43 protein-coding genes (2 of these 43 cut by a window edge) are annotated in these 57,671 nt (G+C 63.1%); 21 read left to right on the forward strand and 22 right to left on the reverse strand.

Translation table 11 applies throughout. The annotated features are described in order from the left end of the window. On the forward strand, positions 1-1,909 hold the 3' portion of the coding sequence (locus tag FQ668_RS12935; protein WP_014591481.1) for a hypothetical protein. The gene continues 488 nt to the left of window position 1, outside the view; 1,909 of the gene's 2,397 nt are visible here — the last part of the coding sequence; its start codon lies beyond the left edge, outside the window; its stop codon occupies positions 1,907-1,909. Between the two features lie 322 nt (positions 1,910-2,231). Further along, positions 2,232-2,717 (forward strand): isochorismatase family protein, encoded by a 486-nt coding sequence (locus tag FQ668_RS12940; RefSeq protein ID WP_003250798.1) that lies wholly within the window; start codon positions 2,232-2,234, stop codon positions 2,715-2,717. A 26-nt stretch (positions 2,718-2,743) separates the two neighbouring features. Here the strand turns inward: FQ668_RS12940 and FQ668_RS12945 are convergent, their stop codons facing one another. Then, positions 2,744-5,197 (reverse strand): AMP-binding protein, encoded by a 2,454-nt coding sequence (locus FQ668_RS12945; RefSeq protein WP_144180273.1) that lies wholly within the window; start codon positions 5,195-5,197, stop codon positions 2,744-2,746. A gap of 216 nt (positions 5,198-5,413) precedes the next feature. Then, the gene (locus FQ668_RS12950) at positions 5,414-6,112 is read right to left on the reverse strand and encodes a pirin family protein (RefSeq protein WP_014591479.1); all 699 of its coding nucleotides are present in this window, start codon (positions 6,110-6,112) and stop codon (positions 5,414-5,416) included. A gap of 185 nt (positions 6,113-6,297) precedes the next feature. Here FQ668_RS12950 and FQ668_RS12955 point away from each other — a divergent pair, with 185 nt between their 5' ends. Beyond that, entirely contained in the window at positions 6,298-8,802 is a 2,505-nt protein-coding gene (locus FQ668_RS12955) for a UvrD-helicase domain-containing protein (RefSeq protein ID WP_019438981.1), read from the forward strand. Positions 8,803-8,809: 7 nt separating this feature from the next. On the opposite strand, the gene FQ668_RS12960 is transcribed toward FQ668_RS12955, so the two are convergent. Then, complete coding sequence (locus FQ668_RS12960) at positions 8,810-13,699, reverse strand: NEL-type E3 ubiquitin ligase domain-containing protein (protein ID WP_369333831.1); 4,890 nt, start codon at positions 13,697-13,699, stop codon at positions 8,810-8,812. Between the two features lie 182 nt (positions 13,700-13,881). Between FQ668_RS12960 and FQ668_RS12965 the strand changes: the two genes are divergently transcribed. The 3 genes from FQ668_RS12965 (at position 13,882) to FQ668_RS12975 (ending at position 17,241) form a co-directional block, all read left to right on the forward strand. Further along, positions 13,882-14,808: an alpha/beta fold hydrolase gene (locus tag FQ668_RS12965; protein ID WP_003250808.1), complete on the forward strand. Its 927-nt coding sequence runs from the start codon at positions 13,882-13,884 to the stop codon at positions 14,806-14,808. A 75-nt stretch (positions 14,809-14,883) separates the two neighbouring features. After that, positions 14,884-15,303 (forward strand): VOC family protein, encoded by a 420-nt coding sequence (locus tag FQ668_RS12970; RefSeq protein ID WP_003250810.1) that lies wholly within the window; start codon positions 14,884-14,886, stop codon positions 15,301-15,303. Positions 15,304-15,561: 258 nt separating this feature from the next. Then, positions 15,562-17,241 (forward strand): MFS transporter, encoded by a 1,680-nt coding sequence (locus FQ668_RS12975; protein WP_014591476.1) that lies wholly within the window; start codon positions 15,562-15,564, stop codon positions 17,239-17,241. Positions 17,242-17,394: 153 nt separating this feature from the next. Here FQ668_RS12975 and FQ668_RS12980 read toward each other — a convergent pair whose 3' ends face one another. After that, a complete protein-coding gene (locus FQ668_RS12980) occupies positions 17,395-17,964 on the reverse strand; it encodes a hypothetical protein (protein WP_014591475.1) in 570 nt (189 codons plus the stop codon). A 41-nt stretch (positions 17,965-18,005) separates the two neighbouring features. Beyond that, positions 18,006-18,392, reverse strand: coding sequence for a VOC family protein (locus tag FQ668_RS12985; RefSeq protein ID WP_003250815.1), 387 nt, complete (start codon positions 18,390-18,392; stop codon positions 18,006-18,008). A gap of 279 nt (positions 18,393-18,671) precedes the next feature. On the opposite strand from FQ668_RS12985, the gene FQ668_RS12990 reads away from it, so the two are divergent. Continuing rightward, positions 18,672-19,583, forward strand: coding sequence for a LysR family transcriptional regulator (locus FQ668_RS12990; protein ID WP_014591474.1), 912 nt, complete (start codon positions 18,672-18,674; stop codon positions 19,581-19,583). Between the two features lie 45 nt (positions 19,584-19,628). Here the strand turns inward: FQ668_RS12990 and FQ668_RS12995 are convergent, their stop codons facing one another. Next, positions 19,629-20,102 (reverse strand): YMGG-like glycine zipper-containing protein, encoded by a 474-nt coding sequence (locus FQ668_RS12995; protein WP_014591473.1) that lies wholly within the window; start codon positions 20,100-20,102, stop codon positions 19,629-19,631. A gap of 150 nt (positions 20,103-20,252) precedes the next feature. Between FQ668_RS12995 and FQ668_RS13000 the strand changes: the two genes are divergently transcribed. Genes FQ668_RS13000 through FQ668_RS13015 form a run of 4 tightly spaced genes read left to right on the forward strand, consistent with a single transcriptional unit; the run spans position 20,253 to position 23,657 of the window. Next, positions 20,253-20,849 (forward strand): paraquat-inducible protein A, encoded by a 597-nt coding sequence (locus FQ668_RS13000; protein WP_014591472.1) that lies wholly within the window; start codon positions 20,253-20,255, stop codon positions 20,847-20,849. Then, complete coding sequence (locus FQ668_RS13005) at positions 20,846-21,475, forward strand: paraquat-inducible protein A (protein WP_144180276.1); 630 nt, start codon at positions 20,846-20,848, stop codon at positions 21,473-21,475. The genes FQ668_RS13000 and FQ668_RS13005 overlap by 4 nt, the downstream gene beginning before the upstream one ends. Continuing rightward, complete coding sequence (locus FQ668_RS13010; RefSeq protein WP_076403199.1) at positions 21,475-23,115, forward strand: intermembrane transport protein PqiB; 1,641 nt, start codon at positions 21,475-21,477, stop codon at positions 23,113-23,115. The genes FQ668_RS13005 and FQ668_RS13010 overlap by 1 nt, the downstream gene beginning before the upstream one ends. 11 nt (positions 23,116-23,126) lie before the next feature. Continuing rightward, on the forward strand, positions 23,127-23,657 hold the full coding sequence (locus FQ668_RS13015) for a membrane integrity-associated transporter subunit PqiC (protein WP_019438985.1): 531 nt from the start codon (positions 23,127-23,129) through the stop codon (positions 23,655-23,657). Positions 23,658-23,669: 12 nt separating this feature from the next. Here the strand turns inward: FQ668_RS13015 and FQ668_RS13020 are convergent, their stop codons facing one another. Next, positions 23,670-25,424 carry a phosphoethanolamine transferase CptA gene (locus tag FQ668_RS13020; RefSeq protein ID WP_014591468.1) on the reverse strand — a complete coding sequence of 585 codons (1,755 nt, stop codon included), beginning with the start codon at positions 25,422-25,424 and terminating at the stop codon, positions 23,670-23,672. Between the two features lie 212 nt (positions 25,425-25,636). On the opposite strand from FQ668_RS13020, the gene FQ668_RS13025 reads away from it, so the two are divergent. Then, a complete protein-coding gene (locus FQ668_RS13025; protein ID WP_014591467.1) occupies positions 25,637-25,792 on the forward strand; it encodes a DUF2986 domain-containing protein in 156 nt (51 codons plus the stop codon). Positions 25,793-25,820: 28 nt separating this feature from the next. Here FQ668_RS13025 and FQ668_RS13030 read toward each other — a convergent pair whose 3' ends face one another. Together FQ668_RS13030 and FQ668_RS13035 are read right to left on the reverse strand one after the other, a co-directional pair. Next, positions 25,821-26,195 carry a hypothetical protein gene (locus tag FQ668_RS13030; RefSeq protein ID WP_014591466.1) on the reverse strand — a complete coding sequence of 125 codons (375 nt, stop codon included), beginning with the start codon at positions 26,193-26,195 and terminating at the stop codon, positions 25,821-25,823. A gap of 199 nt (positions 26,196-26,394) precedes the next feature. Next, on the reverse strand, positions 26,395-26,985 hold the full coding sequence (locus FQ668_RS13035; RefSeq protein ID WP_014591465.1) for a biliverdin-producing heme oxygenase: 591 nt from the start codon (positions 26,983-26,985) through the stop codon (positions 26,395-26,397). Between the two features lie 162 nt (positions 26,986-27,147). On the opposite strand from FQ668_RS13035, the gene FQ668_RS13040 reads away from it, so the two are divergent. Beyond that, positions 27,148-27,639 (forward strand): GNAT family N-acetyltransferase, encoded by a 492-nt coding sequence (locus FQ668_RS13040; protein WP_014591464.1) that lies wholly within the window; start codon positions 27,148-27,150, stop codon positions 27,637-27,639. Positions 27,640-27,752: 113 nt separating this feature from the next. Here the strand turns inward: FQ668_RS13040 and FQ668_RS13045 are convergent, their stop codons facing one another. From FQ668_RS13045 to FQ668_RS13055, 3 genes are all read right to left on the reverse strand, one after another. Beyond that, positions 27,753-29,126, reverse strand: coding sequence for an 8-oxoguanine deaminase (locus FQ668_RS13045; protein ID WP_014591463.1), 1,374 nt, complete (start codon positions 29,124-29,126; stop codon positions 27,753-27,755). A gap of 160 nt (positions 29,127-29,286) precedes the next feature. Continuing rightward, positions 29,287-30,867 (reverse strand): aldehyde dehydrogenase (NADP(+)), encoded by a 1,581-nt coding sequence (locus FQ668_RS13050; protein ID WP_119713509.1) that lies wholly within the window; start codon positions 30,865-30,867, stop codon positions 29,287-29,289. A gap of 153 nt (positions 30,868-31,020) precedes the next feature. Beyond that, positions 31,021-32,403 carry an APC family permease gene (locus FQ668_RS13055; RefSeq protein WP_119713510.1) on the reverse strand — a complete coding sequence of 461 codons (1,383 nt, stop codon included), beginning with the start codon at positions 32,401-32,403 and terminating at the stop codon, positions 31,021-31,023. A 282-nt stretch (positions 32,404-32,685) separates the two neighbouring features. Here FQ668_RS13055 and FQ668_RS13060 point away from each other — a divergent pair, with 282 nt between their 5' ends. From FQ668_RS13060 to FQ668_RS13075, 3 genes are all read left to right on the forward strand, one after another. Continuing rightward, entirely contained in the window at positions 32,686-33,528 is an 843-nt protein-coding gene (locus FQ668_RS13060) for a helix-turn-helix transcriptional regulator (RefSeq protein ID WP_014591460.1), read from the forward strand. Positions 33,529-33,570: 42 nt separating this feature from the next. Continuing rightward, positions 33,571-34,953 (forward strand): aspartate aminotransferase family protein, encoded by a 1,383-nt coding sequence (locus FQ668_RS13065; RefSeq protein WP_134698364.1) that lies wholly within the window; start codon positions 33,571-33,573, stop codon positions 34,951-34,953. A 197-nt stretch (positions 34,954-35,150) separates the two neighbouring features. Beyond that, a complete protein-coding gene (locus tag FQ668_RS13075) occupies positions 35,151-36,644 on the forward strand; it encodes an aldehyde dehydrogenase (RefSeq protein ID WP_076403193.1) in 1,494 nt (497 codons plus the stop codon). 141 nt (positions 36,645-36,785) lie between these two features. Here the strand turns inward: FQ668_RS13075 and FQ668_RS13080 are convergent, their stop codons facing one another. From FQ668_RS13080 to FQ668_RS13110, 7 genes are all read right to left on the reverse strand, one after another. Next, positions 36,786-39,023 (reverse strand): TonB-dependent siderophore receptor, encoded by a 2,238-nt coding sequence (locus tag FQ668_RS13080; protein WP_144180279.1) that lies wholly within the window; start codon positions 39,021-39,023, stop codon positions 36,786-36,788. A 117-nt stretch (positions 39,024-39,140) separates the two neighbouring features. After that, on the reverse strand, positions 39,141-40,130 hold the full coding sequence (locus FQ668_RS13085) for a siderophore ABC transporter substrate-binding protein (protein WP_014591457.1): 990 nt from the start codon (positions 40,128-40,130) through the stop codon (positions 39,141-39,143). Then, on the reverse strand, positions 40,127-40,903 hold the full coding sequence (locus tag FQ668_RS13090) for an ABC transporter ATP-binding protein (protein WP_014591456.1): 777 nt from the start codon (positions 40,901-40,903) through the stop codon (positions 40,127-40,129). The genes FQ668_RS13085 and FQ668_RS13090 overlap by 4 nt, the downstream gene beginning before the upstream one ends. After that, complete coding sequence (locus FQ668_RS13095) at positions 40,900-41,841, reverse strand: iron chelate uptake ABC transporter family permease subunit (protein ID WP_019438991.1); 942 nt, start codon at positions 41,839-41,841, stop codon at positions 40,900-40,902. The genes FQ668_RS13090 and FQ668_RS13095 overlap by 4 nt, the downstream gene beginning before the upstream one ends. Next, positions 41,838-42,779 (reverse strand): ABC transporter permease, encoded by a 942-nt coding sequence (locus tag FQ668_RS13100; protein WP_019438992.1) that lies wholly within the window; start codon positions 42,777-42,779, stop codon positions 41,838-41,840. Before FQ668_RS13100 ends, FQ668_RS13095 begins: the two co-directional genes overlap by 4 nt. Next, the gene (locus tag FQ668_RS13105; RefSeq protein ID WP_144180282.1) at positions 42,779-44,536 is read right to left on the reverse strand and encodes an ABC transporter ATP-binding protein; all 1,758 of its coding nucleotides are present in this window, start codon (positions 44,534-44,536) and stop codon (positions 42,779-42,781) included. Before FQ668_RS13105 ends, FQ668_RS13100 begins: the two co-directional genes overlap by 1 nt. Beyond that, entirely contained in the window at positions 44,530-46,323 is a 1,794-nt protein-coding gene (locus FQ668_RS13110) for an ABC transporter ATP-binding protein (RefSeq protein ID WP_076403188.1), read from the reverse strand. The genes FQ668_RS13105 and FQ668_RS13110 overlap by 7 nt, the downstream gene beginning before the upstream one ends. 109 nt (positions 46,324-46,432) lie before the next feature. Between FQ668_RS13110 and FQ668_RS13115 the strand changes: the two genes are divergently transcribed. Together FQ668_RS13115 and FQ668_RS13120 are read left to right on the forward strand one after the other, a co-directional pair. Beyond that, positions 46,433-47,044 carry a TetR/AcrR family transcriptional regulator gene (locus FQ668_RS13115; RefSeq protein WP_014591451.1) on the forward strand — a complete coding sequence of 204 codons (612 nt, stop codon included), beginning with the start codon at positions 46,433-46,435 and terminating at the stop codon, positions 47,042-47,044. 205 nt (positions 47,045-47,249) lie between these two features. Next, complete coding sequence (locus tag FQ668_RS13120; RefSeq protein WP_019438995.1) at positions 47,250-50,156, forward strand: HD domain-containing phosphohydrolase; 2,907 nt, start codon at positions 47,250-47,252, stop codon at positions 50,154-50,156. Between the two features lie 107 nt (positions 50,157-50,263). On the opposite strand, the gene FQ668_RS13125 is transcribed toward FQ668_RS13120, so the two are convergent. Next, complete coding sequence (locus FQ668_RS13125) at positions 50,264-51,976, reverse strand: FAD-dependent oxidoreductase (RefSeq protein WP_014591449.1); 1,713 nt, start codon at positions 51,974-51,976, stop codon at positions 50,264-50,266. 194 nt (positions 51,977-52,170) lie between these two features. Here FQ668_RS13125 and FQ668_RS13130 point away from each other — a divergent pair, with 194 nt between their 5' ends. The 3 genes from FQ668_RS13130 (at position 52,171) to FQ668_RS13140 (ending at position 54,983) form a co-directional block, all read left to right on the forward strand. Beyond that, the gene (locus FQ668_RS13130; RefSeq protein WP_019438996.1) at positions 52,171-52,947 is read left to right on the forward strand and encodes an IclR family transcriptional regulator; all 777 of its coding nucleotides are present in this window, start codon (positions 52,171-52,173) and stop codon (positions 52,945-52,947) included. Positions 52,948-53,085: 138 nt separating this feature from the next. Further along, positions 53,086-54,138, forward strand: a complete 1,053-nt coding sequence (locus FQ668_RS13135) for a Gfo/Idh/MocA family protein (protein ID WP_019438997.1) — start codon at positions 53,086-53,088, stop codon at positions 54,136-54,138. Positions 54,139-54,167: 29 nt separating this feature from the next. Beyond that, positions 54,168-54,983: a sugar phosphate isomerase/epimerase gene (locus FQ668_RS13140; protein ID WP_019438998.1), complete on the forward strand. Its 816-nt coding sequence runs from the start codon at positions 54,168-54,170 to the stop codon at positions 54,981-54,983. Between the two features lie 147 nt (positions 54,984-55,130). Here the strand turns inward: FQ668_RS13140 and FQ668_RS13145 are convergent, their stop codons facing one another. Both FQ668_RS13145 and FQ668_RS13150 read right to left on the reverse strand, forming a co-directional pair. Beyond that, complete coding sequence (locus FQ668_RS13145) at positions 55,131-56,456, reverse strand: MFS transporter (protein ID WP_012052802.1); 1,326 nt, start codon at positions 56,454-56,456, stop codon at positions 55,131-55,133. 240 nt (positions 56,457-56,696) lie between these two features. Further along, positions 56,697-57,671 carry the 3' portion of an FAD-dependent oxidoreductase gene (locus FQ668_RS13150; RefSeq protein ID WP_019438999.1) on the reverse strand. Its footprint extends 714 nt past the window's final position, so only the last 975 of its 1,689 coding nucleotides appear in the window; the start codon falls outside the window, past its right edge; it ends in the stop codon at positions 56,697-56,699.

Genomic DNA, 57,671 nt, shown 5'->3' on the forward strand with positions numbered 1-57,671 from the left:
GCGCTTGCTGACCGAATTCTTCAGGCAGAAATTTTCGGCGCTGCTTGATGAACAGCGTCAGTTTCCGATTGGCCATTTGTCAAAGCGCAATGTCGAGTTGCATCGCCCCGTCTCGTTTAGCCTGCGTACCCAGGCCAGGGGAAGGGGTCCCACCGATGTGGAGGGTGCAGTCGTGCTGTTTGTCGATATGGAGGATGGAGCGGGGGGGCATTTTCCAGGCGCGGATTACAAGTACGCAATACCCAATGATGGTGACTATACTGCAACCGTCCTGTTCAATACGGAACGGTTGTTGCTCGCGCAGTTCGTAAGCGCCTTCGGCGGTGTGATCAAGGATGCTGAGTTTGAGTTGCTCCGGCGTGATGGCGACTTACCGGCGGTTGTCTGCAAGAAGGGATATATTACCCTGCCGCACCAGTGGGTTGACGAGACGGTAACGATTCCTGCGCTTGGCGCAAATTGGACTGTGACGGGGACTTTTGAATTTTTTGAAGCCAACATAGACATGACCGATGCGTTGACCATCAGCAATATAGATAACCAGTGGAAGGTGAGGTTGTCCATGCGTGGCAACCTGATGGTCAGGTTTAGTAATATCGATGACGCCAGGGGCGAAATACGAGACAGACTGGTCTTTGAAGACTTTGACCTGGATGATTTCCTGGCGCCTGTGCAAGCAGATTTTCACTATGAAGCAGAGTTGGCATACAGCTTTGATCCCGAAGGCTTGACACAACTGGTGTGCGAATCCTATGGGTTTGCCGAGCGGGTTGGCTTTCAACCGATTTTTGGCGACATAAAGCCTCCGCCTGCACGTGATTCTTCCGGCTCTGCGAGCGAGTTTCTCGGGCGTTTGGTAAAACCGGCGATGGGCAGGTTAAGTGACTTGCTCAGGACGCGTCTTACCAGCTTTGGTACTTCGGGGTTTATCACGCTTCAGGATGGTGTGGTGGAAAATCTGAAAACCAATCTGATTTTCGAGTCTCGCACAAGTAAAATAGCGAGCGATGTGCTGAGGTTAAATTTTCAGAGCATTTTAACGGGGACAAGACTCTTGGCCCCGCACGATATAGCTTTTTTCGGCAAGGTAAATCCCGCTGCTGGTTATTTCAACGTCAGTCCGATGGAAACTACCCTGCTCGCAGGTAAAACCACGACATTCAAGGCCGAGCCTGCCTGGGCGCGGGTGCTTTGGTCCGTTGAGGCCGTTTCCGGCATTGCAGAAGGTGTTCCTCTGTCTATTAACGGAGGCGTCTTTACCGCACCCAGTGCCAGCGACATGACAAAGTCATGCGCACACGTGCTGGTAACAGCCACCAATATTTTGATTCCGGCAATTCAAAGCAAGGCCTTGATCACCGTGGTTCGCGAAACGCTGCAAGCCAACCCTGCGGTTGTGGTTGCCCAGGCAGGCAGAGACGTCGATTTCAATGCCTGGACGCTCGGCAATCCTGCGACCTTGCAATGGCGTTATCAGGACGAACCTCTGGGCACGGGGCAGGCGGTGACGGTCACCAGCCCAGCCGACACAGGCACAGTTGCTTATGTCGTTGAAGAAATCCAGGTGACAGACCCTGAAAGCCAACAAACCAGTACCTGTGTACTGATCACCGAGATGGGGCAGTTGACGCCCATGACGCTGAGCGCCACTGTTGACCCTGCTGGTACGAAAGCGGTGTTGGATGTCAGTCAAACCCCGTTCCCGCCGGAGGGCGTCAACTGGGAGGTGCGCTACGGACCCGGTAGTGTTTCGGCAGGAGTCTATACACCGGGTATAGACGAGACAGCCCGCTTCGCATTGATAAGCGCAACCTTCGATAGCGGTGATTATGGTGTCTTCGAAGGGTATGTCCTGCTAGTCCTGCCACTTGCCGAACACCGTAATATCACAACCGTTCAGGCAGATTGAACCATGGGTAGATGATATCAACCACCACTGCGCCAATGAGCGTTGACCAGGCCCTGGTGTGGCATTGCTACCGGTTTGGCTGCTATCACGGGCTGGTGCGGGTAGCGTCGATGGAGAATGCCCTACGACCGATGATCAAGCCCGGCGCCACGCGTCATACTCCGCGCCATTTTGCATATCGGTTGGGGCATCATCGCCGGCACCATCAGCAGCCCCTTTTCCCGCGCAAAGAGTCGCTGAATGTTTCCCCGGGCCTGTCCAGCGACCACGGCAGTTGCTTCGCGTTATACTTCGCGCCTTTTGCCCGTGCCGGAATCCGCCCATGCGCCAGGTTTTGCTCATCGTCGATGTTCAGTCCACCTTCAGCCCGCCCGAGTGGCTGGTCGATGGTTTGCGGCGGTTGTCAGCGAACATTCCCACCATAGCCTCGGTCGAGTTGCACGATGAACAGGTCACGCCGTTCGAGCGCCAGCTCGGCTGGCACCCGGCGGCCGAGGACGAGAGCCTGGTCGAGGCCGACCAGGTGTTCGTCAAGCATGGCTATGGGCAAAGTGCCGAAGCTATCGACTACATCCGGCAACTGGGTGTAGAGCGGGTGCTTGTGTGTGGGCTACAGACCGAAACCTGCGTGCTGGCCGCCGGCTTTGCCCTGTTCGATGCAGGGCTGATGCCCACGCTGGTGACAGACATGACAATAGGGTCGTCGCTGGACCGCTCGGGCAAGCTGGGGACCGACCTGTGGAAGCACCACTTCCGCCAGGTCACCACCTCGGCCGAGGTGCTGGCTGAACTGGCCGGACGCGCGTAGTGCATGCGCTGGCGGGGCATCTTCGTTCAGGCAGAGGTGACGCGTTCAGCTGGATCGGCTCCACGGGCCTGATGCTGCTTGCGCCTGCGGGTAAACAGCAGACGCAACAGGGTGTTCCAGCAATAGCTCACCAGTACCCCTCCAGCGAGTGCCAGGGCCACCTCGAACAGCGGGTGCCCGAAAACATGCTCCGCCACCGACTCGAACTGGAAATGCGTCAAGTAGATATACAAGGTTGACGAAGCGATCACCGCACCTGCCCGTGCAACCAGGGCGGGTACTGGCACCGAGCGGAACCAGACAAGCGCCAGTATCGCTGGCAGGGCGATGTCGACATAGCGTGTGAGCGCTTGCCAGCCAACACCGGCAACCGCCATCAGGTCCAGCTCGCCAACCACCAGCACGGCCACCGCACTGGCCACCCATTTGCGTGAGGTCGTGTCGGCATGGTGCACGGCCATGCCCAGCACCATCACCGCCAGGAAGTGCTGGGGTACCCGATTGAGCAGGGCACTGGCGTCGAATACGAACTGGTTGAGGAACACATCCAGCGCCACCAGTGCACAGGCAGCGATGATCAGCCAGCGAAACGGGTCGGCAACCAGCACCTGACGCACGCGCCTGATCGACAGCACCAGGCCAATGATCACGATCATCTGCACCAACACTTCGATGTACCAATAGTTGAACAGGCTGACCTCGCTGGCGGGGAACCAGTTGGAAACCAGCAGCAGCGATTGCCAGTGCAGCCGGGCGAATACCAGCTGGATCAATGCGCTGTACAACAGGGTTGGCACCACGATGGCTGCCAGTGGCCTGAGCAGCGTGCGTGCATCGCCACGCGCTTCGATGGCCTTGAGCTGAAAGCGCGCCAGGGCGATGCCGGAGACCAGGAACAGCACCGAGGTTTCGCCGAGTATCGGCCAGTGGTCGAAATCACCCAGGTGGCCGACCACAATCAGGATGATGGCGAGCATGCGGATGAACACCGGCATTTCCATTACCCGCCACGCGCCTTTGGGCGGCGCACTCAGCTCGGCCAGCTGGCACACCGGCAGGGTTTCCCAACGTTCAGGCAGGTGACCGATGAGTGCTTCGAGCACACGCGACGCCTGCACGAACGACAGCGAGTCGCCGCCCAGTTCGACAAAGCTCAATCTGGCGTCCAGGCGCGGTACCTGGAGGATGCGGGCCCAGGCTGTACTCAGCTTTTCGGCCAAGGGTGACAACGGTGGGTTGATACTGTCGTCAAATGCCGCAGGCAGCGCGCGTTTGTCGACCTTGCCGTTGGGGGTGAGCGGCAGGGCATCAAGGAACACGAACAGCGCCGGAACCATGTAGTCAGGCAGCTGGCCGCTAAGGGCCTGGCGCAGTTCGTCAGCACGGATGTCCTGCTGCGCGACGCAATAGGCCACCAGACGGGTCGATGCACTGTCGTGGTTGGCCAGGACCACGCATTGCCCTATTTGCGGGAGACGGCAGATGGCGTTCTCGATTTCCGCCAGCTCGATGCGATGCCCCCGGATTTTCACCTGGCTGTCAGCGCGCCCCAGAAAACGGGCGCTGCCATCGGCCAGATAGGTGCCCAGGTCACCCGTGCGGTAACAGCGGTCGGCCGCGTCAGCGGTGAACGGGTTGGCGATGAATTTGGCTTCGGTCAGCCCCGGGTCGTCCCAGTATCCCCGCGACAGGTAGGGGCTGCGGATCAGGATCTCGCCTGTCTCGCCCTCGCTGACCAGCTGGTTGGCCGGGTTGACCACCAGCAACTGTGCATCGGCAATGCCTTTTCCCAAGGGCACCCGGGCATTGTCCATTTCCGGGTCGAGGGTATGGAAAGCCATGGCCTGTGGGGTTTCGGTGGTGCCGTAGAAGTTCACATTGACGGCATTCGGTGCGATGGCGCGGACCTGCTGGTACTGCGTCGGGCTGAGTGCATCGCCACCCCAGAACAGGTAGCGCAGTTGGGCGAGAACCTGGCCGTTCAGGTGTGCGCCAGTTTCGATCAGCTTGCCCAGCGGCGGGGTGAGGTGGATCACGCTCACACCGTGCTGGTGAAGCCAGCCGGCCAGCCGTGAGGGGTCGGTCAGGGTCGACTGGGCCGGGCAGGCAATGGTCGCGCCAAGCGACAGTGGCGTGAACACGTCGCGGTATACCGGGTCGTGGCCCAGGCCAGAAAGCAGCGAGAAGGTGTCGGCCTGGGTAAAGCCGTGCTGGCGCACATGCCAGTCGATGAAGTGCACCAACGGTGCGTGGTGGGTGACGATGACCACACGATCGGTGCCGCTGGCGGCGTTTTTAACCAGAAACGCGGCAATGCCCGCGCTGATCTGCTCCAGTTGGGAGTAGCTGCAGGTTGTGTGCTGGCTAATGATGGCAATGGCCGCCGGGCAGCGGCTGGCCTGCTGGATGAAAGCGTCGTGGATGGGCTGTTCGGCACGGTATTCCAGGCACAGCGTCGGGGTCGGGCGCAGGTCTGGCATGATGATCGAGTGCTCCGCAGGAACGTCGGGCTGGCTGGTGGCACAACGCTAGTGCAGGCTGGCTGATGGCGCCAATGTATGATCGCTGCCTTGCGATAGCCGGAGAGCTCCACCGCAGCAAGCCAGCCCCCACAAAACACTGCTAAACCGACGGGTTAGCGGTTGTTCCAGGGGAGCCGCCTTGCGCTGCGACATGGATCGTCACAGGCCTGGTTTTCAGGCCACATCCACGAGCACGATCTCGCTGTCCTCGATGGCGGTCACCCGCAGCACCGCTTCCTGCTCGATCGCCACGCCATCGCGCGCCTTGGCCCGCAATCCGTTGATCTCCACCAGCCCCTTGGCCGGCACCAGGTAACCCCGGCGTTCGGCATCGAAGTGGTACTCGGCGGTTTCACCGGCTCGCAGGGTGGCAGCCACCAGGCGGGCATCGGTACGGATCTGCAGGCTGTCCTCGTCACCCGCGCGGCCGCTGGCCAAGGTCACGAAGCCCTCACCGCGCTCGCCTTTGGGGAACGGCCGGCTACCCCACTGCGGTGCTTCACCGGTGCGCTCCGGCACGATCCAGATCTGGAAAATTCGTGTATCGATGTCTTCCAGGTTGTACTCGCTGTGCACAATGCCGGTACCGGCGCTCATTACCTGAACATCACCGGCTTCGGTACGGCCCTTGTTGCCCAGGCTGTCCTGGTGGCTGATCGCGCCTTCACGCACATAAGTGATGATTTCCATGTCGCGGTGCGGGTGCGGCGGGAAGCCGCTGCCGGCCGCGATCAGGTCGTCGTTCCAAACCCGCAGGTTACCCCAGTGCATGCGTGCCGGGTCGTAGTACTCGGCAAACGAGAAATGGTGGTGGGCATCGAGCCAGCCATGGTTGGCGTGGCCGAGGCTTTCGAAGGGTCGCAGTTGCAGCATGGTCGTGCTCCTTGAATCAGTGGAATGACGCCATGATGCGCTAAAGAAACATCGAAAATAAGCGTAAATATCGGCTTAAAACAATCTGTTTTATAGATGTTTTTTCGGCGGCGTTTTATTTGCTTCATCGCCTAATCCACTGATCTGCAAGCATTCGCTGGCGATTTTTCGTCGATGCGGCGAACATGCCTGCTGTTTTGATTTACAACGGAGTGACCGTGGCCCACGAGCAACCCTTGGCCCCCGCCGACCTTACCCCTCCTGCCCAGTTGCCCTGGTTTCGCCGCCTGGCCGCCCGCTTGCTGGGGCGTGGCCTGACCCGGCTGCAAGCGCAGCACCGCGACTCGTGGTTCCTCGGCCACGCCACAGGCCAGCGCACTGGCCATGCCGATGGCGTGCGTGAAGGGTTCGAGCGTGGTCGGGTGGAGGGCTATGAAGCGGGGCGCCAGGTGCTGGTGATCCGCGATACGCGCCCCGACAGCGCCGCCGTGCCAGGCCAGGATGACAACTTGTTCGACGACTGGCGCCTGCCGTTGACGGCCGAGTTGAAGAAGCGCTTCAAGGCCGATGTCGCCCAGCGCCTGCCCGCCGAAGCCCAGCCCAGCGCCGCGCAATGGAAGCTGATCTTCAGTGACACCCCGTCTACCTGCGTGGTGGCAGGCGCCGGGGCAGGCAAGTCCACGTCGCTGGTGCTGCGCATCCTGCTGCTGCGTCATTACCTGGGTTACGAGCTGGATGCGATGACCGTGGTCACCTTCACCCGCGAATCGCGCAAGGACTTCATCAAGCGCCTGCTGCAGGTGTTCGCCCTGTGGCAGATCAACCTGCAGCCTGTGCAGGCCCGCGAGCTGGTGCGCACGTTCCATTCGCGCATCCTGCCGCTGGTGCGCAGCCTGCCCGGCTTCGGCCAGGTGCGTGCATTTGAAACACTGGGCCACGAGATGCCTGCGGGGCGTGAGGCCGAGGCCGACAGCAACCCGTTCGACCTGCGGCTGAACGATGCCCAGCGCCAGCAGCTGAACCAGTGCTACAGCAGCTTGCTGGACGAGAGCCCGCGTTTTGCCGAGCTGGTCGGCCAGTTGCGCAGCGAAGCCTTGCAACTGAAACCGCTGGACCCGAACAACCCCGATGTGCAGAAGCGCGCACAGGTGACCCAATTGGCCGCCCAGCGCGACGAAGAACTGTGTGACGTGATTGAGGACCTGTGGTTCGCCGCTGGCGTCTGGCCGATCAAGGGCATCGAGCCCTGTCGCGAAACGGTCGACATCCGTGGCAGCCGCTTCCATGTGCATGGCCGCCTGGAAGGCCAGGGGCCTTTGGTGGTGCTGGGCTTCGACCCCGCACAAAGCGCGCAGTACCAGCGCCCCGGCGCCAAGCTGACCGTGCGTGCCGAGTGGGCGGTCAAGCGCACGCTGCTGCAGGCGTTCTGCGACAGGCCGCTGATCTGGCTCGACAACTACGCCATGGCCAGGCGCCTGGCGGCATCGTTGGCGGGCGATGCCGTGGCAGGGCCTGGCTTCGAGTACAAGGTCAAGGGCGAACTGGCCCCGGCACCGCTGCTGGATGCGTTCGTCAGTGCGGCCAATTTCATCGAAAACCTTGGGTTGGAGGTGAACAATGCGGTGGCGGCGATGAGCTTCCCGTCCGGCGATAGCGATGCACTGTTCTTCGAGGCCCTGGCGCTTTACTGGAAGGCCCTGGAAGCGCACCTGCTGGACCAGTCGCCGCCGGTGATGAGCTACAATCGCATGTTCGCCCTGTTTGGCGAGAACAACCCGGAAAACCTGCACCTGCTGCCCGATCCGTTGCTGCGGCCGCTGGCGCACCTGCTGATCGACGAGTTTCAGGACGTGTCGCCGCAGATCGTCAGCTGGTTGCGTGCCAGCCTCGCTGAAATACGGCGCCGCGGCCCGGCCATGCACACCGGGCGCCATGCCCAGCATTCGTCGTTGCTGTGCGTGGGTGACGACTGGCAATCGATCTACGGCTGGCGTGGCAGTTCGCCCAGGTATTTCATGGAGTTCACCAAGGCGTTCCCGTCGCCGGCCAACACGCGGGTGATGCTGGTCGACAACTACCGCTGCCAGCAACAGGTGATCGATGCGGCCGAGCACCTGGTCAAGGGCACCCCGGCGATTGCCGGCAAGAAAGCCCGCGCCAGTGGCCCGGCGGCCGAGTTGCCCGGCTCGCCGGTCAAGGTGTTCGACCGTGACGAGGCTGCGTTGGGCGAAACGCTTGTCGAGCACTACCAGCGGGGTGAGACGGTCATGATGCTGTACCGCAAGGGCAGTGACCGGGCCTTGATGAACGAGCACCTGCAAAGCGTGCTGCACGCCGAGGCGGCGCTACCGGCCGAACAGCGCCGGCTGCGCCAGCTGACCTATCACAGTGCCAAGGGTTTGCAGGCCGATGCGGTATTCATGCTGGGTGACTGCCAGTACCTGACCAGCTCACCCTACAAGAACCAGGTATACCGCCAGGCCGGGCTGGGCAAGGCAGGTGATGCCCAACCGTTCGATACGGCACAGAAGGAAGAAGTACAGCGCTTGGCCTACGTGGCGGTGACCCGTGCAGTACAGCACTGCTATTGGCACGTGGAGGCCGCCAATGGTGACGCCGCAGCGGCCCCACGGGCGTCCAGCCAGGTGGACGGCAAGCAGGCCTTCTTCGAAGACCTGCGCGGGCAGTGAGTGGGGTTCAGCGGCCGATTGTTTGCGTCTGGCGGGTGAGGCTGATCAGCAGACCGGTTTCAACCTGCTGCTGCTCGGCAGTCAGCGCGTCCACGCCCTGGCGATACTGCTGCTCGTTGAGCACGACGCGCCGCAGCTTGCCCTCAGCATCCACCGGGCTTTCAGGCATGACCCTGGCCAAGGCTCGTCGCACAGAGCTGTCCAGGGATGTCACCGGGTCGGCGGTTTCATCCAGGCAGTAATAGAGGTAGTCAAGGCCTGGCCGCCAGAAGTCGGTGATCAGGCTGAACTGTGCCGCATGCTCTCGTTTCAAGTACTCGACCCAGCCCGGCTGCTGGGTCAACCATTGCTCCCGAGCGATGGCATCCCTGTCCAGGGAAAGGACCTCAGCTTTCACCATTTCGATGATTGTGTCGTTGATTCTGGCCGTATTGCGGTACAGCATGCCTCGGCTCGGCTCAGGGTAGTCCAGCGCGCTGGCCAACGACTGGCGCAGGGCCAAACGTACCTCGACATCGTCCACCAGCCCCGTTTGAAGTTCGCTGTCTGGAAAGGCTGAGGGGTCGTCCAGCTCATCGTAGGGGGGGAGGTTTTCATCGAAGGCCCCGTCGAGCAGCGCCTGTTTGCGCAAGGACCTTCTCCAGCTGATGCGATCGGCCAGTTGATTGACCTGGCTGCGTCGATACAACTTGCCATACAGGCTCAGTAGATCAGCGGGTCGACTACCGGCGACGGCTGCCGCTTCGTGGGCCAGCACTTCTATCTCCAAGGCACTGAACGCATCAGCACCTGCGTCGCCACAGGTTGGCGGGAAATCGCCGGCCACGGTGGCGAGGCGCTCACGCAGCACGGTGTCGTGGGCAGCGTCATCCAGCAGCTTCCAGACGCGCGCCCTCAGGGCCTCGCCATCACGCTGCGCTTCTGCCGACTGGGCAAGACGTTCGAGTACGCCCAGCAGCGCTGCGTTTTCACCTTGGTCGAACAGGTCGCTCCACAGCTGCTCCTCGGCATTGCTCGCCTCGCCACGGAAAACGCCTTGCCACAGTGGCACGTCTTCTGCGTGTTCGAAGACGTTGACGCCGCTGCTGCCCAGGCGTGCACGTGTCTGGGCTTCCAGGGTGTTGTAGTTGAACAGCCAACGGCGCTCCGGCAAGTGCGCGGCGACATCGCGGGCAAACGGGGTACGCAGCACACCAGGCAAGTCTGGCAGGGTACGAATGCGGTTGGACGAAAGGTTCAGATAGCGCAGTTGGTACTGGGGCTGGCTCATCAGGACGGTCAGGCTGTCGGGCCACTGCTGCAGTTCGCAACGCTCAAGCTCCAGGTGGACAAGACGGGCCATGAAGCGCAGGTCGGGTGCCAGTTGCAGTGGGTTGCCTGATAAGTGCAGTAGTACGGGGTGGATCATGTCCTGAAACTGGGCGGCAAGGCTTTCGTCGAGGGTGATTTGATTGTGGGCCAGGCCGAGGGCATCCAGGGGCAAGCGCGTCAGGAAGCCCAAACTGGTGGTGTCGAGTTGCAGCCGGTTGCGGCTGAGCCACAGGAGTCGCAAGCCGGGCATTGCTCCGATGGCCTGTTGGGCGGTGGGTGAAAGGGTGGTCAGGCCATTGTCTGTCAGGCCCAGCTCGCGTAGCCGCGGTGCCGACCTGAGCGCCTCGAACAATGTTTCGGCATCGATGTCCGGGTTGCCGACGATTTCCAGGGTTTCCAGGTTAGGGAAGTTCGTCAGGAAGCTGCCCTCCAGGCGCCGCATCTTTAACCCCTCGAGCCTGAGATTGCGGATATGCGGCATGCGTGCAGTGAAAGCGGGTAGCGCTTCGAGCTGCATACGGTCCAGTACCAGTGTTTCGGCTTGCGCGCCGCCTTCACGGCGGGAAGCATTCATCAGTCGCTCGGTGCATTGCTGGCGATCAAAGCGCTCTTCAAGGGTGCGGGCGGTGCTTACCCAGCGGTTGAGATCTCGGTTGAGGGTACGCTGCTCGACCTCCAGCTGGTTGATCGCGCTACCCAGGTCGCCTCCTCGAGCCAGTTCGGCTTGTAGCCCACTGATTTGCTCGCTGCTGAGTTCGGGGTAGAGCGCCCGGAGTCGACGTGCAGCCGGCAAGGCTCGTCCCTGCAGGCCACGGCCGCTCAGGGGATAGCCCAGCTGGCCGTTGGCCAATCGCAAAGGGGAGCGGAACCTGGGGTTGATGGGTTGCTGGCCGAGCAGTGAGGCGCAGTGCTGGCGATCACCAAGGGCGAGTTGCAGTAACCGGGCCGGGTCAGCCTGCGGGTGCGCGGCTTGCAGCGCCTGCTTGATGCGTAGACTGTCGTCGTTGGCCAGGCTGGGCCTGAACAGGCCGAGGAGGGCACGATCAAGCCGCGCTCGAGCTTGCAGAAGGCGTGCTTCCTCGGCAACGCGAAGCGGCACCCGGCCGTTGGTCAGGCGTTCCCGTTCGGCGTTGCTGAGGTTGGCAAGCAATTCTTCAAGCGCGCTGTCCGGCAGCCCGGGAAACTGCCGGGCGAGGGTTTGTGCAGTGGGTGTGTGTGTGGGACGGCGTCTTTGTTGCAGGCTCTCGAACAGCGCCTCGCGATGCTGTTCCAGGTGTTGCGCGAGCTTGTTGTTCAGTGCGGACGATCGGTGCTCAGTGGGTGTATCACCGAGCAACTGCTCAATGGCTTCTTCATCCATCTGATCCAGCACGGTCTGGCTCAACTGGCCATTGTCCAGGTCGGTACGGGTAATTTCGATTTCTGTCTGGCCCAGCGTGTGAGGGGGGCCGTAGCGCACCGATTCGCCCCAGGGTTCTGGCCCTTGGTAAACCTTCAGCACGCGTCCCTCGGGCCACCCCGGCAGGCGCAGCAACTCAGGCAAGGCAAAGTTCTTGTACGCAGCCAGCGGCAACCCATGGCGTACGCAGTTGATGATCTGTTGTGTCTGATTGTCCAGCTGCAGCCGCTGCAGCGTGTCGAGCAACAAAGCGGGTGGACGCAGGCCCGCTGCCTGGGCACGGCGCAGCACGTCTGGATCGGTACCGGTAGTGCGCATGGCATGGTCCAGTTCGCTGTCGTCCAGGCCTGCGCTATGGCTGCCGAGGCGGCGCGCGAGCTGTTCACGGTCCCATTCCAGAGGCTGCTCATGGGCCAGTTGCCAGCGGGCGTTACCATGATGCAGCAAGCGTGGGGCATAGGCCTGCGCATCCTCGGGGTGGCGCACGCGCCATTGCTGATCAGCGCCCTGAAACACCTCGTACAGGGTCCCATCCAGCTTCAGGTAGGTCTTTCCGTCGACGTGCACATGGCCGAGCAAATCGGGTTGAGCCCCCTCAGGAATAGCCGCCGTGCTCGCATAGGTTTTCATGTCAGGGTGCCAAAGCACTTCCTTGTCTTCATGCCATACACTTTTCAGTGCATCGACAAAGCCAGACGCCTGGACGATCCTGGTGCCCACTGCAAAGCCGGCAATCACGCCCGCGTTGATGGCCAATGATTCCAGCTGCGCCAGTGCCTGCCGGGTATCACCTTCTTCCCAGGCTTCGAACCCGGTGAAAACAGAGCTCATCAGGTCGTAAGCAAAAACGCCTAGCATGACCGTGTTCAACCCCGGCACGAAGAACGCGGCGACATTCAGCACGTTCATCCCCAGGTCGAACCAGTACTTTAGACGCTCGTTGCGGGCGTTGGCGTCGACTTCGGCTGTAGGGACTGCAATGGTTTTTGCGTCGGCCTTCATGCGCGCAAGGTGTGCGTTGTACAAGTTCGTCCAAGGGTCGGTTCGGATCGGCGAGAGCGTGAAAGGGATCACTGGCATGATTCGGGGTTTGCGTATGCCCGCTTCATCCTCTTCGAACAGCGCGATTTGCAGCTTTACGGCAAGTTCTTTTTGCCGGTCCTTGTAGGCGAAATGCACCAAGGTTCGGCGAAACTCGCTTTGCAGTAACCGGCTGCGCAGGTGCTTGCCCGCTTCCTGACGAGAAGCGAACTCCCTTACCGGGTGCTCGCTGTCGCCAGGGACATACACAATGCAGGGGTTCGTGCGGTAAGGGTTGTCTGGCCCGATGAACAGTATTTCGTGGACGGGGATATCGAACAAGTTGAAGTGCCAGCAATGCAACGCCTCGTTTTCATAGGTGGGGTGAGGCTTGCCGTCGCACAGTTGCCCAAGCGCATCGAGCCCGGCCTCGCTCAGCAGGCCTTTGAGCTTGGCGATCAATGCCTGGACCCTCAAGGCCTCACGGTTCGCTGCAATCGACAGGCGCTGGATTTCAGCGCGATTGGCGCCTTCATGGGTTGCAAGCAGATGGTCTTGATAACGTTTGCCAAGGTCCAGCGCCCGACAATGCCCGACGAAGTCCGCCATCGTCAGGCCTGCCAGGGGCGTGTCGCTGCCTGGGGCGTTGGTGAGCCTGCTGTAGGGGCCGACTTCGTCCAGCCCCTCGAAGTTGTGCAGGGCAGCCTCCAGCAAGCTGCGTGTTTGCGGTTGGCCGACCGGGCGAGTAGCCAGCACATCCGCTTCCACGTCCGGGACCAAAGGCGTTTCCACATCGGGAACGCCGACCCAGATGTTGGCCTCTGACTCAAAGGGCTGGAACACATACTGCGCCCTGTCTACAGGCACATTCAGCTTCAACCGCTCGGTCAACAGCGGGCCGCAGAACGCGATGATGTCCTTGAACTCGCCCAGCGCCTTTTTGACTTGCGCCAGACGTTTGTTACGGGTTTGCAACGCGTTGTGCAGCTGCTCACGCATTGGCTCATCGGCAGTGGCATACCACGCGTAAGGGCTGCCATCTTCATCGAGATACTCCTTGTACAGGCTCTGCACCACTTTGCGTGTATGCGAGGGTTGGAGCGCCTTGCTCCATTTCGGTAACGATCGGGTTATCTGGCTTTGATGCAACGGTGTCGGGGTTGTCATGGTCACCATCTCTTTTGTGGGGGGAGATAGTCCACGCTGATCAAGGCGACGGGGTGCGGTAGATAGTTGTTGGCCGCGGTCGGTCCTGCGCATGCGCGGGTCGGTGGGGGGCTGGCAGCGAGGGAGGATCTGCGAGAGGGTGAGGCAGGTCATGGTGCAGGCTTCAGCCAAGGAGAATTGCAATGCGTTCGCTGTGCAGTCCGAAAGACCACCTGCTAGACCTCGATGGCGTTGAAATAGCGGTTCGCACCTGGGGGGCAGAAGACGGTATTCCCATATTGGCCTTGCATGGCTGGCTGGATAACGCTGCCTCGTTCGAGCGCCTGGCACCGATGCTGGACGGCTGCTTCGTGGTGGCCCCCGACCTGATTGGCCATGGCCGTTCTGGGCATCGTCGCCACGACAGCGGCTATTACCTGTGGGAGCATGCCGAAGACATGCTGGCGGTGACCGACAGCCTGGGCCTGGCGCAATTTCATGTGCTGGCCCATGGGATGGGTACCGGTATAGCGTCGCTGCTGGCGGCCATGACCAGTGGCATTGCCAGCATGACCTTCCTCGACGGAATGGGGGCACCGTTCACGGTGGCCGAGGATGACCGCGTGCAGCACCTGGCGCGGGCCTACCGGCTCAAGCGCATGGTACAGCGTAGCCAGTTGCCGGGTTTTGCCGAGCCGGATGTTGGTCGCTTCGACGACCTGGACACCGCCCTTGCGCAACGCCGCGAGCGGCTGGACACCGAACTGTCGGAAGGTGCCGCTCGGCTGCTGGCGCTGCGCGACCTGCTACAGCTGGACGATGGCTATTGCTGGCGCCACGACCCGCGGCTGGTATTGCCCGAACCCATGCCCCTGACCGAGCGCGAAGCCTGCGACCTGCTCAGCCAGATCCGCTGCCCGTTGTACCTGCTGTTCGGCCGCCAGGGGGCCTTCACCGGCGAGGCCTTTACCCGGCGTCAGGCCGCCTTGCCCAGCCAGGCGAAAGTCTCCTGGCACCCAGGCGGGCACCACTTCCACCTGGATGCGCCGGACCGGGCGCTGGTCGACCAGCTGCTGCGTATCCTGACGCGCCATGAAGGTGGCGTACTGCAACGCTTGGTGAACGAGTAGCTGATTCTGGTCACGCCGGGTGAACCTGGGCTATGGTGGCGAACGTATTCGCAAACACGCCACAGGGAGCCCGGCATGCGGCCTTTCACCATCAAGCACATCGATCACCTTGTGTTGCGGGTCAGCGACCTGCCGCGCAGTGTTGCCTTTTACACCGAGCTGCTCGGCTGCACCGTCAGCCGCGTGCGCGAAGACTTGGGCATGGTGCACCTGGCCACGGGCACGGCGATGATCGACCTGGTGACCCTGGATGGCCCGCTGGGGCAGCCAGGCGGAGCTGCCCCGGGCGTGGAAGGGCGCAACCTGCACCATTTCTGCCTGCGCATCGAGCCGTTCGACGAGGCCGCGTTGACGGCCTATCTGGAAGCCGCCGGGGTAAAGGTGGAGCCTGCAGAGAAGCGGTATGGTGCCGAAGGCGAGGGGCTTTCGCTGTACTGCTACGACCCGGATGGTAATCAGGTCGAGTTGAAGGGGCCGGTAGTGCCTGGTGGGTGAAACACCCAACAAAATCGTCAGTCAGCCCGCTATCGCCCAGCACCCCGGAGCTGGGTGTTGTCCAGGCCGCCCTCTCGTGCAGGGCCAGGCGGGTGGATATCCAGCCAATCCCAATTATGCTTCATAAACCTTGCTGCGATCCGAGGCGGCCCGCCTCGTCGTGCTTCGCGCAACCAAAGCAAGCGCCAGGGCCTGGGTGCGACGGTGAAGTGAGTGTGAGGTGCTCCGGCCTGCATGACAACATGACGGAGGCAACCCATGGCGGTTCTCGACAGTGCATCCACGGGCAGCAGCGCGCCCCAACGCGGTATCACCAAGGAGGAGCGCAAGGTCATCTTCGCCTCGTCCCTGGGCACGGTATTCGAGTGGTACGACTTCTACCTGTACGGCTCACTCGCCGCGATTATCGCCAGGCACTTCTTTGCTGGCGTCAATGAAACCACCTCGTTCATCTTTGCCTTGCTGGCCTTTGCCGCCGGCTTTGCCGTCCGACCGTTCGGCGCCATCGTGTTCGGCCGTCTGGGCGACATGATCGGGCGCAAGTACACCTTCCTCATCACCATTGTCATCATGGGCCTGTCCACCGCAGTGGTGGGCCTGCTACCGGGCTACGCCACGATCGGCGTGGCCGCGCCGATCATCCTGATCACCCTGCGCTTGCTGCAGGGGCTGGCGCTGGGCGGTGAGTACGGCGGCGCGGCCACCTACGTGGCCGAGCATGCGCCCAAGGGCCGACGCGGCTTTTTCACTGCCTGGATCCAGACGACCGCCACCCTGGGGTTGTTCCTGTCGCTGCTGGTGATCATGGCCTGTCGCACGGCCATGGGGACGGAAGCGTTCGAGGCCTGGGGCTGGCGGATACCGTTCCTGCTGTCGATTCTGCTGCTGGCGATTTCGGTGTACATCCGCCTGCAGCTGAACGAGTCGCCGGTGTTCATGAAGATGAAGGCCGAGGGCAAGGCATCCAAGGCGCCACTGACCGAATCGTTCGCCCGCTGGGACAACCTCAAGGTGGTGATCATGTCGCTGCTCGGCGGCACCGCCGGCCAGGCCGTGGTGTGGTATACCGGACAGTTCTACGCGTTGTTCTTCCTGTTGCAGACGCTCAAGATCGAGCCGCAGACCGCCAACCTGCTGATTGCCGGTTCACTGTTGATCGGCACACCATTCTTCATTTTCTTCGGCAGCCTGTCCGACCGGATTGGCCGCAAGAAGATCATCATGGCCGGCTGCATCATCGCCGCGCTGACTTACTTCCCGATCTTCAAGGCACTGACCGAGTACGGCAACCCGGATGTATTCGTTGCCCAAGAGCAGAACCCGGTGGTGGTGGTGGCCGACCCGGGCCAATGTGCATTCCAGTTCGACCCGGTGGGCAAGGCCAAATTCACCAGCTCCTGCGACATTGCCAAGAGCCTGCTGGCCAAGCGCGCCATCCCGTATACCAATGAAGCGGCGGAGCCCGGCAGCGTGGCACAGATCCGCATTGGCGAACGGGTATTGCCGAGCTTTGATGGCAGCAGCCTGACCGCGGCGGACTTCAAAGTGCAAAGCGAAGCGTTTACCGCAACCCTGAGTGGTGCATTGAAAGAGGCGGGCTACCCGGAAAAGGCCGACCCGGCGAAAATCCACTACCCGATGGTGCTGTTGCTGCTGACCATTCTGGTGATCTACGTGACCATGGTCTACGGGCCGATTGCCGCCTGGCTGGTGGAGCTGTTCCCGGCGCGCATCCGCTACACCTCGATGTCGCTGCCTTATCACATCGGGAATGGCTGGTTCGGCGGCTTCCTGCCGACCGTGGCGTTTGCCATGGTGGCAGCGACCGGGGATATCTATTACGGCTTGTGGTATCCGATCGTGATTGCCGTGATGACGGCGGTGCTGGGGATCTTCTTCCTGCCGGAGACCAAGGATCGGGATATCAATCACACCTGAAGGTCGAGTTTGCCTGTGCTGGCCCTTTCGCGGGCAAGCCCGCTCCTACAGGTACTGCTGTAGGAGCGGGTTCACCCGCGAAAGGGCCAGCACAGGCCTCGAACGCTGTGTAGGAGCGGGCTTGCCCGCGAAGAGGCCGGCACAGGCGATCAATCAGTCGAAGTAGCCACGAAGCCCGAATGCATACCCGGTATCCACAGCTGTCGCCTCACCCCGGCTCCAGCGCTTCTTCAGCACGAACTCGAACGCTGGCTCGTACAACCCGTCGCGCACCAGCGCCCCCGCCAGCACCTCCACGTCGTACCAGCCATTGTCCAGCTCGATGATCGGCCGCCCTGGCAGCTGGTAACGCGCCATCAGGTCACCCAGGGTCTTGGGCGTGAAGTGCTGCAGGATGCGCCAGGTGTACAGCATCAGCGCACCGTGCTCGATCCGCAGTACATAGCCATTGCGCCGGTGCTTCAGGCGGCTGCCGGCCTCGCGCAGGGCCGGTGTGTGGTTATCGAGGGTGAAGAGGATGCGGTAGGGCAGGTTGTCGACACCGGCCAGCGGCAGCACGATGCCTTCGCGCACAGCCTGGTCGCCGCTGTCGCCGTGGGTGAACGCATGGGCCAGGTCGTCGGGCAGTTGCTGGTCTTGCTTGTAGCGTTCGAGCAACTGGATATCGCCAAGCAGAAAGTAGTCGACCAGGTCGTTGAGCACTTCGCTGAATTCGTGGCGCATCTGTTTTCCTTGTGGGTGCGCATTGGGGAAAGGGCAACCGGCTAGTGCTTCTGGGCAATCTGGATCAGGTTGCCGCACGTGTCATCGAACACCGCCACGGTAACCGGCCCCATTGGGGTTGGTGGCCGGATGAACTGCACACCGGCTGCACATAGCCGGGTGTATTCGGCCTGGATGTCACGCACGCCGAACGAGGTGGCGGGGATGCCATCCTGCTTGAGCGCGGCCTTGTACACCTTGGCCGCCGGGTGCGCGTCGGGTTCCAGCAGCAGTTCGACGCCATTGGGGTCGTTGGGCGAAGTCAGGGTCAACCAGCGGTGCCGGCCCATGGGGATGTCGTGCCTGGGCTCGAAACCGAGTACGTAGTGGTAGAAAGCCAGGGCCTTGGCCTGGTCGTCGACGAGGATGCTGGTGACCACGATCTTCATAAGCACACACCGTTTACCTGGGGCCGATGACTATCAGTAAAGACGTTCGGGCGTTTTTGACCAGTGGTTGCTGTGCCACGGGGCCCCGTTCCAGGCGCAAGCGTGGTGCGGCTCCGGTTTGCGCAATGGCCTGTGAGCTGAGGTACTGGCAGACCCTACAAAAAACCTGTTCAAGGCATAGGTAAATCCTTCAGCGCTCAGCGCCCGCAGAGCGGCAGCCAAGGGTAAAGTGTGAGGCATGATCCCAGCCTGCCAAGACCCGCTTCAGAGAGGTACCCTGTGGCTGCCTATACCTTGCGACAACTGAAGTACTTCGTCACCACCGTGGAAGCGGGCAGTGTGGCCGAAGCGTCACGCCAGCTGTACATCGCCCAGCCGTCCATCTCCACGGCCATCAAGAGCCTGGAGGAAAGTTTCGGTGTGCAGCTGTTCATCCGCCACCACGCCCAGGGTGTGTCATTGACGCCCAGCGGCAAACGCTTCTACGCCAAGACCAAGTCGCTGCTGCAGATGGCCCATGAGTTCGAACAGAACGCCCTGGCCGACAACGATACCGTCGCCGGGCAAATCGACATTGGCTGTTTCGAAACCGTGGCGCCACTGTACCTGCCGCGCCTGATCGCCGGCTTTCGCCAGCGTTACCCGGGTGTGGACATTCGCCTGCGCGACGGTGAACAGCAGGACCTGATCCAGGGCCTGACCGCTGGAACATTCGACCTGGCATTTCTCTATGACCACGACCTGGATGGCACCATCGAGGCCGAGCCGCTGATGCCGCCGCAGAAGCCCTATGTGCTGCTACCCGAGAACCACCGCTTTGCCAGCCAGGCCCAGGTCTCGCTGCGCGACCTGTGCCCCGAGCCGATGATCCTGCTGGACGTGGCCCCTAGCCGTACCTACTTCGTCAGCTTGTTCAACGAGATGGGCCTGGCACCGAACATCGTCTTCAGTTCGCCGTCGATCGAGATGGTGCGCGGCATGGTCGGTCAGGGTTTCGGTTTTTCGTTGCTGGTAACCCGTCCGCATTCGGAATACACCTATGACGGCCAGCGCCTGGCAATGCTCGACATTGCCGAGCCGGTGGCGCTGTCGGGGCTGGCTGCGGCGTGGTTGAAGCGAGTCCAGCTGACCAAACCGGCGCAGTTGTTCGTGGAGTTTTGTCGGGAAGAGCTGGCGAAGTTCCTGAACTGAGCACGCCATGCCACCCCGGCAGGAGGCGCATGGCGTGGCGATTGCTCAGGGGTTGACCTGGTAGCCGCGCCCTTGCAGGCAACCGCTGTAGGCACTGGCATGGGCCTGGGTTTTGGCCTCGTCCTGGCCGCGCCGGTCCTGGCGCCGGTCCTGACGCTGGCGCATGCCACCGACCGCGGCCCCGGCGGCGGCCACTTCGCCAGCACGGTTCTGCCGGTATTGCTGCTTGGCATCGTCACCCACCCGGTCATACAACTCGTCATGCTGGTTGCCGCGCACCTGCGCACCTACAGCACCGGCGGCGGCACCCGCAGCTGCACCGCGAACCCGGCCACCGACATGGGGGTCGCTGGACGTCGCTGTGCCGTTTGCGGCATTGGTGGCGACGGTATTGCAATCGTTGATATCCAGTTGCATCTGCTGGCTGCTCTGGCCCTTGAGCGGCACCACCGACTGCGCCTGGGCGGCCGATGCTGCGCAAAGCAGCATCAACAGGTAACTCCACGTGAACGTACGCATGGCACACCTCCACCGGGCGGAAAGCCCGCCTCACAGGATAGTTCGCCTTTGAGGTCGTGATGGAAGTTTTGCCCAGATGGTCTACACCGGATATCAGACGCTGTTCCGATTAGCCTCTTGGCCTGATCCAAGGCTACCTGCGGGCAAACCATGAGCCAGCCGCAAGATCTGATCATCTGCGAGTATTGCGACACGGTGTACCACCGTGCACCGTTGCTCAAACATCAACGTGCCCTTTGCCAGCGCTGTGGCGGCGTGCTGTACCGGCACAGGTCACTGACCATCGAGCAGCGGCTGGCACTGAGTGTGACTGGCGGTGTCCTGCTGGTGTTCGCCAACTATTACCCGGTGATGACCATCGGCATGCAGGGGCTGACCCACTCGGCCACATTGTGGGACGCCGTGCAGATCCTCAGTCACGGCAGTATCACTTTCATCGCCCTGGTCATGGCGCTGTCGATCATTTTTGCGCCGCTGCTGCAAATTGCCCTGTTGTGCTGGGTGTTGGGCTTTGCCCTCGCCGGCCAGCGTGCCCCCGGCTTTGCCCTGTGCATGCGTGGCCTGGAAAGCCTGCGGCCCTGGAGCATGCTGGAGGTGTGTCTGCTGGGGGCGATGGTGGCGGTGATCAAGCTGGCGGGGCTGCTCGATGTGATCCCCGGTATCGGCCTGCTGGCCCTGGCCGCACTGAGCATGTTGATCATCCACATTGCCGGCAAGGACATCCGCGACTTGTGGGAACAGGTATGACTGTCCCGGTCAATGCGCACGACCTTGGCTTGTGTCTGTGCCATGGCTGTGGCCAGGCATGCGACACGCGCAGTGGCGCGCACACCTGCAACCGTTGCGGCGCCGTCATTCACCGACGCAAGGCCAATTCCATCAGCCGTGGCTGGGCGTTTCTGCTGGCAGCCCTGATTTTCTACATCCCCGCCAACCTGCTGCCGGTGATGCACACCGAAATGCTCGGCAGTGGTACAGAAAGCACCATTGGCGGTGGCGTGCTGGAGTTCTGGGAAGCCGGGGCCTGGGACATCGCGCTGATCATTTTCATTGCCAGCGTGGGTGTGCCCGCCATCAAGTTCTTGTCCCTTGGCCTGCTGCTGTTCACTGCCCAGCGTGGTTCTTCCTGGGCCTGCCGGCAGCGTACGCAGTTGTACCGCTTCGTCGAGCTGATCGGCTATTGGTCCATGCTCGATGTGATGGTAGTGGCGCTGGTGGCTGCGCTTGTGCAACTGCGCGGGCTGGGCACCATCGAGCCGCGCGTGGGCATTCTGTTTTTTGGCATGGTGGTAGTGCTGACCATGTTCTCTGCGATGAGCTTTGATCCACGCCTGATCTGGGATAGCCATGCCAACGAGGGGAGGTCGCATTGATGGGGCAACAGACTGACAAGCGCGAGGGCCCTGGGCAGGTTGAAGTGCGCACCCGACGTTGGAGTGTGTCGCTGGTATGGATCGTGCCGATCCTGGCGATCCTCATCGGCGCTTCGCTGGTGGTGCGCAACTGGATGCAGCAAGGGCCGGTGATTACCATTTCTTTCCACAGCGGGGAGGGACTGGTGGCGCACAAGACCCAGGTAAAATACCGCAGTGTGGTGATTGGCGAAGTGACCACGGTGGACTTGGCCGACGACAAGAAGAGCGTGGTGGCCAAGGTTCAGCTCTCCAACGATGCCCGTTCATTTGCTACCCGGGGGGCGCGCTTCTGGGTGGTGCGACCGCGCATCGGCGTGGGCGGGGTTTCCGGGGTGGACACGTTGCTTTCGGGCAGCTTCATCGGGGCTGATTCCGGCGAGTCGAAGGTGCCGGAAAAGTCCTTTGTCGGCCTGGAGCTGCCACCCCCGATCACCTATGACGAAAAGGGCAAGCGCTTTGTTCTTGTCGCCAGCGACCTGGGCTCGCTGGATATCGGCTCTTCAATCTACTACCGCAAGATCCCGGTGGGCGAGGTGGTGTCCTTTGCCCTCCAGGGCGATGGCAAGGGGGTAGAGATTGGCGTGTTCGTGCAGGCGCCCTACGACACGTTCGTCACTGCTGACACGCGCTTCTGGAATGCCAGTGGCATTGACATGCAGATAGGTGCCAATGGCCTGAAAGTCGATACCGAATCGCTGTCGTCGATTCTGGTGGGCGGGCTGGCCTTCGGCTCGCCCGATTTCGCCGCGCAAGCCGAGCCTGCTGCCGACCAGGCCCGCTTCCAGCTATTCGCCGACCGCGACATGGCGCTGTCGCCTCCGCATGGCCAGGCGCAGTACCTGCAGTTGCGCTTCGACCAGGCCATGCGTGGCCTGTCGGTGGGCGCGCCCGTGGAGTTCAAGGGGGTGGAGTTTGGCCGGGTCACCTCGATCCAGCTCGATTACGATGCTACGCGGCAGACCTTCCCGGTAGTGGTCGATGCGGTGATCTACCCGCAGCGGCTAGGGCCGGTGCACCGCAAGATGCTGGCGGTGTTCAAGCACACCGAGGGCGATATGGAAGGGGCGCGGAAACTGATTGGCACCTTTGTCGAACATGGGCTGCGGGCCCAGGCGCGTAGCGGCAACCTGATCACCGGGCAGATGTTCATTTCGCTGGACTTTTACCCGGATGCCCCCAAGGTGACCTTCGACATGGCTGCCAACCCCATCATGATCCCGACGCTGCCCGGCAGCCTTGAGCAGTTGCAGGAACAGCTGCAGCGGGTGGTGGAGCGCATTGCCAAGCTGCCGCTGGAGAGCATCGCCGGTAACCTGGACGGCAGCCTGCGTGAACTGCGCGCCAGCCTCAAGCAGTTCAATGGCCAGACGCTGCCGGAGGTGAAAGTGGCGCTGGACGAGGTGCACAAGACCCTGCGCACGGCCAACTCGGCCATTTCCGAAGATTCGCCGCAGCGCGAGCGAATGGGTGAAACACTGGACGAGCTGGAGCGCATGTCGCGTTCGCTACGTGACCTTGCCGATTACCTGGGCCGCCACCCCGAGTCGCTGATTCGTGGCCGGTCGAAAGCGGCCGGGCCCGCAGACCTTGAACCCTGAGGAGACAGCCGATGCAACGACTGCGCAATGTATGTGTGGCCAGCCTGCTGGTGTGGCTCGGGGGCTGCAGCAGTACGCCGAACAACTACCACACGTTGGTACCGAGCGAACCGATACGTGACAGCGGCCAGCGCATCCAGGTGGTCAGGGTGGCTGTGCCGCCCCAGGTCGACCGCCCACAGTTGGTGGTGCGGCAAGGGCAGAGCGGCCTGGCCATTCTGGAGACGGAGTGGTGGGGCGCCAACCTGGTGGATGAATTCCGCAGCGCCCTGCAGGACCAGTTGGGCGGCCCGGCAGGCGGCGGCAAGGCGTCACTGCGAGTGGATGTACAACGCTTCGACACGGTACCAGGGCGCTACGCCTCGCTGGAGGCCGTGTGGCGCCTGAAGCAGCAAGGGCAGGCCGAGCTGACCTGCCGTACGTCAGTACAGACTGCCGCAGACAACAGCATCACCAGCCTGGTGAACGCGCACCAGGCCAACCTGCGCAAGTTGGCCGAGGCGGTGCGGGGGAGTGCCCGGCAGGGTAGCTGCCCTGCATGAACCTTGGCCTCATTACTGCCGGGTGCTGGCTGTTTCCCGTACCCCGTCGGCCTTGTCCAGCGGCAGGTGGTCGAACTCGCGCAAGCCATCCTTGCGGTACGGGTCGCCGATCCAGCGTGGTGCTACCACGAACGCTGGGCTCACCAGGCTCTTGGCCGGTTCATAGCGGTCATAGCTCAACCCGGCCAGGTCTGACAGGGTATGGATCAGGTGCGAACTGCTGTAGGGGCGATCGGCCATTGCCTGCAAGTCACGCGGGTGCTCGGCCTGCCAGCTAGGCGAGGTCCACAGCAGGAACGGGATGGTGTACATCGGCCGGGTCGGTGCGCCTTCGTTGCGCCCCAAGCGGTCGTGGTCACCGGAGCTGTACACGTCTTCACCATGATCGGACAGGTACATCAGGAACCCGTTGGGGTTGCCTGCCGCGTAACGCTTGATCAGGCTCGACACCACATAGTCGTTATAGCGCACCGCGTTGTCATAGAAGTTGTAGGTTTCTACCTGGTCCGCCGTCAGCTTGGCTGGCACACCTTGCTTGTCGTTGAAGTGCGCATAGTCGTCCGGGTAGCGGTAGCGGTAGTCCATGTGTGTGCCCAGCAGGTGCACGATGATGAACTTGTTGGGCGCAGGGTCTTGCAGGGCTTTCTCGAACGGTGCCAGCACCACGTCATCGTACTGGCGGGCATTCTGGTTGCGCTGGTTGTTCAGGTACACCGGCGCGTCTGTTTGCTGCGAGAAGGTGGTGAGCATGGTGTTGCGCTTGGTCAAGGTCTGCTGGTTGGTGATCCAGAAGGTCTTGTAGCCTGCCTGTTTCAGCAGGTTGATCAGCGACGGGTCGGTGAGGAAGCGGTCCGGGTTCTGTTCGTCGCCGAACGTGAGGATCTGCTGCATCACTTCGATGGTGTACGGGCGCGGTGATACCACGTCGCGGAACACGGTCAGGCCCTTGTCGCTGGCGGCTAGCGCGTCGAGGTTGGGCGTGGTGTCGCGGTCATAGCCATACAGGTGCATGTGCTCTCGGGTAGTCGACTCGCCGAGCACCAATACCAGGGTGCGTGGCGCAGTACCACTGCTGTCTCGCAGGTTTTGCAGCGGTGGCAGTGCGGCATTCTGGGCCAGCAGTTTCTGCATGTTGTCCAGTTGCTGGCGGTACTGTCGGTAGCCCACCAGCAACTGCCAGGGTACGGCCGGTTCCATTCGCTGCTGCACTTTTTCGAGCGCATCGGCGAAGTTGCGCTCCTGGGTCACCATCTGCTTGTAGAACGGCACGACCAGGTTGGCCACCAGCAATAGCACGACCACCGGCAGGCGGCTGCGCAGTGGCAGGCTGACCGGGCGCACGCGCCGCCACAGCAGTACCGCAACCAGCGTGTACAGCACCAGTGCCAGGCCCAGCCCCACGCTGAAGTATTGGCTGAAGTACTCACCAGCCTCGGCGGTGTTGGACTCGAACATCACAAAGATGACGCTTTGTGAAAACTCCTGGCGATAGATGCCGAAGTAGCTCAGGCCCACCAGCGATGCAGCCCATAGCACCAGACCGATGATTGCCGTGGTGGCGCGGGTGAAGCGCGGCAGCAACAGGACGGGCGCCAGCCACAGGCTGCTGAGGAACAGTGCATCGCGAAAACCGGCGAAGCCGGTCGTCCCGCTGAACAGCAGCAACGCTTGGGTTACACCGGAGAAATACCAGAAGAACAGCAAGAGCCAGCCGAGGCCGGCCCAGTCCACGCGCTTGTGCGCGGCGGGTGATGTAGTGTGTGACACGTATGCCTCGTGGTACCTTGGCGGCCAGCGGTTGTGCGCGTGGCCGGAAAGGGCGTGACGCTAATCTGCGGACTGTGAAAATAACGTCAACGCGTTGAATCCTGTGACCTGCATGGCCGTAGCAGGCATAAGCTGGGCCGTTCACCGCGTTTTCCCCTGGCCGCCGGGGTATGATGGCGGCAGCGAAAACGTACTGACAGGCCCCGTAGACCATGAACCGTCGTAAGAAGATCAAGCAGCTATTGCAGGCGCATGCCAAAAAGGCCAGTGCCAAGCTGGCGCCACGCAAGCCCAAGTACATCTGCAAGGCGGACCGCTTGAAGATGGAGGCAGAGGCGGTGGGCGAGGCTTCCCAGCTGGCCGACTGACACCGCCCCTACACCGATCGCACGGGCTTCAACGGCGGTAGTAATGATGCGCGTCATGATGACGCTGGCGCATGGCGCGCTCATGGCGGCGCTCCCAATCACGGCGCCGTTCCCAGTCGCGCCGCCGTTCCCAGTCCCGACGGGCTTGTTCACGCCGCCACTGTTCGCGGCGCCAGTCGCTTCGGTGGTCGTGCCAGCGATCGTCATCATGCGCCAGGAGCGTGGCCGGCTGTTCAACGGCCACGCTGGTCACGCTCGACCAAGGGTTGCCGGCTGGCTTTAACGGTGACTGGACAGCCGGTGAAACCGGTTCGGCGGCTTTCATTTGCGTTGCCGATGCCGTGCCCACCGCCGCGAGCGAGAACACGCCGAGCAGCACCAACCTTGCGACATGTATTTTCATGAGCGTAGCCAACCTCTGATAACGAATGAGCCATCTGGCCAGCAGGTGTGGGGCGAACCTTGTCTCGCGTTCCGCTACCTTTCTGTGCCTCACACATAGACAGGGAATCAAGAAAAAGTTCGCTACAGCAACAACTTGTAGAAAATCGCTGTGGCGGTTGGTGATGTGCAGCACTCGCTAAAGCTGCCATTGCGCTTGGTCAACTGCCTGCAAATACCTCACGCAGATGCCCCCGATAACTGTCGAACGCTGCAATCGCCCCCGTTACCACCTCTGCTTCCTCCTGCTCCCCCAGCACCAGGCTGTCCAGTCGGGCAACAAATTCGCGCCAATGCAGCGCTCGGCCATCCGGGTGAGGGGCCAGGTGGCGGGCCCCCTTGTCACCCTCCAGCCCAAGACGTTGCGTGTGCTTGTAGAGAAACGCCGCCCCCAGGTTCGAACCTTCACTGCAATACAGCCATCCCAAGGCCTGGGCCGAGCTGACACGGACCGGTTGGGTGGGCGTTGGCAGCGGCAGGCCGAGGTCGCGCAGGTCTGCCTCGACCGCCGTGAAACGTGACAGCGCCGCCAACCCCGGCAGTTGCTGGTTGAGCTGTTCATCCTGATACAACGTCAGCAGGCTGCCATGAAAACGGTGCTGCACCTGCAGGAAGCGACCATATCGCTCGCGGTTCTCGAAAGGCCGCGCAGCCATTACCAGTTGATCGACGCTGTCATGATCCCTGCTGCTGGCCGCCTTCAGGCGTTTGCAGCGGCTGGGTTCGGTGAAGGGAAAAGTTACAGCGGTCATCGGCGTATCCGTGGCAATAGAGCAAGGCCCCCATGATGCTTGCCATCCTTGGCAGGCAGCAAGCGTCACACACTCGACCTGACCGAGTTCGCAATGATGGAGTGCAAGGTCGATGCTCATTTATCATGGCGGCTGCTTTTACCATTGCCAAGGATACCTGCCATGAGCGCGTTTCAGTTCCGCACCCCCGTTCCCGCCGATGCCGAGCGTTGCTACGCCATCGAAATTGGCGCCTATGAAGGGGATGAGGCGGCCACGCTGGAGAAAATCCGCACGCGCATCACGCAATACCCACAAGGCTTCCTGGTGCTGGAAAGTGACGGCGAGATCGTGGGTTTCATCAACAGTGGCTGCGCCCACGAGGTCGTGATGTCCGACGAGGCCTTCAAAGAGCTGGTCGGCCATGACCCGGCGGCAGCGAACGTGGTGATCATGTCGGTGGTTGTAGACCCGGCCCACCAAGGCAAAGGCTACGCCAAAGTGTTGATGAACGAATTCATCGGACGCATGCGTGCGGCGGGCAAGCAGACCATTCACCTGATGTGCAAGGAGCAGCATGTGGCCCTGTACCAGAAGCTGGGCTACCGATACGTGAAACCGTCGCCGTCGGACCACGGCGGTATGGCCTGGCATGAGATGGTCATGGACCTTTGAGTGGACATGACATCGCAGTGCGCGCTACCCGCAGCTTTTCTACATGGCAGCGCAGCCCAGAGGGCTGCGCATGACCTTCATTCAACCCGGCGATGCCGAGCTGATTCCAGGCCTCAAGTGCCACTGACCAGCTGATGGGCCAGCTGGTTGTGGCGTTCCAGTACGCGCGGCAAGTCGACGGTGGCCAGCTGGCCGTCTTTCACCACGACGCGGCCGTTGATCACGCTGGTATGCACCTGGGTCGGGGTGCAGAACACCAGTGCCGCCAATGGGTCATGGTGGCCGCCGGCATACGCCACATGGCCCAGGTCGAAGGCGACGAAATCGGCGACCATGCCCGGGGCCAGGGCACCGATATCATTGCGGTTGAGCACCTTCGCGCCACCCAGGGTGGCAATCTCCAGTGCTTCGCGTGCGGTCATCGCGTCAGGGCCGAAGCCCACCCGTTGCAGCAACAGCGCCTGGCGCACTTCACCGATCATGCTGGCGCCGTCGTTGGAGGCAGAGCCATCGACCCCCAGGCCTACCGGTACGCCGTGGTCGCGCATCTTGCGTACCGGGGCGATGCCTGAGGCCAGCCGCATGTTCGAGCATGGACAGTGGGCGACGCCGGTGCCGGTGCGGGCGAACAGCTCGATGCCGTGCTGGTCGAGCTGCACGCAGTGGGCATGCCATACATCATGGCCGACCCAGCCAAGGTCTTCGGCGTACTCGGCAGGGGTCATGCCGAACTTCTCGCGGCTGTAGGCGATGTCGTTGACGTTCTCGGCCAGGTGGGTGTGCAGCGACACCCCATACTGGCGCGCCAGCACGGCAGCTTCGCGCATCAGGTCGCGGCTGACCGAGAACGGCGAGCATGGCGCGACCACGATGCGGCGCATCGAGCCGTGGCTGGCATCGTGGTAGTCCTCGATCAGGCGTTGCGATTCCTTGAGGATGTCGGCTTCCTTTTCCACCACCGCGTCAGGTGGCAGGCCGCCTTGGCTCTGGCCCACGCTCATGCTGCCGCGCGCGGCGTGGAAGCGCATGCCGATCTCGGCAGCGGCGTGGATGCTGTCGTCGAGCTTGCAGCCGTTGGGGTAGATATACAGGTGATCGCTGGAGGTGGTGCAGCCGGACAGGATCAGCTCGGCCATGGCGGTCTGGGTCGACACCGCGATCATCTCGGGGGTCAGGCGCGCCCAGATCGGGTACAGGTTGGTCAACCAGTTGAACAGCTCGCCATCCTGAGCTGCCGGTACCACGCGGGTGAGGCTCTGGTACATGTGGTGGTGGGTATTGACCAAGCCTGGGATGACCACCTTGCCGGCCATGTCCAGAATCACGTCGGCGTGCTGCGGGAGGGTATCGCTGGGGCCGACTTGCTTGATCAGGTTGCCTTCGATGAACAGGCCGCCGTTCTTGATTTCGCGGCGTTCGCCGTCCATGGTGACCAGCAGTGCGGCGTTTTTGACGAGGAGCGTTTTTGCAGGATTTGTAGATGACATGGTGCAAGCCTGCGCAATACGCATCGGCGATTACCGATGTCATAGGCGCTCGGTATTGTAAGCAAGCTTTTTACTGATTGTATACAGCTCGAAGTGCGAGTGCCGGCCTCTTGGCGGCTAGAGCCGCGAAGAGGCCGGCACGGGTTGCAGCCATGAAAGATCACACCGCCTCGCGGCTGCTCACACCCTCCAGCAATCGGGCAATCCCCAGCGGGTTGGCGTTTTTCAACGCATCCGGCAGCAGTGCGTCCGGATAGTTCTGGAAGCACACCGGGCGCAGGAAGCGGTCGATGGCCAAGGTGCCGACCGAAGTGCCGCGGGCGTCGGAGGTGGCCGGGTAGGGCCCGCCATGCACCATGGCATCGGAAACCTCCACGCCGGTCGGGTAGCCATTGAGCAGCAAGCGCCCGGCCTTGCGTTCCAGCAACGGCACCAATGAGGCAAAGGTGCGCAAGTCGTCAGTTTCGGCGATCAGGGTGGCAGTCAGCTGACCTTGCAGGTGACGCAATGCTTCGGCCAGTTGCTGGGCATCGGCCACTTCAACCACCACGGTGCAAGGGCCGAACACTTCTTCCTGCAACAGCGGGTCGCCATTGAGCAGCAGGCTCACGTCGGCCTTGAACAACTGCGGCTGAGCCTGGTTACCCGTTTGCGGTTGGCCGGTCAGATGCTGGATATCCGGGTGCGCCAGCAGGTGCTGCACAGCATTCTGGTAGCTGCGCAGGGTGCCAGCGTTGAGCATGGTCTGCGGGCCTTGGTCTGCCATGCGTGCCACAAGCGTTTGCAGGAAATGCTCGAAGTGTGGCGAGCGGATACCCACCACCAGGCCCGGGTTGGTGCAGAACTGCCCGCAGCCCAGCACCACCGAGGCGGCCAGCTCGGTCGCCACCTGTTCACCGCGAGCCTGCAGAGTTTGCGGCAGCACGATCACCGGGTTGATACTGCTCATTTCGGCGAACACGGGGATCGGCTGCGAGCGCGCTGCGGCCATGTCGCACAGGGCGCGGCCACCTCGCAGCGAGCCGGTAAAGCCGACTGCCTGGATGGCTGGGTGCTTGACCAGCGCTTCGCCCACACCGGCACCGTAGATCATGTTGAAAACGCCTGCCGGCATGCCGCTGCCGGTCACTGCACGGTCGATGGCCGCGGCCACATGGGCCGCAGTGAGCATGTGTCCGCTGTGTGCCTTGAACACCACCGGGCAGCCGGCGGCCAGCGCCGAAGCGGTGTCACCGCCAGCGGTGGAGAAGGCCAGAGGGAAGTTGCTGGCGCCGAACACGGCCACCGGGCCCACGCCGATGCGGTACTGGCGCAGGTCCGGGCGCGGCAGCGGGGTGCGCTGGGGCAGGGCGCGGTCGATGCGTGCAGCGTAAAAGTCGCCACGCCGTACCACCTCGGCAAACAGGCGCAGCTGGTTGCTGGTGCGGCTGCGTTCGCCGCGGATGCGTGCTTCAGGCAGTGCGGTTTCGCGCATCACATCCTGGATGAAGTCATCACCCAACGCGTCCAGTTCGCTGGCGATCGCGTCAAGAAAGGCGGCGCGCTGGTCGGGGAGGGTGCTGCGGTAGCTCGGGTAAGCCACCTCGGCGGCCTGCGCGGCGGCCTCCACCTCGTCGCCGGTCGCCTGGTGGAAGGCGTATGGCAGTGTTTCACCGGTGTGGGCGTCGAGGCTGTGCAGCAGCACGTCACCGTGGCCGCTGAGCTGGCCGGCGATGTGGTTCAGGCGGTGTTCGATGGACATTTCGTTTCCCGTTGGCAATGACAATCGTTGGTCAGGACTGTAGGGGGCGAACGGGGGGCTGAATAATGATTAATACGGATCGGGTGATAACGAGCCGTTATCACCCGGGTTCTCGCGATGCCCTGCAGGAGCGGTCATGCAAGGCGTCAGGGCTCACTCGGCCATCTGCAACTCTGGCAGCTTCACGCGCAACGCCCGGGTCAGCCCCAGTAGCACCAACAGGCCCAACGCCATCCAGCACAGGCCGATGGCGAACGACAGGCTGGTCAGGCTGCTCCACAGCCACAGCGTGCTGAGAAAGCCCAGGCCGGGAATGGCGCCGTACAGCAGGTAGTTGCGGTAACCGCGTAGTTTCTGGTCAACCAGGTAGTGCTTGACCACCGCCAGGTTCACCGCCGAAAAGGCGAACAGTGCGCCAAAGCTGATCATGTTCGCCACGGTATCCAGGGTGATCACCAGGGCGATCAGCGACAGCAGGCTGACCACCAGGATGGCAGTGGCCGGCACGCGCTTTTTCGTCACCAGCTGGCCGAATGCCCGCGGCAAGGCGCCGTCGCGGCCCATGGCGAACAGTACGCGCGACACGCTGGCCTGGGACACCATAGCCGAGGCGAAGCAGCCCGCCACGTAGGTAGCGGTGAAGGCGGTTACCAGCAGCTCGCCGCCCACCCGGCGCATCACGTCGACCGACGCCGAATCCGGGTCGGCGAAGCTGCCCCAGTCGGGGAATACCATCTGTGCGCAATAAGACACCACCAGAAACAGCAGGCCGCCGATCAACGACACCGCCAGAATCGCCACGGGAATGCGGTAGGTCGGGTTACTGGTTTCCTCAGCCATGGTCGACACCGCATCGAAGCCGAGGAACGACAGGCACAGCACGGCGGCGCCGGTCATGATCAACGGCACACTGAAGCCTTCGTGGTGCAAGGGGGCCAGCAGCGACACCGGCTCCGCCTGTCCGCTGAGCTTGAGAATGGACAAAGCGACGAAGACGATGATGAACACCAGTTGCACCACCACCAGGATCCAGTTGACCCGAGTGATCGACTCGATGCCGATCAGGTTGAGGAAGGTGACCAGGGCAATGGAACCCGCTACCCACACCCAGGCATGGATGGTCGGGAAGTATTCCGACATGTAGATGCCGATCAGCAGGTAGCTGAGCAGCGGCAGAAAGATGTAGTCGAGCAGCAGTGTCCAACCGGTGATGAAGCCGATATGGCTGCCGAAGGCCTTGCGCGTGTAGGTGTAGACCGAGCCGGAGTAGGGGTGGGCCTGGACCATGCGGCCGTAACTGTAGGCGGTCAGCAGCATGGCGGCGAGCGTGAGCAGGTAGGCGGTGGGCAGGTGCCCTTTGGTCATCTGGGTGACCAGCCCGTAGGTGGTGAATACGGCCAGGGGCACCATGTAGGCCAGGCCAAACAGCACCAGGGCGGTCATGCTCATGGACTTGCGGAAGCGGCCGGTGCTGGTGCCGGGTTGCGAGGTTGCATGCGGGGCGGGGCTATGGGCTGTACTTGTTGTTGTATGCATTGCTAACTCCTGAAAAGGGATGCAGGACACCGCGGCAGGCGAGCAGGCTCGCGACCGTCAGGTGTAGTGCAAGGAGGTCGAGCGGAAAGCTCGCAGCGCTGGGGCGGGTTGATGCTCCCACACCCTGCAGGCACCCGGAATCACCCTTTGGGGTGAGCGGACACAGCCCTTGCCCGGCTCACCCCAAAGGGTGATTCCGGTGCCTGCAGCGCCGTGGGAGTATCTGCTCAACGACGCACCGCACTGGCGGCGGTGCCACTGAGAAGAAACGGCAGGCTTACAGTGACCAATCAATTGCTTTCAGCTCAATGGTTCGAGCACCAGGCCAAGGTCACCGAGGCTATCGGCCGGCCGGGCTTTGCCGCCAGCCTGTTTGCTGCACTGGGTGTGATACGGCCGATCCAGGCGACCACGGTTTACCTGTACCCGCACGACGGCATGCCCTGTGCGCTGTTCGAGCAGGATGACAAGGCGCCCTGGCAACCCGAGGGCAATGTCAGCCGCTACCTGTCGGGCTTCTACCTGCTCGACCCGTTCTACGGTGCTTGCGTGGAACAGGTCGAATCCGGCTGCTACGGCCTGTTCGAAGTGGCACCCGATCACTTCGAGGTCAGCGAATACTACCAATCGTTCTACCGCCACTCGCACCTGGAGGATGAACTCAATTACATCCTGCAGGTGGCGCCCGGGCAAAGCCTGGCGGTGTCGCTGGCTTTCACCGACAAGCTGGATGGGCAAAGCCGCACGCTGTTCGGGCTCATCACGCCTTGGGTACTGGCGGTACTCGGCAAGCATTTTGCCGGGCTGGACAGCCGCGCAGGGCGCTTCGAGAACATCCTCGAGCAACGTATCCATGCCGCGCTGAACAATTTTGGCAGCTCGCTGCTGACCGAGCGTGAATGCCGTATCGCCCAGTTGATCCTGCGTGGCCACTCGACCAAGTCGCTGGCCGAGCGGCTGGGGGTGTCGGAAGACACCATCAAGTCGCACCGCAAGAACGTCTACGCCAAGCTCGACATCGGCACCCAGTCCGAACTGTTCTCCCTGTTCATCGATGCACTGGCCAATGCCCAGGGCGTGCTGGGCAAGGACCCGCTGGAAAGCTACATGGGCAAGCTGCGCTGAACGCCAGCTGCCCTGCAACCCCACCGCAAAGGAAAACCAACAATGAACGCGCCTTTCGCCCCGCAACGCCAGACCCGTGACTACCAGGCAGCCGATGCCGCCCACCACATTCATGCCTTCCTCGACCAGAAGGCGCTGAACGCCGAAGGGCCGCGGGTGATCGTCGGGGGCGAACGCCTGCACCTGTGGGACAGCGAGGGCAAGCGCTACCTGGACGGCATGTCTGGCCTGTGGTGCACCCAGCTCGGTTATGGCCGTCGTGACCTGACGGCCGCCGCGGCTACGCAGATGGATCAGCTGGCCTACTACAACATGTTCTTCCACACCACCCACCCGGCGGTGATCGAACTGTCCGAGTTGCTGTTCAGCCTGCTGCCGGGGCACTACAGCCACGCGATCTACACCAACTCGGGCTCCGAGGCCAACGAGGTACTGATCCGCACCGTGCGCCGCTACTGGCAGGTGGTTGGCCAGCCAGGCAAGAAGGTCATGATCGGCCGCTGGAACGGCTACCACGGCTCGACCCTGGCGGCCACGGCGCTGGGCGGGATGAAGTTCATGCACGACATGGGCGGGTTGATTCCGGATGTGGCACACATCGACGAACCCTACTGGTACGCCGAGGGCGGTGAACTGACCCCGGCCGAGTTCGGCCGCCGCTGCGCCCTGCAGCTGGAGGAAAAGATCCTCGAACTGGGTGCCGAAAACGTTGCCGGCTTCATTGCCGAACCCTTCCAGGGGGCAGGCGGCATGATCTTCCCGCCGGAAAGCTACTGGCCGGAAATCCAGCGTATCTGCCGCCAGTACGACGTGCTGTTGTGCGCCGATGAGGTGATCGGTGGCTTTGGCCGCACCGGCGAATGGTTCGCCCATGAATACTTCGGCTTCGAGCCCGACACCCTGTCGATTGCCAAGGGCCTGACCAGTGGCTATGTGCCCATGGGTGGCCTGGTGCTTGGCAAGCGCATTGCCGAGGCGTTGGTGGAACGCGGCGGGGTATTTGCCCACGGCCTGACCTATTCCGGCCACCCGGTGGCGGCGGCAGTGGCCATCGCCAACCTGAAGGCGCTGCGTGACGAAGGCATCGTGCGCCAGGTGAAGGACGACACGGGGCCGTACCTGCAGCGCATTCTGCGGGAAGTGTTTGCCGACCACCCATTGATCGGCCAGGTGCAAGGGGCCGGACTGGTGGCGGCGCTGCAGTTCGCCGAGCACAAGCCGACGCGCAAGCGCTTTGCCAACGAGAACGACCTGGCCTGGCAGTGCCGCACCTTTGGTTTCGAGGAAGGGGTGATCATTCGCTCGACTCTGGGCCGGATGATCATGGCCCCGGCCTTGATCGCCAACCACAGCGAGCTGGATGAGCTGGTGGAGAAGACCCGGATAGCCGTAGACCGCACGGCGCGGCTGGTCGGCAAGCTCTAAGCCGTTGCCAAGGGCAACCGGTTTCCCCTGTGGGAGCGGGCATGCCCGCGAACACCGGCGAAGCCGGTGCCATCCTCCGTGTCGCCTGAATCGCGGGCACGCCCGCTCCCACAGAGGAGGCGCGGCGCGCTTGCGGACTGTGTGGTACCTGTCACTTCCGCAAAAAATGATCGCCACCGCGGTCGCCTGGAGTACAAATGTACACCCTCGAATTCTGGCAACAACGCGCCTCGGACCTGTACCTGCCATCCAAAGCGCTGATCAGTGGCAAACCCGTCAACGCACGGGATGGCGCTACCTTCGCAGCCATCAACCCCGCCACCAACAACGTAATGGCACAGGTTGCCGCCTGCGGCCATGCCGAGGTCGACCTGGCCGTCGCCAGCGCCCGTCGAGCCTTCGAGCAAGGCCCCTGGCCGCGCATGGCGCCGGGCGAGCGCAAGAAAGTGCTGCTGCGCCTGGCCGAGCTGATCATGGCCCATCGTGAAGAACTGGCGTTGCTGGACTCGCTGAACATGGGCAAGCCGGTGATGGACGCCTACAACATAGACGTGCCGGGCTCGGCACATGTGTTCGGCTGGTACGGTGAAGCGCTGGACAAGCTGTACGACCAGGTGGCGCCCACGGCGCCCACGGCGCTGGCCACCATCACCCGCGAAGCACTGGGTGTGGTCGCGGCTGTGGTGCCGTGGAATTTTCCCCTCGACATGGCCGCCTGGAAGCTGGCCCCGGCGCTGGCTGCCGGTAACAGTGTGGTACTCAAGCCCGCCGAGCAATCACCGTTTTCGGCCCTGCGCCTGGCCCAACTGGCGCTGGAAGCAGGGTTGCCGGAAGGCGTACTGAACGTGGTGCCGGGCCTGGGCGAGCAGGCCGGGCAGGCGCTGGGCCTGCACCCGGATGTGGACTGCCTGGTCTTCACCGGCTCCACCCAGGTGGGCAAGTACTTCATGCAGTACTCGGCGCAGTCCAACCTCAAGCAGGTGTGGCTGGAGTGCGGCGGCAAGAGCCCAAACCTGGTGTTCGACAACTGCCAGGACCTGGACCTGGCTGCGGAAAAGGCCGCCTTCGGCATTTTCTTCAACCAGGGCGAGGTGTGTTCGGCCAACTCGCGGCTGTACGTGCAGCGTGCCATCCACGATGAGTTCATCGAGCGCCTGCAGGCCAAGGCTCGCCAGTGGCTGCCCGGTAACCCGCTGGATCCGGCGAGCCGCGCCGGGGCCATTGTCGATGCCGAGCAGACCGGCCGTATCGAGGCTGCCATCGTGCGCGCCGGGCAAGAGGGCGCACGGTTGGTGTGTGGCGGTCGGCGCCTGACCATCGAAGGGTCGGACAACTACATCGAGCCCACCATTTTTGCCGGTGTCGAGGGCCGCATGGGCCTGGCGCGGGAGGAGGTGTTCGGCCCGGTACTGGCGGTCAGCGCCTTCGACACGGAAGAAGAAGCCGTGCGCCTGGCCAACGACAGCATCTATGGCCTGGCAGCCTCGGTGTGGAGCGACGACTTCAACCAGGTGCACCGGGTAGCGCGGGCGTTGAAAGCCGGTACCGTATCGGTGAACACGGTCGATGCGCTGGATGTGACGGTGCCGTTCGGTGGGGGCAAGCAGTCGGGGTTTGGCCGCGATCTGTCACTGCATTCGTTCGACAAGTATTCGCAACTCAAGACCACCTGGTACCAGTTGCGCGGCTGATGTATTGATCATTGACCGCGTCGTCTGCTTCGCGGGCATGCCCGCTCCCACAGGTTCAGCACAAGTCTGAGGGTTGTGCTGGACCTGCGGGAGCGGGCGCGCCCGCGAAGAGGCCGTATCTGGCGCCGCAGCGGGACCCGGTTAGAAGTCCACGCTAGCCGAAAGCTGATAGGTCCGCGGCGCCCCCAACCCCAGGGTCTGGGTCAGTGGCACACCCCAGTAGTCCTTGTCCCCCAGGTTGGCGATGTTCGCTCGCAAGGTGACCGGCTTGTTGGCGACCTGGGTCACAAAGCGGGCGCCAACGTCGAAGATCGTGTAACCCGGAATCGACAGGCTGTTCTCGGCATTGATGTATTGCTTGGACTGTGAGGTCACGTTGCCGGTCAGGGTCAGCCCATCCAGGCCGGGGATGTCCCACTCCATGCCCAGCTTGCCCTGCACCTTGGGGTAGGCCGTGGCGGTCTTGCCATCGTTGGCACCGCCTGCGGTCTTGGTCAGCTTGGGGTCGACATAAGCCACGCCCCCCATCAGGCGCACGTCGGGCAGAGGGGCACCGAAGAAGCTCCATTCCACGCCCCGATTACGCTGCTCGCCACCGAACGAAAAGATGTTGGTGACCGGGTCGGTGTAGCTGCCCGGGCGCTTGATTTCATACAGCGCCAAGGTGTGGCTGAAGGTGCCCAGGTCGAGCTTGAGGCCGATTTCCTTCTGTTTTGATTTGTACGGCGCGAACACGTCGCCATAGTTGGCAGCGGTGATCGGTGCGGCCGCGCCTTTGCTCAGGCCTTCGATGTAGTTGGCGTACAGCGACAGCTCATCGGTCAGCTTGAACAGGATGGCCCCGGCGGGGGTGGTGGCGTGGGTGTCATAGCCTGGTTTGTTGCGGGCACCGGTATTGGTGTTGTAAGTGTCGGTGACCACTTCCTGGCGACGTACGCCGAGGGTCAGTTGCACCCTGTCATCCAGCACCGACAGGGTGTCGGCGATGCCATAACTTTTCAGGTCGTTTTCCGTGTGGGCAATCAGTGGCCAGGCCTCCGATACCTTCGGGCCCCAGACAGGGTTGTAGATATTGGTCGTCCAGTTCGAGCCGGCGGCGCGGCGGCCGAAGTCCTTTTGCGTGTCGCTGTACTGGGTGGCGTTGACCGACCATTGGTGGTTGATGCCGAAGGTGTCGAAATGGCCACGCAGCCCCACCTCGGCAGAAGTCTTGTGGATCTCCATCTGCAACTGGCCCATCGCGGTGGTGAAATCACCGGCGCTGTTGTTCACCGTGGCTGTGAGTGCGCCGCTGTAGCGATAGTCCGTCTTGCTGGTGCCGACCGCGCCATAGGCCAGCAACTGGTCGTTCAGCTCGTACTCACCGCGCAGGATGACGCCCTTGTCCTTGGTTTCCACATAAGCCCAGTCGGGGTTGAGCAGTGTGTCGTTTTTTGGCGGTTTGGGGACTGGCACCCCAGCGGCCAGGCCCATGCCGCGGTTCTGGCCGCTGATGTGGTCGTCGGTATCGAACAGGTCGAGCGACAGCTTGCCACGTTCGCCACGCCAGTCCAGGGCCAGAGAAGACAGCACATTGCGCTGGCGTTGATCGTCGATGGCAGTGTCGCCGTCGCGGTACATGCCGTTGAAGCGCACGCCAAACTGGTTGCCCTCACCGAAGCGCCGGCCAACGTCGACATGGCCGCCAAGCTGGGCATCGGAAGCGTAGGTGGCGGTCAGCCGGGTCAGCGGCGTGTCGCCAGCGCGCTTGGGAATCAGGTTGACAACACCGCCCACCGAACCGCCGGGCGGCATGCCGTTAAGCAGCGCCGACGGGCCTTTGTGTACTTCGATGCGTTCGTACATTTCGGGTGAGGCGCGGTAGTAGGGGGCCATGCCGAACAGGCCATCGATAGTCATGTCACTGACGCTGGTCTGGAAGCCGCGGATCGAGTAGTTCTCGCTGTAGGTGCCGGTCAGGCCGTTGCTGAACACTGACGGGTCGGTGGCGGCGATAACGTCGGTGATGTCCCGGGCCTGCAGATCCTGAATGTAGGTGTCGGTGTAACTGACGGTGCTGAACGGCGTTTCCATGAAGTCTTTGTTGCCCAGCAGGCCCACCCGCCCGCCGGTGGCCACCTGGCCGCCGGCATACACCGGTGGCAGTGGATCGGCAGCGCTGGCTTGGGCGTCGATCAGGGTGGCGGGCAATTCCGGAGCGGCGGGTTTTTCTTCAGCGGCCTCGTGGGGGTTGGCTGCGTCGGCGTGTGCGGCGATTGGCGCCAGTGTGCAGCTACCAAGGGCCAGGCCAATGAATACGGCATGTGCCAGCGGGGTGCGCGGCAGCGCAGGCAATGCCAAGGTAGGGGACGAGAGTGTGTGCAAGGTACGGATGGACACGCGATGGCTCCAGAGGGACAAATGGCGGGTTGTGTTTTTGCATTTAAAAAGCGAAGACGTAAGGCAAATGAGAATCACGCGCTCACGCAGTGACAGGCATTTGCAAAAAGGCAGTGCCTAGTCCTGATAGCCCCTGATCACGTCATCCGCGATCAAAGCCAGTGAGGTCGGGCTGGCGGCCGTGACGTACCAGGCCTGCGGGTCGACGAACACCACGCGGCCGTGCTTCCAGGCGTTGGTCTGGCGCAGCAGGGGGTTGTCCAAGGTGTCTGCCGTCATCATTGGGCGGTGCTCCATGACGGCGGTGCGATCCACCACATAGAGGATGTCAGGGTTGGCCTGCTGGATGAACTCACTGGAAATCGGCTGGCCATGTAGGCCGGTATCCAGGGTAGTGGTGGCCGGCTTGACGCCCAGGTCATTGAAGATGAAGCCGTAGCGCGACTGCACGCCGAAGGCGCTGAAGGCGCCGTTGTTGTGCAGCACCACCAGGGCCCGCTCCGGGCGGTCGCGGGTGACGCTGCGCGCCTGGGCCAGCTTGGCCTCCAGTGCGTCAGCCTTGCGCTGGGCCAAGCCTTGCTTGCCGAACACCTGCCCAAGGCTGAGCAGGTGCTGCCTGACCATGGCGACATGCCCGGTTTCGCTGTCGCGATAGTCCACATCGAAGTGCAGGGTCGGCGCCATTTCGCTCAGTTCGTCATAGTGGTTGGCCTGCAGCGAGGTGATCAGGATCAGGTCAGGCCGCGCCGCATGCACCCGCTCCAGGTTGGGCTGCACGATCGAGCCGACATCTGCTGTTTGCCCGGCATCCTTATAGCGTGCAAGAAAGTCCGGCACGAAGTCCTTGGGCATGCCCGCCACGGGTACGCCCAACTGGTCGAGGAAGTCCACTTCGTTCATGTCCAGAGCCACCGTGCGCTGTGGCAGTTGACTGATCACTGTGGTGCCCAGTTTGTGCTGTACGGTTAACGGCGTGTAGTCGCCATGGCGCGTGGTGTTCGCCGGTGCCGCTGTGGCTGCCGTGGGCTCGTTGCAGCCGTGCAGGGCGAGGGTGGCGGCTAGCAGTAGCGCCAATGGCCAGCCGTTGGCGGGGTGGTTGCGGTTCATTGCTGTTCTCCGGGTGGGTTGAAGTAGTTGCACAGGCGGCCGCGCGCGCTGTGGGTGATGTCGAAATCCAGCCCGTACAGCGCGTGCAGCTGTCGCTCGGTCACAACCTGCTCGACGCTGCCGCTGCAATGCACACGGCCACCCTGCATGGCGACGATGCAGTCGGAGTAGGCGGCTGCAAAGTTGATGTCGTGCACCACCAAAATCACCGTGCGGCCGAACTCGTCGCACAGCCGACGCAGGGCGCGCATGATCTGCACGGCGTGGCGCATGTCGAGGTTGTTCAACGGCTCGTCCAGCAGCAGATAGTCGGTCTGTTGGGCGATGGTCATGGCCAGAAAGGCCATTTGCCGCTGGCCGCCGCTGAGTTCATCGAGGTAGGCCTGGCGCAGCGGCTCCAGGGACAGAAAGGCAATGGCCTGGTCGATGGCCCGACGGTCTGCAGCGGTGAGCGCACCACGGCTGTAGGGGAAGCGGCCGAACGCGACCAGTTCGTCGACGGTCAGGCGCAGGTTGAAGTCGACCGACTGGCGCAGGGTGGCCACGCGCCGGGCATAGTCGCCGATGGCGATGCTGTCGATGCTTTGCCCGTCCAGGCGTATGTCACCGCTGGCAGGCGCCAGCAGCCGGGCCAGCATCATCAGCAGGGTGGTCTTGCCGGCGCCATTGGGGCCGATCAGCGAGGTCAGCTGCCCGCGCGGGAAGCTGGCGCTTACCCCGCTCAACACCTCTTTGCTGCCATAGGTTTTGTGCAGGTCGTGGACTGTAATCATGCGGCTCCCCGGTTGCGCACCATCAGGGCGAGGAAGTAGGTGCCACACACCAGGTTCACGAGGATGCCGACGGTGGTCCTGTAGTTGAAGACATGCTCGACCAGCAACTGGGCGGCAATGAACACGGCAATGGCCACGGCGCTGCCGAGGGCCAGGGTGACCCGGTGGCGGAAGGTGCCGGCCATCGCATAGGTGATGTTGGCGACGAACACGCCCATGAATGCCGTGGGCCCCAACAGGCTGGTCGACACCGCGACCAACGCTGCGATCAGCGCCAGCAGCAGGCGCACGTTGCGCCGGTAGTCCACGCCCAGTGAAATGGCCTGGTCGCGCCCGAGTGCCAGCACGTCCAGCACCGGTACGGCCCGGGCCAGCAGCACACACACGCCCGCCACCAGCACGGCCGAATACAGCAGCAACTGTGGCGATGCCCGGTTGAACGAAGCCTGGGTGTAGCCCAGCAGCATCGAGAACTCGCCGGGGCTGACTTTCAGCTGGACGAACTGGGTGAACGTGGCCATGACCATGGTCAGCACCAGGCCGACCAGCAGCAGGAAGTACACGTTGTTTTTGCCGTCACGAAACAGCCAGCGGTGCAGGGCCCAGGAGTAGCCGAGCATCAGTAGCATCGAGAGCAGGAAATTGCCGTCACTGCCGAGCACGATCAGCCCCTGCACGCCCATGCCCAGCACCAGCAGCGCCTGCAGCAGCAGGTACACGGCTTCGTAGCCCATGATCGCCGGGGTGAGGATGCGATTGCCGGAAAGGGTCTGGAAGGCGATGGCGGAGCAGGCCACGCACACGCCACCGATCACCATGGCCGCCAGGCGCACAAGGCGCTTGGGGATGAGGTAGGCGAAATCCGCCCCGGCGTTGACGAACACGAACAGCGTGGCCAGAGCGACCACGGCCAGCCACAAGCAGTGTCGGCCTTTCATCGCTGCCTCCAGATGATCAGCCCGAGGAAGATCAGCCCGCCCAGGCCGCCTGCAGTCAGGCCGATGGGCACTTCGAACGGGTAGATCAGCAACCGCCCGAGCAGGTCGCAGACCAGCAGCAAGGCCGCACCGCCCAGCGCCACCAGTGGCAGGGTGCGGCGCAGGTTGTCGCCATGGCGCAGGGCGACCAGGTTGGGCACCACCAGGCCGACGAAGGGGATGGCGCCGACGATGATCACGCTGGCCGACACCGTCACTGCTACCAGCAGCAGGCCCACCGTCACGTTGGCGGTGTAGTTCAGGCCCAGGCTGGTGGCCATGCCTTCGCCCATGCCCAGCACGGTGAAGCGCTGTGCGTACAGGTAGGTGAGCAACACGATCGGTACAATCAGGTAGAGAATTTCGTAGCGGCCCTGCACCACCTTGGAAAAATCACCCAGTAACCAGCCCTGCATGCTTTGCAGCAGGTTGAAGCGGTAGGCGTAGAACTCGGCCAGCGCACTCAGCACGCCGCCGTACATCAGGCCGATGACCGGCACCAGCACCGCGTTGCGGGCGCGTATGCGGCGGATGAGGGCGACAAACAGCAGGCTGGAGGCAAAGCACACGGCCAGTGCGAACAGCATGCGCGGCAGTGCCCCGGCCGCGGGCGCCAGGCCCAGCGACAGCAGGATGCCCAGGCGCGCGGCATCGAGCCCGCCGGTGGTGCCGGGTTCAACGAAACGGTTGCGCACGATCTGCTGCAGGATCACACCGCATACCGCCAGCCCGACACCCACCAGTATCAATGCGGCCAGCCGTGGCAGGCGGCTTGCGGTCAGGGTCAACCAGGCGTCGCCTTGCAGGGTAAGCAGCTGAGACCAGGCCAGCTCACGAACGCCGACAGCCAGTGAGGCCGCGCACAACACCAGGAACAGGATGAGGCATGCAACACGCATCAGTCGTGTTCCACCCTCGGTGCCCCGATGCGCCAGCCGTTGGCGGCGTGGCGCTGTTCGAGCATGCGTGCATAGTGCCCGCCATTGGCGCGCAGTGTGGCCGGTGTGCCTTGCTCGACAACCTGCCCGGCGTCCAGCACCACGATATGGTCGGCCATGGCCACGGTGCTGAGCTGGTGTGCGATGACCACCAAGGTGCAACGCCCATGCAGGCTGTGTAGCGTCTGGGCAATCACGGCCTGGTTCTCGGCATCAAGGGCGGCGGTGGCTTCGTCCACCAGCAGTACTGGTGCTTGCCTGATCAGCGCACGGGCAATGGTCACACGCTGGCGTTCGCCACCGGAAAGCTGCGCACCACCTTCGCCCACGGACGTATCGAGGCCCCCGCGCAGCCGTTCGAGGGTGTGTCCCAAGCCGGCCATGTGCGCCGCTTGCAGTACCTCGGCGTCGCTGGCATCGGGTTTGCCGATACGGATGTTGTCGGCGATGCTGCCCTGGAACAGCCAGGTGTCCTGCAGTACTTGGCTGACTGTGTCGGTCAGGCTGGCGCGGGCCATTTGCCGCACGTCGACGCCGCCAATGCGCACACTGCCTTCGGTGGTATCGAAGAACCGTGCAATCAGGCGCATCAGTGATGTCTTGCCTGAGCCCGAGGCGCCGATGACGGCGGTCATGCTGCCTGCCGGGATGTGCAGGTTCACGTTTTGCAGCACGTCGGGCCCGGTGGGATTGTAGCGCAAGCTCACCCCTTGCAGGTTGATTGCGCCGTCCACCGGCCGGTGGGGCGAGGCGGGTTCTGGCAACGGCTTGGCTGCCAGGATCCGTTCGATTTCCTGCAGCTGGCCATGGGCCCCGCGCAGGAAATCGACATGGCTGGCCACGTCCTGCAGCGGGTCGATGAAGCGGCACACCAGCACCAGTGCCACGATCACCGCAACTGCGTCCTGCGCTTGGCCACCCGCCTGATCGCCGAACCACAGGCCGGCGGCCACCAACAGCGCGGCAAATGTTGCCTGCACGGCCCAACTGTTGAGCAGTACTGACAGCGAAGCACGAATGATCAGGCCCATGCCGCTGCTGCGCTGGCGCTCCAGGCTTTGCGCCAGCAACCGTGTGCCCCCACCCTCCCCATTGAAGGCCCGCAGCACCGACTGTGCCTGGGCGAACTCCACCATACGCTGGCTGGCGGCGGCGAAGTGCTGGTGAAAGGCGTGATCGGCCCGGCGCCCCAGGCGTGCGCTGAACAGCAGCACTGCAGCCAGCGCCGGCAGCGCTAGCAGGGCGACAAGCCCCAGCGGCGGGTGCAGGATGAACAGCGCTACCAACAGCACCAGCGGCGTGACGCTGCCACTGATCAAGGGCGTGAGCACATGGGCCGGCAGTTGGGCCACGGCCATCGTGCCCTGGGTGATCACATGCCCGAGCCGCGCGGTGTTGTCAGGGGTGAACCAACCCAGTGGCAGCTGTGCTACCTGGGCGCCAATGTGCTGGCGGCCGCCTTGCAGCACCGCTACCGCCAAGCTTATGCCGGCCTTTTCCACTTGGCGTCGCCAGGCCCAGCACAGCGTCATGCCGACGGCCAGCACGGCCAACCAGGCACTGGCAGCGTGTATTTCGCTGTTCAGCAGGTGCAGCATGAGCGGCGCCAGGGTACTGATGGTCAGGCCACTGAATACCCCGTACAGTACGGTCATCAGCAGGTAACGGCGCCAGGCCGGGGCGCATTCGCCCAGCAGTCGAACGAAGGTTTTCAGCATGCTGGCGGCGCCTTTTTCACGGTGTCCTGATAACCACCCTGCGCCCACAGCCGTGCATAAAGGCCTTGGCGGGTGAGCAATTCGCTGTGACGCCCTTGTTCACACAGGGCGCCTTGGTCCAGCACCAGGATCTGGTCGGCATGCATCACCGTGTCCAGCCGGTGGGCGATGACCAGTAGGGTGCGACCCCGGGCGAAACGCGACAGGGCATCCTGGATCGCCGCCTCGCTCTCGGCGTCGGCGGCTGCGGTGGCCTCGTCCAGTACCAGCACGGGCGGGTCTAGCAGCAGGGCGCGAGCAATGCTCAGGCGCTGCTGTTCGCCCCCGGACAATTGCGCGTCTTCGCCCACCACCGAGTCATAGCCACGCGGCAGTTGCAGGATGCGTGTGTGAATGTTGGCCAGGCGCGCAGCCGCTTCGACTTGTTCGCGGGTTGCAGCCGGTTTGCCCAGGGCGATGTTGTCGGCCACGCTTGCATGGATCAGCCGCACCTCCTGCAGCACGAAACCTATGCGTCGGTACAGTTCGCGGCTCTCGATCTGCCGCAGGTCGACGCCACCCAGGGTGATGCGCCCGGCGTCTGGGTCGAAAAACCGTAGCAGCAGGCGCGCCAGGGTCGACTTGCCGGCGCCAGAGGGGCCGACGATGGCGGTCGTGGTGCCGGGGGCCAAGGTGAAGCTGACGTCATCGAGCACGTTGTTGCCGGGGGCGTAGGCATGGCTCAGTTGCTCCACGCGCAGTTCGCTGCCGTTGGGCAGGCTGCCAACCGCAGGGGCCGGCAGCACCGGGGTGTCCAGCAGGACCTGCACCCGCTGGGCCGCCCCCACCGCGTTGTTGAGGTCGTGGGTGATGTAGTGCAACAACTGTAGCGGCGCGCACAACCCAGGTGTGACCAAGGCAAAGGGCAGTATCTGTAGCGGCTCTATCCAGCCCAGGGCCACGAACGCCATGCCTGCCAGCAGCACCACACCCACTACCGTCACCGGCGCGATCAAGGCATTGGCCCGTGCCATCGCCGCAACCAGTGGGCGGGTGAAACCGATGAAGGTGTTGGCAAAGGCATCGACCGCTGCACGGTAGCGGTCCTGCGCGTTGCCGCGCCCGCCGAATGCTTTGACCAGCGGCATGCCATTGACGAACTCGACCACCGCGTTGTCGATGCGCGCCATGCCCGCAACCACATCACCCATATGCGCTGCGCTGGCCTTGATGGCACGGTGCAGAAACAGGAAGAACGCCGGGAAGGGCAGCAGCACGACCACGGCAAGGCGCCAGTCCATGGCGAACAGGTAGGCCACGGAAATCAGCACGGCGCCCACGGCGCGGCCCAGTGTGGTGAAAAAGTGCGCGGTCAGGCTGTGCAGTGTGCCGATGTCGTCCTGCATGGCCCGTTTCACTTCGCTTGATGCCCGCTCGCTGAACCAGCCGAGCGGCACTTGCATCAGGCGCTGGCCGATCGCCACGCGCAGGTGATGGGTGATGTGGTTGTCGGCTTGGTGCGCCAGCATTTCGGCTGCGGTGATCAGGGTCATGCCAGTGAACAGGCTGGCGATGCTGGCTGCGATGGCCCGGCCAATGGCGCCCGATGTGGCGGTTTCGCTCAACGCCAGGTGTGCGATGTGCGCAATGCCTGCCAGCGGTACCAAAGCCAGCATCGAACCCGCCGCAGCCAGCACCGCAGACAGCGCCAGCCGCCCGCGAATGGGGGAAAGCACACGGCTGAGCGGGCTGCGGGCTTTGTTTGTTGAAGGGGCGGCATCGTCAAGGGGCGTTGATGAATCGGACATGAAGCGGGCCTGGAAAGCTGCAAATTAATTAGTTGCATGACTATAAACTAATTTGCGAAAACCCGACAAGGCAGCTACAAGACTGTCTTCACAAAGCCTGGAGGAACTGATGCAACCACCACAACGCACCCCCGGACGCGGTCGCCCTCGCACCATCACCCGTGAACGGATTGCCGACGTGAGCATCGCCATCGGCTTGCCCAACCTCACGTTCGTTGGCGTGGCCGCTGCGTTGGGCGTAAGCCACATGGCGCTGTACAAGCATGTGCCGAACATCGAAGCACTCAAGTGCCTGGTGGCCGAGGAGATCTTTCAGCGCTGGCAGATCCCTAGGGCAGACGGGAATTGTGTAGAAGGGTTGCAGTCCTACCTGACGCGCTTTGCCACGTCGGTACAGGCATTCGTCAAGGCCCACCCGGGTCTGACGCCCTATGTGATCCGCAGGCTGGCAGCGACAGAAGCGATGATCGACAAGATCAATGACCACCAGGCGCACATCGCCCAGGCCTACGGCCTGAGCCTGGAACAGGCGCGCTGGTTGTTGTCGACGGTGGCGTTCCATGGCTTTGCCGTGGCCGATACGGTGTACACGGTGTCGGGGCGCGAGCCGCTGCTGGAGGCCGACCGGGCTGGCGAAGAATCGGAGATGGAAGTGGAGTTGCTTGAGGGCATGCAGGCGCTGATTATCGGGGCGTTGGTCATGCTGGAACAGCGGGTTTGAGCCTCATGTAACGGCTGTGCGCCTTTTACTGCCCAGGTTAACTTTTTTGCCATCCCGGCAGAAAGCCCACGTACGCTCTACACTGCTGCCAAGATGGACCAGGGCAGCTTGCCACCATTTGGCCCGTCACGCTGCCTGCGAATGGCCCTGGCCTGCATGATCGCTCTGGCTGCTCCTTCAAACTGCCACACATGGAGTACCTGGAATGGGCTGCGTGTCGAATGGCCGTGTTGCCGGTAAAGCCGGGCGTGGCATCTCGCTGCAATGGCTGGTAGCGCTGGCCGTCGTGCTGGGCATGCTGCTGCTCGGCGCCGCCCTGGCCTGGCAGGGTTACCGCGGTATTCGCCAAACCCTCGTGGCCGCCGCTGGCGATGCCGCCCAGCAGGTTGCCAAGACGATCGACGAGCGCGCCAGGCGCCTGATCGAGCCGGCGCAAAGCAGCATTCGCCTGCTGGCCCACAACACGACGGTGCACACCCAGGCACAGCGCCTGGATCGGCTGCCACAGCTGGTGGAAATGCTGGACGCCAACCGCATGCTCAGCGCCGCCTATCTGGGTTACCCCAGCGGCGAGTTCCTGTTGGTGCGTCGCCTGCGTGACCCACAGCTGATGCAGCGTTTCGCCGCTCCACCGGGCACGGCTTTTCTGGTGCAGAGCGTCAGCCATGGCGACGGCGCCAAGGTGCAGGGCGAGTGGCGCTTTTATGATCGGGCGCTGAACTTGTTGCAGGCCCAGGCCAAACCTGACTATCGCTACGATCCACGCCTGCGCCCCTGGTTCGCTGAAGCCACGGTACAACCCTCTACTGTGCTGACGCGCCCCTATGTGTTCTTCACCACCCGCGAGGTCGGCTTGACCATGGCCCAACGTAGCGTCGACGGTGGCGCCGTGATCGGCCTGGACGTCTCGGTCAACGACCTGGCCAGCGAGACTCGGGACCTGCGCATGACCCCGGGTACCGAGATCGTGGTGGTCGATGACCAGGGCAACGTTGTGGCCTATCCGGACCCGCAGCGGGCAATCGTGCACGAAGGGCAAGGCGTGCGCCTGTCGCGTGTCGCCGAGCTGGGCGCTCCCAGCCTGGCACGGCTATACGCTGACCTGCCGAAGGGCAACCAGCCTCAGCCTTATCAGGTGGCCGGCCAGACCTGGTATGGCATTCGTGTGCAGCTGACTACCCTGGCCGGGCACGACTTGTACGTGCTGATTGCCGTACCAGGCCACGAGTTGCTGGTGGGGGCACGCAAAGTCTTGTTCGAGCAGTTGCTCTGGACCGTGGCACTGATGGCCGTGTTGCTGGTGCTCGGCGGTGTGCTTGGCCGGCGCATTGGCCGCCCGCTGCGGCTGTTGCGCGAGCAGGTTCAAGGTTTGGCCAGTTTTGATTTCAGCCGTGAAGTGGGTGTGCACTCGCGGGTTTCCGAGGTGCGCGAGTTGAGCCGCGTGCTGAGCCGCATGTCCGGCACTATTCGCCACTTTCAGGCGATTACCCTTGCGCTCAGCCGCGAGCGAGACCTGGAGCGCATGCTCGATGGCGTGCTGAGCCATCTGGTAGAGGCTGCCGGGGGCGACGCCGGCGTGGTTTACCTGTACGACGCTGAACAAGCCTTGCTGCGTCTGGCCGCCTCGTGCCGCGGTGAACACTACCCAAGCGAGCTGGCAGTGGATGAGGGCGCCCGGCAGCATTTGGCTGTAACAGTGAACCAGGCCCTCGGCCTGCACGGGCGCAGCCTGGCCGTGGTGCTGAATGACCGTAGCCGGGCACTGTTGGGCATCCTGGTCCTGCAAATGGACGAAGAGCAGGCGCAGGAGCGGGTGGGCGAGGCATTTCGGCGCTTTGTCGAGGAGTTGTCCGGCGTGGTTGCAGTGGCCATCGAAACCCGCCAGTTGGTCGAAGCCCAGCAACGCCTGCTGGACGCCATGATCAAGCTGCTGGCAGACGCCATCGATGCCAAGAGCCCCTATACCGGTGGCCACTGCGAGCGGGTGCCTCAGCTGGCGCAGATGCTGTTGGATCAAGCAGTGGCAGCCGACAGCGGTCCGTTCGCCAGCTTCAGCATGACCGAGGCAGAGCGGTACGAGTTCCGTGTGGCAGCGTGGCTGCACGATTGTGGCAAGGTCACCAGCCCCGAGTACGTGGTGGACAAGGCGACCAAGCTGGAGACCCTGTACAACCGCATCCACGAAGTACGCATGCGTTTCGAAGTGCTGTGGCGCGATACGGAGCTGGCCTACTGGCAAGGCCTGGCCAGCGGCGCCGACCAGCAGGTGCTGAAAGCCGCACTGCAGCGAAGCCAGGCCGAGCTGCAGGACGACTTCGCTTTCGTCGCCCAGGCCAACATCGGCGGCGAGTTCATGCAGGACGCCGATATCCAGCGTTTGCAGGTGATCGGCAAGCGCCGCTGGCTGCGCCATTTCGATAACCGCCTGGGCATCTCCCGTGATGAGGCGGAACGCTTTGTCGGCGTGCCGCAGCCTGCACTACCGACAGAGGAGCCATTGCTGGCTGATCGCCCCGAGCACTGCGTGCCCTGGGGCACCCGCACACCGCCCGTGGTCAAGGACGACCCGCGTAATATCTGGGGGTTCGACATGCATCTGCCAGGCCACGCCAGCAACTACGGCGAGCTGTACAACCTGTCGGTCCGCCGTGGCACGCTGACTGACGAAGAACGCTTCAAGATCAACGAACACATCGTGCAGACCATCATCATGCTCAGTGCACTGCCGCTCCCGCGCCACCTCAAGCGGGTACCCGACATCGCCGGCAACCACCACGAAAAGATGAACGGCAGCGGCTATCCGCGTCGTCTGGGCGGGCAGGACCTGAGCATCGCCGAGCGGGTGATGGCGATTGCCGACATCTTTGAAGCACTAACGGCTGCAGACCGGCCATACAAACCCCCGAAGACGCTGTCCGAATCGGTGAAGATCCTGGTGGCCATGGCCCGCGAGGGGCACGTCGACGGGCAACTGCTACAGCTGTTCCTCAGCAGCGGGGTATATCGCCAATATGCCGAGCGCTTCCTGCGCACCGAGCAGATCGACGATGTGGATGTGGCCTACTGGCTGGCGCAACTTCAGGAGCGCAGCGCCGCGAGGCCTGTGAGCTGAGGGGCGACAGCGCTGAAAAATCAGACCGCGTGGCGCTCGATTCAAGCGCCACGGCCTTTCCCGGTGCCCCCTGCAGACCGCCGCTCCCCCGGGTATCGTAGATCCGTTCACTCATACTCCTGCACCCCGGCAATGTGCCGCCCGGCGACATAGCCAAAGGTCAGCGCCGGCCCCAGGTTGATGCCGCCCGACGGGTACCAGCCACCAAACACGCTGGCCATGTCGGTACCTGCTGCATACAGGCCTGCAATCGGTTGCCCGGCCTCATCCAGTACACGGGCATTGCCGTCGGTGCGCAACCCGGCAAAGGTGCCAAAACAGCCGGGCTTTACTTTCACCGCATAGAACGGCCCGTGCTCGATGGGCGCCACGCAAGGGTTAGGGCCCTTGTGCTGTGGGTCACCCTGCTTGCGGTTGAACGGCGTGGAACCGCGGCCAAACGCCGGGTCCTGGCCGTTACGGGCATGGCTATTGAAGTCAGTGACCGTGGCGCGCAGCCCGGACGGGTCAATGTCGCAGGCCTGGGCGAGCTGCTCGAGCGTGGCGCCGCGTTTCAGGTAGCCGCTGCGCACATGCGGTCCTACCGGCAGCGGTGCCGGGCGGGCATGCCCCAGGCCATAGCGGCGCAGGAAGCGATGATCGCAAACCAGCCACGAGCACACCTCCTGGCCCTGCGGCACTGCAGCGACCATGGCCGACACATAGTCGTAATAGCCATGCGCTTCGTTGACGAAACGCTTGCCGTTGGCCAGCACGCCGATAACGCCCGGTTTGCCGCGCTCGATAATGTGCGGGAAGTGGCCGACGCTGCCGTCGCGATACGGCACCTGTGAAACCGGTGCCCAGGCCACGGGCGACTTCAGGTCGGTAGCAACCACACCGCCGGCGGATTCGCCCAGCCGCAGGCCATCGCCAGAACACCCCTTGGGCGGCAGCGCCAGGTTGTCGTGGCCGCTGGCATCGCGCGGGAACAGTTGCTGGCGCCGGGCGTTGTCATTGGGGAAGCCACCTGCCGCCAGCACCACGGCCTTGGCGCGGATCAGCTGCTCGCCCTGTGGCGTCGCGACCCACGCCCCGCGTACCTGGCCACCCTCGATCAGCAGGCGCTTGGCCGGTGCCGACGCTTGCAGGTGCACACCCAGGTCCTGTGCCGATTTAGCCAGGCGCGCCACCAACGCCACACCGTTGACCAGGTGCATGGCCCGACCATGGCGGGCCAGGTGGTACAGGTGGCGGCCAAAGCGCTTGCACACGTGCAGCAGGGCTTTGGGCGAGCGGGTCATGTTGAGGAAGGCGGCAAGGTCGGCTCCGGCCATGATCGGCATGCCCATGAACGAGGTTTCGCGCATGGTCTTGCGCAAGCGTGGCAGCAGGGCGCCAACCTCGCGGGCATCGTAGGGCGCGGCGATCACCTGGTGGCCGCCAAGGGCTGCCCCCGGCGTATCGCCATGCATGTCCGGGATGCCGTTGCCGTCGGCAAACTGCAACGCCGTGTACTTCTCGAAAAACGCCACCATGTGCGGGCACGCCTCAAGGAAGGCATCGACGCGCTCGGCATTGTAGTTTGCCCCCAGCTCATGGCGCAGATAAGTCCGCGGCTGCTCGATGTCTTCCTCAATGCCGGCCCTGCGCGCCAGCGGGTTGCGTGGCACCCAGGCCCAGCCGCCGGACCAGGCGGTGGCACCGCCAAACACCGGTTCTTTCTCCGCCACGATCACCTTCTGCCCATGCCAGGCAGCCGTGACGGCCGCCGCCAGCCCGGCGGCGCCAGAACCTATGACCAGTACATCGCATTCGGTTTCGAGAGGAGCGGAAGGCATTGCGGGTTTCCTGTGCTTTTATTAGAACAATGTTCCACATTCTTATCAGCAGCGGATGGTCCTGCAAGGTCAGGTTGGTCATGTCAGGCAAGAACTGGGCGATCATCGGACATTCGAGGTGGTCCGAGCTGCGCTGGCTAGCGACGATGTGGAATCATCTTCTAGAATCCGCAAAAAAATCAGGGACCTGTGACATGGCTGGTAGTCAGATCGAACGCGCCTTCAGTCTTGTAGAAAGCCTTACCGGTGATCCCCAAGGGCTGCCGTTACAAACCCTGGCCGAGCGCCTGGACATTCCCAAAAGCGCTGCCCACCGCATGCTCACTGAGCTGGTGCGGCTGGGCTACGTGCGCCAGAACCGGGAAAACAGCCGCTATCAGCTGTCGGCCAAGCTGGTAGCGCTGGGCTTTCGTTACCTGGCCAACAGCGGTGCCGACATCATCCAGCCGATTCTTGACCGCCTGGCCCAGGACAGCGGTGAACTGGTGCGCCTTGGGGTGATCGACGGTGCCCGGCAAATCTGGATCGCCAAATCCCAGGGTGCCCGCTCCGGGCTGCGCTACGACCCGGATATGGGGCGCGACGCGCCGCTGTTCTATACCGCCTCCGGGCATGCCTGGCTGGCCAGCCTGGACGATGAGCTGGCGCTGCAGATGGTGTTGCGCCAAGGTATTGCCGACCCCGACCAGTTCGGCCCGAACGCGCCACGCTCCACCGACGAGCTGCTCGCCTACCTGCACCGCGCCCGCGAGCGTGGATATGCCTGGGTCGAGGAAACCTCCGCCATCGGCACCTCAGCCCTGGCCGCAGTGGTACGCCGCCCGCAAAGTGACGAGGTGATCGGCGTGCTGAGCATCGCCGGGCCCAGCGCGCGGCTGGCACAGAGCCGCCTTACAGCGCTGGCACCGCTATTGCTGACGGCGGCAGAAGAGTTGTCGGCGGCCAGTCCCGCCAGCGAGCTGTTTGCCTGAGAGGATATTCCGGTCGATTACCGCACAGTCTGTTGCGCCTGTTCTTCTGAAAAGCTGAACTTGGTTCTAAATTGTTGAGTGTGAATTGTGGAACTTCGTTTCAGAATTTCATGACAACAATGACAAGAGGACAGGCTTTTGAACGCACCCCTTCGTATTGCCTTGATTGGCGCCGGTATCATGGGCCGGCAGCATTACCAGCACTTGCGCAATGTGCCGCAAGCCCAACTGTGTGCGGTGGCCGACCCCGGCCCGCAGGCCGAGGCCTTCGCTGCCGAGTGCGGTGTGCCCTGCTTTGCCGACCACCGGCAGATGCTGGAGCAGATGCGCCCCGAGGCAGTGATCGTCGCCAACCCCAACAACCTGCATGTCGCCACCGCCCTGGATTGTGTCGAGGCCGGGGTGCCGGTGCTGGTGGAAAAACCGGTGGGCGTGAACCTGGATGAAGTGCGTGCACTGGTGGAAGCCTCACGCCGCCGAGGTGTGCCGGTGCTTGTAGGGCACCATCGCCGACACAATCCGCTGATCGCCAAGGCGCACCAGGTGATCAACGAAGGCAAGCTGGGCCGTTTGATCAACGTCACCGCGCTGTGGCAGCTGCAAAAGCCCGACAGCTATTTCGAAACGCCCTGGCGCCGCGAGCCAGGCGCCGGCTTCTTGCTGACCAACCTGATCCACGACCTTGACCTGTTGCGTTACCTGTGCGGCGAGGTGGTGCAGGTGCAGGCCTTCACCCGCAACGATGTCCGCGGTTTTGCCAACGAAGACAGCGCCGCGGTGCTGCTGCAGTTTGCCAACGGTGCCTTGGGCAGCCTGACCGGGTCCGATGCGGTGGCTGCACCGTGGAGCTGGGAGCTGGACGCCGGCGAAAGCCCCGTGTACCCGCGCCAGGACGGCCAGCCGTGCTATCTGCTGGCCGGTACCCAAGGAGCACTGAGCATTCCCCAGCTCAAGCGCTGGCATTACGCCGAGGCAGGCTCAGGCTGGCATACGCCCCTGTTGCAAAGCTCGGAAAGCATCCCCGCCGGCGAGGCATTGACCCTGCAATTGCAGCATTTTGTGCGGGTTGCCCGGGGTGAACAGGCGCCGCTGATCGACGCTGCCGACGGTGGGCGCACACTGGCGCTGATCGAAGCGATACGACAGGCAGCCCAAAGCGGTCGGGCTTGCGCGCCCGCGCACATTGGCTGATACAACCTTACTATTGCTGGTGACGATAAATGACTGATCGAATTTTTTCCCTCGCGGCCCTGACGGTGCTCGAGCTGTCTCCACCGGACATGGTCGAGGCCGCCGCCCGAGCGGGTTACAGCCATGTCGGCCTACGGCTGGTGCCAGCCACCGAACAGGAGCGGCATTTCCCGTTGGTCGCCGATGCCGAACTGCGCCGGCAAACCCAGGCGCGCTTGCGCGACACGGGCGTCAAGGTGCTCGACCTGGAGATCCTGCGTCTTGAACCGGCAACCTGTGTGGCCGATTTCGAAGCGATCCTGGCGGTGGGCGCCGGGTTGGGTGGCACTGAATTGCTGGTAGCGGGCAACGACCCCGACGAAGCGCGCCTGACCGAACGCTTTGCCGCATTGTGCGACCTGGCGGCGCAATACGGCATTCACCCTCACCTGGAGTTCATGCCCTGGACCGACGTACGTGACCTGCGCCAGGCCATGCGGGTGGTGGCCAACGCCGACCATGCCAATGGCTGCGTGCTGGTGGATGCCTTCCATTTCAACCGCTCCGGCTCTTCGCTGGACGACCTGGCGCAACTGAAGCCGCAGCGCATGCGCTATGCCCAACTGTGTGACGTTGCTGGCCCGGTACCGGCCGACATGGACGAGATCCTGCGCCAGGCGCGTAACGAGCGACGCTTCCCGGGTGATGGCGATGCCGACCTGGTTGGCCTGTTGCGCGCCTTGCCGCCGAGCGTGCCGCTGAGCCTGGAAATCCCCACGCGGCAATTGCTGGAGCAGGGCATCAGTGGCGAACAGCGCGCGCGCATGGCGCTGGAGAAAGCCAAGGCGGTGTTGGCCACGGTCTGATCGAGCGAACGTGGCGCATGGCACCGGCTACGCCACGTTCGCGAGTGAACCTACACCGAACGCTTCATTGCCGTCGTCCGCTTCTCAAGAAACTTCAAGCCAAAAAAGGGCCCGCAAGGGCCCCGTAGAGGTAAGTGGCTAGCGCTCTCAGGCGCTCTCGACCTTGCGCGGTGCCATGAAATACATCCACACCAACGCCAGGAAGTACATGGCGGGGATCATGGTAAACAGCACGGCATAGTTGTTGTTGGTAGCGGTCAGCACGCTGCCGACAATCTGCGTCATGAACATCCCGCCAATTGCCGCACACATGCTGCCGAAGCCGAATACGGTGCTCACCAGATGCTTGGGTGTGTAGTCCATCACCAGGCTCCAGATATTCGCCGTCCACGCCTGGTGCGCGCCTACCGCGATCGAGATGGCCGCCACCGCGACCCACAGTCCACTGGCGTTGGCGGCAAAGATGACGCTGAGCATGGTGCAGGCAAAGATCAGCATGGATACCAAGCGCGCTGTCGTGGCACGCACGCCACGGCCGATCAGCCACGACGACAGGATGCCACCCCCGATACTGCCGAAGTCTGCCGTCAACCAGATGATGATCAACGGGATGCCCATCTGGGTGACGTTGATGCCCAGGCTGTATTGCTGGTTCAGGAACGGCGGCAGCCAGTACAGATAGAACCAGAACACCGGTGCGGTAATCGCATAGGCCACTGCAAAAGCCCAGGTGCCACGCAGGCGCAGGATACGGCTGAACGGCACACGGGTCGGCTCGGGCTCGTCATCCTGCTGGATGTACTGCACTTCGCTCTGACGCACGCGGGGGTGGTCTTCAGGGTTGTAGTACTTCAGCACCCAAAACACGACCCACACCAGGCCCAGGCTACCCATGGCGATGAACGCAGCCTGCCAGCCCCATACAGCCAGGATCAGCGGCAACAGCGCGGGGGTGACCATGGCGCCAACATTGGTACCGGCGTTGAACAGCCCCGTTGCAATGGCCCGCTCACCCGCCGGGAACCACAGGCGCACGGTCTTGACGCAGGCCGGGTAGTTGGCGGCCTCGGTCAGGCCGAGGATGAAGCGGCAGACCATGAAACCTGCCGCCGAGGTGGCCAGGCCGTGGGCACCCGTGGCCAGGCTCCACAGCAGTACAGCGAAGAAGAAGGCCCGTTTGACTCCGACCTTGTCGATCAGTCGGCCTTGCAGCAGAAAGCCGATGGCATAGCCGACCTGGAACCAGAAATTGATGTTGGCGTAGTCCATCGCCGTCCAGCTCATTTCCTTGGCCAGCACAGGCTGCATGATGCCGAGGGCGGCGCGGTCGATGTAGTTCAGGGTGGTGGCGAAGAACACCAGGGCGAGCATGCCCCAACGGGTCTTGCCGACGCCGAAGGCGCCGCGGAGCTTGTCGCCGATCGAGCCCTGGGACATCCGGGGCGCGGCGGGAGGGATCTTGGAGTGGTTCATAGACTGCTCGTTTCTTGAAATTGTATTCAGCTGCGGTGCTACGGGTACGTGACCGTTCCCAGGCAGGGGGGCACGCAAGGCCGGTGCATGGTGAGCAGTGAAGACGGCAGCGTCAATTCAAGAGACGGGCTACTGTTCGGTTATCGAACGGTTGCGTTGGCCGGCGGGCGCGGCAGGTATTCACGTCACTGAAGGGTAGAAGGCTTTGGCCTTGGTTGCCTGATGGGCGCAAAACCGACATCAATGATGTGCACAGCCCCCGCTCAACGCCCTACCGGCCAGATACCCGAAGGTCATCCCTGGCCCAAGGGTAATGCCGCCGCTCGGGTAGTACCCACCCATCACGCTGTGCATGTCGTTACCCACTGCAAACAACCCGGGTATCGGCTGCCCTGCGTGGTCCAGTACGCGGGCTGAGGCGTCTGTGTCCAGGCCGGCGAAGGTGCCAAGGCTGCCTGGCAGCAGTTTCACCGCATGGAACGGCCCCTTCAGCAACGGCCGAAGCGACGGGTTAGGTGCCTGCTGCGGGTCGCCTTGGGCCCGGTTGTAGGCCGACGCGCCACGTAGAAAGGTAGGGTCTTCACCTTGTGCCGCATGATGGTTGAAGCCCTCCACCGTGCGTTGCAACTGCTCGGCGTCGATCCCGCAGCGCTGCGCCAGTTGCGCCAGGGTAGCGCCGCTGTGCAAATAGCCACTGCGCTGATAGAAGCGGGTAGGGAAGGGAAAGGGCTTGGCCCAACCGATGCCATAGCGCCGTTGCGCAGCATGGTCGCAGATCAGCCAGGCCTCCGGCTGCTCAGCCTGCGGCGTGGCGGCGAACAGCGCGTTCATGAAGTCGTGGTAGCAATCGGCCTCGTTGACGAAGCGCCGACCATCGCGGCGCACGGCGATGAAACCGGGCTTGGCACGGTCGATCAGGTGTGGGAAATGGCCGAAATGGCCATTGCGGCGCGGTACCTGCGATACCGGCGCCCAGGCGCCCCCGTGGGCGCCTGCCGCAGACATCCGCCCACCCGCCTGTTCGCCCAGGCGCAAACCATCACCGCTATTCTCCCTGGGCGCAGCGGAGTAATGCTGGTCACCGTCCGGCGCGTGCGGCATCAGCTGCGAGATACGCTGGCGATCATGTGGGAAGCCACCGCAGGCCAGCACCACACCGCGCCGTGCGTAGATCGCTTGGCCATCGGCAAACAGCGCGCCGTTGACCCTTTCTTC

It is taken from the genome of Pseudomonas sp. Kh14 (assembly GCF_900291005.1).
Taxonomy (GTDB): domain Bacteria; phylum Pseudomonadota; class Gammaproteobacteria; order Pseudomonadales; family Pseudomonadaceae; genus Aquipseudomonas; species Aquipseudomonas alloputida.

What these genes read in the sequence shown, in the direction of transcription:
- FQ668_RS12995 (WP_014591473.1), bottom strand. Translation starts at nt 20,102, where the DNA reads ATGCGTACGTTCACGTGGAGTTACCTGTTGATGCTGCTTTGCGCAGCA.
- FQ668_RS13055 (WP_119713510.1), bottom strand. Translation starts at nt 32,403, where the DNA reads ATGCATACAACAACAAGTACAGCCCATAGCCCCGCCCCGCATGCAACC.
- FQ668_RS13025 (WP_014591467.1), top strand. Translation starts at nt 25,637, where the DNA reads ATGAACCGTCGTAAGAAGATCAAGCAGCTATTGCAGGCGCATGCCAAA.
- FQ668_RS13100 (WP_019438992.1), bottom strand. Translation starts at nt 42,779, where the DNA reads ATGCGTGTTGCATGCCTCATCCTGTTCCTGGTGTTGTGCGCGGCCTCA.
- FQ668_RS13005 (WP_144180276.1), top strand. Translation starts at nt 20,846, where the DNA reads ATGACTGTCCCGGTCAATGCGCACGACCTTGGCTTGTGTCTGTGCCAT.
- FQ668_RS12940 (WP_003250798.1), top strand. Translation starts at nt 2,232, where the DNA reads ATGCGCCAGGTTTTGCTCATCGTCGATGTTCAGTCCACCTTCAGCCCG.
- FQ668_RS13110 (WP_076403188.1), bottom strand. Translation starts at nt 46,323, where the DNA reads ATGTCCGATTCATCAACGCCCCTTGACGATGCCGCCCCTTCAACAAAC.
- FQ668_RS12985 (WP_003250815.1), bottom strand. Translation starts at nt 18,392, where the DNA reads ATGAAGATCGTGGTCACCAGCATCCTCGTCGACGACCAGGCCAAGGCC.
- FQ668_RS13145 (WP_012052802.1), bottom strand. Translation starts at nt 56,456, where the DNA reads ATGAACCACTCCAAGATCCCTCCCGCCGCGCCCCGGATGTCCCAGGGC.
- FQ668_RS13000 (WP_014591472.1), top strand. Translation starts at nt 20,253, where the DNA reads ATGAGCCAGCCGCAAGATCTGATCATCTGCGAGTATTGCGACACGGTG.
- FQ668_RS13090 (WP_014591456.1), bottom strand. Translation starts at nt 40,903, where the DNA reads ATGATTACAGTCCACGACCTGCACAAAACCTATGGCAGCAAAGAGGTG.
- FQ668_RS12970 (WP_003250810.1), top strand. Translation starts at nt 14,884, where the DNA reads ATGCGGCCTTTCACCATCAAGCACATCGATCACCTTGTGTTGCGGGTC.
- FQ668_RS12960 (WP_369333831.1), bottom strand. Translation starts at nt 13,699, where the DNA reads ATGACAACCCCGACACCGTTGCATCAAAGCCAGATAACCCGATCGTTA.
- FQ668_RS12945 (WP_144180273.1), bottom strand. Translation starts at nt 5,197, where the DNA reads ATGCCAGACCTGCGCCCGACCCCGACGCTGTGCCTGGAATACCGTGCC.
- FQ668_RS13065 (WP_134698364.1), top strand. Translation starts at nt 33,571, where the DNA reads ATGAACGCGCCTTTCGCCCCGCAACGCCAGACCCGTGACTACCAGGCA.
- FQ668_RS13095 (WP_019438991.1), bottom strand. Translation starts at nt 41,841, where the DNA reads ATGAAAGGCCGACACTGCTTGTGGCTGGCCGTGGTCGCTCTGGCCACG.
- FQ668_RS13120 (WP_019438995.1), top strand. Translation starts at nt 47,250, where the DNA reads ATGGGCTGCGTGTCGAATGGCCGTGTTGCCGGTAAAGCCGGGCGTGGC.
- FQ668_RS13035 (WP_014591465.1), bottom strand. Translation starts at nt 26,985, where the DNA reads ATGACCGCTGTAACTTTTCCCTTCACCGAACCCAGCCGCTGCAAACGC.
- FQ668_RS12965 (WP_003250808.1), top strand. Translation starts at nt 13,882, where the DNA reads ATGCGTTCGCTGTGCAGTCCGAAAGACCACCTGCTAGACCTCGATGGC.
- FQ668_RS13105 (WP_144180282.1), bottom strand. Translation starts at nt 44,536, where the DNA reads ATGCTGAAAACCTTCGTTCGACTGCTGGGCGAATGCGCCCCGGCCTGG.
- FQ668_RS13030 (WP_014591466.1), bottom strand. Translation starts at nt 26,195, where the DNA reads ATGAAAATACATGTCGCAAGGTTGGTGCTGCTCGGCGTGTTCTCGCTC.
- FQ668_RS13040 (WP_014591464.1), top strand. Translation starts at nt 27,148, where the DNA reads ATGAGCGCGTTTCAGTTCCGCACCCCCGTTCCCGCCGATGCCGAGCGT.
- FQ668_RS13115 (WP_014591451.1), top strand. Translation starts at nt 46,433, where the DNA reads ATGCAACCACCACAACGCACCCCCGGACGCGGTCGCCCTCGCACCATC.
- FQ668_RS13140 (WP_019438998.1), top strand. Translation starts at nt 54,168, where the DNA reads ATGACTGATCGAATTTTTTCCCTCGCGGCCCTGACGGTGCTCGAGCTG.
- FQ668_RS12975 (WP_014591476.1), top strand. Translation starts at nt 15,562, where the DNA reads ATGGCGGTTCTCGACAGTGCATCCACGGGCAGCAGCGCGCCCCAACGC.
- FQ668_RS13045 (WP_014591463.1), bottom strand. Translation starts at nt 29,126, where the DNA reads ATGTCATCTACAAATCCTGCAAAAACGCTCCTCGTCAAAAACGCCGCA.
- FQ668_RS13010 (WP_076403199.1), top strand. Translation starts at nt 21,475, where the DNA reads ATGGGGCAACAGACTGACAAGCGCGAGGGCCCTGGGCAGGTTGAAGTG.
- FQ668_RS12950 (WP_014591479.1), bottom strand. Translation starts at nt 6,112, where the DNA reads ATGCTGCAACTGCGACCCTTCGAAAGCCTCGGCCACGCCAACCATGGC.
- FQ668_RS13085 (WP_014591457.1), bottom strand. Translation starts at nt 40,130, where the DNA reads ATGAACCGCAACCACCCCGCCAACGGCTGGCCATTGGCGCTACTGCTA.
- FQ668_RS13130 (WP_019438996.1), top strand. Translation starts at nt 52,171, where the DNA reads ATGGCTGGTAGTCAGATCGAACGCGCCTTCAGTCTTGTAGAAAGCCTT.
- FQ668_RS12955 (WP_019438981.1), top strand. Translation starts at nt 6,298, where the DNA reads ATGCCTGCTGTTTTGATTTACAACGGAGTGACCGTGGCCCACGAGCAA.
- FQ668_RS13050 (WP_119713509.1), bottom strand. Translation starts at nt 30,867, where the DNA reads ATGTCCATCGAACACCGCCTGAACCACATCGCCGGCCAGCTCAGCGGC.
- FQ668_RS13075 (WP_076403193.1), top strand. Translation starts at nt 35,151, where the DNA reads ATGTACACCCTCGAATTCTGGCAACAACGCGCCTCGGACCTGTACCTG.
- FQ668_RS13015 (WP_019438985.1), top strand. Translation starts at nt 23,127, where the DNA reads ATGCAACGACTGCGCAATGTATGTGTGGCCAGCCTGCTGGTGTGGCTC.
- FQ668_RS12980 (WP_014591475.1), bottom strand. Translation starts at nt 17,964, where the DNA reads ATGCGCCACGAATTCAGCGAAGTGCTCAACGACCTGGTCGACTACTTT.
- FQ668_RS13125 (WP_014591449.1), bottom strand. Translation starts at nt 51,976, where the DNA reads ATGCCTTCCGCTCCTCTCGAAACCGAATGCGATGTACTGGTCATAGGT.